Genomic DNA, 56230 nt, shown 5'->3' with positions numbered 1-56230 from the left:
GGCGAACACTTCTGGGGGTTCGAGGCAGACGGCGTTGTCCCCGACATCATTGTCATGGCCAAGGGTCTTGGAAACGGCTTTCCGATCGGAGCGGTTGTGGCCAAAAAACAAGTAGCCGCGCCGATGGCCGAAAGGTTCATGTTCCACACCTACGGCGCCAACCCGACCTCGGCCGCCGCAGCCCGTGCCGTTCTGGCCGTTATGCGAGACGAAGGGCTTCAGGAAAACGCCCGTATTGTGGGCGCGGCGCTGCTGGAACGGCTCCATGACCTGAAAGACAAGTACAAGGCCATCGGTGATGTTCGCGGCAAGGGTCTTATGCTGGCGCTGGAATTCGTGAAAGATCTGGACAGCAAAACGCCTGACAAGGAGATGACAACAGAGGTCTTCGAAGCCTGCCGCGCGCAAGGGATCATCCTGTCGAAATCCGGCCCTTTCCAGCAATGCCTACGGATGGTGCCGCCACTTTGCTTGTCCTTGGATGATGTGGGCCAGGTGGCAAACAGCCTCGACCAGGCGCTCGAAATGGCTGAGGGTACTGCCCATGGATAAAGGATCGCCCCGTGGAACCGCTGAAAGCGGTGGCTTGACGAAGGCCCCTTTTTGAGGGGCCCGACATTGTCGATTGGCTAGGTGGAGTTCGAGCCTAGGATGTTGATTGGTTCAGACAAGCTCTGAACGACAAGGATACACATCTGTATCCGGGGTCGGAACCAACGCAAGGCAACCGTCAGACTTTGCGAACACCGCTATCAACACGGCAAACGAGTTGAGACGATCTCATGGACCGCTTGGCACGTCGGCAATTTCCTTGATCAATCGCGTCTCCAACAATTGACCATAGCGGTACAGGACCGGGTAGGCGACCGAGGCGATGTGACTGTTGAACTCTCGAAACGCACGCAAAGTCTCCAGATGCATATCGCTGGTTTCGAAACTTTCCGTTGTCCCATGTTGCAATCGGCGCAGGTGTCGCTTGCGGCTGTCACGTTCCACGCGTTTTATTTCGGTTTTTTCAAGGCTCAGCAGGCGCGCGCTTTCCAGATCGTCCGAAATAAGCACGTTCGAAGCCAGTTTCATATTCGACAGAATGCTCTCGTGCATGTGGACGAGTTCCGACCAGCCCTCTTGCGAGAAACTTGAACCCTTGGCGCGCATTTCGCCCGCCAAAACAGTCAGGCGTTTGGCAACAACATCCCCGGCCGTTTCAAGCCGAATAGCGAACTCCATCAGATCGCGCGCGGTTTTGGCATCCTGTTTTTCGTATAATTCAGCCGGTATCGCTGCAACAAAGGTTCGAATACCCGAGAGGCACCGGTTCACGTCCTCGTCAATCGCCTGAACAGACCGGATCTGTTCCTTATCACCGTGTCGGTACAGTTCCAGCACCGGGCGGAACATGGTCTCGAGAAGATCGCTCATCCGCAGAAGTTCCCGCTTCAGGCTCGGCAGCGCTTGGTTTGGGTTCGAAACGCATCTGATGTCCAACGCACTGACCGGCCTTGTGGGTTGCGGCTTCTGTTCTTTTTGGGGGTCTGGCAAAAGCGTTTCGAACAGTGCCTGCAAGCGCCCACAAAACGGAAGCGCCAGAACCAGCAGTGACAGGTTGAATGCAAGATGCACATTGACGAGCATCTGTCCCCCCTGCGGTTCTCCCAAGAGCCCGGTCCGCAGGGCCCGGTTCGCCACAAACAGGGTCACCAAAGCCCAACTGCCCCGCAGCGCCAGGTTTGCGTAGGGGATGCGTCGTGCCGTCACAGGCATTCCCCGGGTCAGCCAGACCGGAATGAAGGCAGAGCCAAAATTCGCGCCAAGAACCAATGACATACCGGCGGCAAAAGGGATTGCGCCGATCTGTACAAGCGTCACGCACATAAGGATGGCCGCGACCGACGAGTGCATGACAAAAGCCAGGGCACCCCCGACAAGGAAGGCCGTGATGAAATCGCGCGCCAGATAATCGGCGACGGCGGGCAGAAATGCACTGTCCCGGATGGGGTCCATCGCCTCGCGCAGGAACCTCAGCGAGATCAGGATAAATGCCACGTCCATCAGAATGCGCCCAAGCTGCCGTGCTTTCTTGGCTTCGGTCTTGACGAACAGATAGCCGCCAATTGCCAGTAACAGCGGCACAAGCCAGTCCAACCGAAAGGACAGGATCTGAATGATCAACGCCGAGCCCAGATCGCCACCCAGTACAATCGCCAGACCGGCTGGAAAGCTCAGCATCCCACTGGCGGCAAACCCGGACGTCAGCAAAGCCACGGCGGCCGAGCTTTGCAACACGACCGCCATCATCAGCCCAACCACCGAGGCATGCAGGTAGCTGCGCTGTTGCGTCATCACCCGTTGGAACGACGCGCCGTAACTGCGTTCGATTCCAGTGCGCACCATGCGTACTGCGTAAAGCAGAAGCATGGTTGCCCCGGCCAAACTGATCAGGAAGGTGACAATTGCCATGCTTCACTCCGGCTTCAAAACAGGTATTTGCACCGCAGTTTGTGTGCGATCCGCTGCAGATGGCTTTTGAGTCGTAGGCGACGGCAAACAAGGACGGGAAATCCGGTCTATTTTGCAGCATCTTATTGGGTTGCGCCAAGTGTGCCCGTTACCGAGCCAATTGGGCGATCTTGCCCGCCGCCATGGCCCGTCGGCTCAGTTTGCCTCTGTGATTGCGGCAACAACGATGTCGATGGCACGATCCAGTTCAGTTTGCGAAATCGTCAGCGGCGGCGACAGGGTCAGAACGCAACCCTGGCTGATCTTATAGCTCAACCCCGCTTCTAGACAGGCATAGTAGATCTGTTCCGCGCGCGCATTTCCGGGCGTCTTGCTGGAACGGTCCTCGACAATCTCGATACCGAACATAAGGCCGCGGCCCCGGATGTCACCGACGATGGGAACATTCTGAAGGGCGTCGACCAGGCGCCCCATCGCGTATTCGCCCAACTCAGCCGCGCGCTGGACCAAGCCCTCGTCTTCTATGATTTGAAGTGTCGTCAAAGCGGCCCGAGAGGTTACGGGGTTCTTTTCGTGCGTGTAATGCCCAATGGCAAAGTCCCCGCAAACATCCAGTTTTTTCCGGGCGATGCAGGCGGCGATTGGCAGGATACCCCCGCCCAGCGATTTGCCGATGGTGACAATGTCGGGGATGATTTCATCATGCTGGAACGAGAACATCTGCCCGGTCTTGCCCAGCCCGGTCGGAATTTCATCCAGGATCAGCAATGCGCCGTGCCGGTCGCAAATTTCGCGCACCCGCTTCCAGAAACCTGGCGGCGGCACGATGGGTACGGCACGCATCGCCTCGGCCACGACGGCGCAGATGTCGCCTTCGCGTTCCAGCACGTAGTCGATCATGTTGGCGCAGGCTTCGGCGCTGGCTTCAAGCGTTGCGTGTCCATAGGGGCATCGGGTGGGGTGGAAGGGTGCTACATGCTCGGTTCCCGGCAAAAGCGGCCCGGCGATGTGGCTGCGGAAAGTGGCCTCGCCACCAACGCTTGCCGCGCCAAAGCCCGCTCCATGGAAGGCGTCCCAGAAGCTCAGAGTCTTGAAACGGCCCGTCGCGGCGCGGGCGATCTTGAGCGCGACTTCATTGGCGTCCGAACCGCCGGTGGTGAACAGTACCTTGCCCAGATCGCCCGGGGTGATGGCCACCAGCTTTTCGGCCAGTTCCACCGCCGGGTCATTGGTGAAACGGCGTGGGGCAAAGGGCAGGTCGTCCAGCTGATCCTTGATCGCCTGCACCAGAAGGGGATGGCCATAGCCAATGTGATGTACCGAATTGCCATGGAAATCCATGTAGCGGCGGCCGTCGAGATCCTCGATCCAGATACCTTCGGCTTTGGCAATCGTGCTGACGCAGGGGCTGGACAGGGACTGATGCAGGAACACATCCGAGTCGCGTTTCAGCAGCGGCGACGACTTGGGCCCGATGGACTTCTTCAGCCAGGCTTTGCGGGCTTCCGAGGTATTCGATTCCCCTTCTGTATGGACAATCTGTGGCATATCCGTTTCTCACTGTCGTTTTGGAAAAGGGGCGGGCCCCGAAGGGTCCGCCAGTTCCGGGGAGATATCCTGGACCCCTCCTGTTTGCAGAAGGGGCAGGGACGTCAGCCAGGCCAGGGCAGCGAATAAGTCTTCACGTTGGTAAAGAACTTCATCGCTTCGATAACGCCTTCCTTCACGCCGTTTCCGCTGTCCTTGATACCGCCGAAGGGCGACATTTCGATCCGGTAACCCGGCTGTTCCCAGATGTTGCATGTGCCCACGTTCAGCCCGTTTATATAGGCTATGGCGCGGTTCAGATCGTTGGTGCATACGCCTGAGGACAGGCCGAACTCGGTCGAGTTCGAGATTGCCATCACCTCTTCGTCGTTGTCGGGCACACGCACAATGGGGACGATCGGGCCAAAGGTTTCCTCCATCACCAGTTCGCTGTCATGGGGCACCTTGTCGACCACGATCGGCGGCAGAAGCGCGCCCTGACGGCCCGGATGATAGAGGATTTCCGCGCCTTCTTTCTCGGCCTGATAAACGCGGTTTTCAAAGACTTCCGCCGCCTTGTCGTGGATCACGCAGCCCAGTTCGGTTTCAGGATCCTGCGGATCGCCGAATTTGATCTTTTTGGCCTTTTCCAGAACCAGCGGCACAAACTTATCCGCGACGCTCTCTTGTACAAGAATGCGCTTGACCGCCGTACAGCGCTGGCCGGAATTGCCGGTGGCACCTGTAACAGCAATCGTGGCAGCCTTGTCCAGATCAGCATCGCTGAGGTCGTTGAGGACGATTAGAGGATCATTGCCGCCAAGTTCCAGAGCCTGACGTTTGTAGACGCCCTTTTCGGCAATCATCTTGCCCACAGGCACGCCGCCGGTGAAGGTGATGATGTCGATATGCTCGTTGGTGATCATCTCGTCACCGATGTCAGCGGGCCAGCCGGTGACAACCTGGAACATCTCGGGCGGCAAGCCCGCCTCGTACAGAATATCCGCCAGGGTCAATGCGGTCAGCGGGGTCAATTCCGTCGGTTTGCAGACCATGCAGTTGTTGGTGGCAATCGACGGCGCGATCTTGTGGCTGACCATGTTAAGCGGGTGGTTGAACGGTGTGATCGCGCTGATCGCCTTTACCGGCTCGCGCATGGTGAAGATTTTGCGGGCCTTGCCGTTATGGGTCAGATCGCACGAGAAAATCTCGCCATCATCCTTCAATGCCTCGGCGGCAGCGAACTGATAGACATCCTGCGCGCGCTTGGTTTCGTAGATCGCGTGCTGGTGGCAGATGCCCAGTTCAAGCGTCAGCCACTTGGCCAGATATTCGCGCTTTTCTCCGATCAGCTCACCCGCGCGCTGCAGGATCTGGCTGCGTTCATATCGGGTGAGCTTTGGTTTGTAGTTTGCCGCAATCTCGAAAGCCTTGCGCGCATGTTCGGCGGTTCCGGCCGGAACGTACCCTACAACTTCGTTGGTATAGGGGTAGTGCACCGGAACGGTTTCTTCAGCGAAGACAATTTCACCGCCGATCCGCATTCCTTCGTTTCGTATTTCGATGTTCGACATGGTCTGATCTTTCATGACTTACTGTGCCGCTGCTGTGGTTGCGTAAAAGAAGGCGTCGAAATTACGCAAAACCGGTTGGTTGGGCAGGTCGATGACGCGGTTCACGATGAACGGAACTTCTTGCTCGGTCAAACCGCCATGGCTGCGCAGGGGTTCCTTCAGGGCCGCCAGATCGTGACGGTGCTCGGACGTGCCAATGCAGATGTTCTCGCCCGAGACCATCACGATGTCGCCAATCCGGTCGCCCGGCAACTCGAACTGCTCGATGGCTTCGGCCTTGGTCAGCACGTGGGTTATACCCTCGGTCGCTTTGAGTTTTGCTATGATTTCATCCTGATCCGCGCCTTCCGGCAGATAGGCGGTCGCGAAAGACCCCAATGCGCCGTGATGCACGACATAAGGATCGGTAATCGGCAGGATGACCCGCGCGGCGTCCTTGCCCAGCCAATCGTCCATCAGATCCTGCGCATAGACAACGGCGGGCGAGCCATCAGGCAAGTGCTTTGGCTTCATGCCGTGGTCGGCGGTCACCACGATGGCGGCACCCAACGCGTCCAATTCGCCCAGATAGCGATCGAACATCGCGTAGAAATCCAGCGCGCCTTGCTGTTCGGGCGCAAACTTGTGCTGAATATAGTCTGTGGTCGATAGATACATCACGTCGGGCTTGAACTCTTTCAACAGCTTGACGCCGGCAGCAAAGACAAACTCGGACAGTTCGGCCGAGTAAACCTCGGGGACGTCCATGCCCAGCCATTTGCTGGCATTGTCGATGCCGTGCTCAGTCATAGTCGTCTCGCCTGAACGTTCCGAGGAAAACGCGACCGCACGGCCTTCGTCGAACTTCAGCCCTGCACCAAGAAGCGCGCGCAGCTTGTCCTTGGCGGTGACCATGGCGACGCGGAACCCGGCGTCGTAGAATTGCGAGAAGATGGTCGGCGCGCGCAGGAAACGCACGTCATTCATCATGACTTCTTCGCCGCTGTCCGGGTCAATCAGGTAGTTGCCACAGATGCCATGCACGATGGGCGGGCGTCCGGTGGCGATCGACAGGTTATTGGGGTTGGTGAAGGACGGGATCACGGAATGGGCCAGCCGGTCGGTGCCTTCTTCGCGCATCCGCTTGAGGTTGGGCATCAGGCCCTTGGCAATCGCAACCTCCAGATATTCAGGCTCGCACCCATCCAGGCAGATGGCGATTGCGGGGACCTTGGGCGTCGGATAGACGCGCTCGTTTGCTACAACGGGGGTTTGGATGGTCATCTTGTCATGTTCCTTGATAGTTAGGCAGCCAGTTTGGCGCGTTCTTGCAGTGCCCGGAGGGGAGGTGCCGCGTTGGTCACGCCCATCTCCTCCAATGATTCCTTTGCGGCGGTCACGACCATTCGCATGACGTGTTCGTCCATTTGGCCGATGCATCCGACGCGGAAGCTGTCGACCACCGTCAGTTTGCCCGGGTAGATGATGAAGCCCTTGGATTTCATGAGGTTATAGAACTGATCAAACACGAAGCTTTCGTCCGCGGGACAGAAAAAGGTGACGATAATTGGGCTGAGCCAACGATTGTCCAGCAACGTTTCAAAGCCCAGCTCTCGCATTCCGGCGACCATGACATCGCGATTACGGGTGTAACGCCCGCCACGGCCGGATACGCCCCCTTCGGCGGCGTGTGCCCTGAGTGCCTCGATAAAGGCGGCAACCACATGTGTTGGCGGTGTGAACCGCCACTGGCCGGTCTTGTTCATGTGCGCCCACTGTGCGTGCACATCCAGAGACAACGAGTGGCTGTTGCCCTTCGCGGCTTCAAGCTCGGATTTACGGGCGACTATGAAGCCGAAACCGGGCACGCCTTCGATACATTTGTTGGCCGAAGACACCATCGCCTCGTAGCGGATTTCGGTGGGTTTGAGTTCCACCGCGCCAAACGCCGACATCGAATCGATCAGAAGTTTGCGCCCGGCGGCATAGGTGACTTCGGATATCTCCTCGACCGGATTCAGAATTCCCGAGCTGGTTTCGCAGTGAATGGCGACCACATGGGTGATGTCTGGATCCTCGGCAAGAATGCGGGCAACTTCCTCGCCTCTGGGCGGCAGGTAATCCCCTTTGTCCAGAACGACATGATCGCGGCCCAGATATTCCAGGGTCTGCGCAGATCGTTGCCCGTAGGCGCCATTTGCAAGAACAAGTGCCTTGCCATTGGCGGGAATAAACGACGCAAGCATCGCCTCGACCGAGAACGAACCACTGCCCTGCATGGGGACGCAATCGTAGTCGTCAGCCCCTTCGCCAAGCAACGCCAGAAGGCTGGACCGCACTTCGCGCGTCATGGCACGAAAGTCGTCATCCCAACTGCCCCAGTCCTTCAACATGGCTTCTTTTACAGCATAGGACGTTGTCAAAGGACCGGGTGTCAGAAGATATGGTTCACCGAGGCGAGGAGGTTCGATTTTTGCGTTGGAAGGCGTCATATCCATGCTCCAGAAAAGCGTTTTCAAGAACACAATTGCAGCAACGGTTGCTATATGTGAAATTGCAATTATCGATCTAATTATAAGCTCAGCCTATGTATTGGGAAACGGGGATACGCGATGCGGCACAGTCAGCTCAAAGCCTTTCATTTTGTGGCTAAACACGGTGGTTTTTCGCGTGCAGCAGAAGCCTTGTATCTGACGCAGCCAGCCATTTCCGAGCAGGTGCGAAAGCTGGAACAGGATCACGATTTGTTGTTGTTCCAGCGCGAACGGAAACGTGTGACCCTGACCCATGAAGGAGAGCAGCTTTACAGATACACCAAACAATACTTCGAGATCGAAGATCAGATCGAGGACTACCTTTCCGAGACCAAGGCCGTGGTTGATGGAGAGTTGCGCATCATCGCCGACTCAGCTCACCACCTGACAGCCTTTTTGGGGGCCTTTCAGAAGAAGAATCCGAACGTCACAATCACCGTGCGCTCGGGCAATACCGAGGAAATTCTGGAGGAACTCCGGTCCTATAATGCGGAGATCGGCGTTGTCGGCAGCCTGTCTCCGGGCAAGGACATGGAAATTCTGAGCCTTGGATCCACAGAGATCGTCGCTTTTGCGGCCCAGGGTTTGCTTTTGGCGTCCAAACCGACCTTGTCCCTGGAAGAGTTGTCAAAGCTGCCGCTTATCTTTCGCGAGACCGGGTCAAAAACGCGCCAGAAACTGGAAGATGAGGCCAAAAAGCACGGGATCATGCTTAAACCGGCGATCGTTGCCGAAGGGCGTGAAGCAATTCGGGAACTTGTGGCCTCCGGCGCCGGCATCGGTTTTGTTTCGCAGGCGGAATACGGGCATGATGACCGGCTGCGGCAGATCAAGTTGCAGGGGATCAACCTGCAAATGGGCGAGAGCATCATTTCGCTTTCGCAACGCCGCGAGGTGAAGATTATCCGCGCTTTCATGGAGTTCGTGCAGCGGACTTTGAAAGAAAACCCCGCCAATAGTTGATTGGCGGGGCAGGGTGTCAAAATGGCCGCTAGCGACTTCGCCAGGCTTGAGTGCGTTTCAGAATGCCCTTGGACGCTATCTGATGAATGATCCGGGCCGCGGCATTTGTATAGAAGATCATCATCCCCATTGCCGCCGCCGGTGCGATGTCTCCGGCATCATCCATATTCAGGACAGCGATTGAGGCGAGCGTGGTCTTTGGTGAGTACAGAAACACCACAGCCGACACGGTCGTCATCGCGTTGACGAACAGATAGATGGATATGTCCAGAACCGCTGGCAGGCAGACCGGAACCGTCACCCGTGCAAACAGCTTCATCGTCGGTTGCTTGAGCGACGCTGACACGGACTCGAACTCGCGGTCCATTTGTTTCAGGGCCGTCACCGCCGTCAGGTGCGATACGGTGTAGAAGTGCGTCACCGTACAGATCACCAAAATCGCCATTGTGCCGTAGATGCCATTCAGCGGGTTTGACGGGTTATTGAAGAAAAAGATGTAGGACAGCCCCAGTACCATGCCCGGAATGGCCATCGGCAACATCGCGAACATCTGAAAGATCGATCTGCCGGTGCGGAACCCTTGTGATTTCTCAACCAGATAGGCCCCGAAGAACACAACCGCCGTGCCAATGATTGCAGTCAGCAGGGCCAGCCGGATCGAATTGAAATAAGACCCCCAGCCGCCGCCATCCATCTTGTCGAACTGATAGTTCCTCAGGCTCAGGCTCAGATCATAGGGCCAGAACTTGATCAGGGCAGCGAACTGGCACACTGCCAGAAGGCCAACGATGAACAGGCCGACCGCGCTGCAATAGGCCAGAAACAGGCGATCAGCTTTCGGGTTCGGGGTTGGCTGATACGGCACCGACCGGGCCGACAGCAACGCCACCTGTTTGGACTGAACCATGCGGTCGATCGCAAAAGCCAGGATCGCCGGTATCACCAGAACCACGGACACAACCGCGCCCATCTCAAAGTTCTGCTGGCCGATCACCTGCTTGTAGATGTCCACCGCAAGCACGTTGAACTGCCCGCCAATGACTTTGGGCAGGCCGAAATCGGTGATTACCAGATTGAACACAACAAAGGCTGCAGAGATCAGGCCGTAGCGGGCACCCGGAACGGTCACCGTCCAGAACGTGCGCCATGGGGTCGATCGCAGGCTTGCCGCAGCCTCGTAGAGCCGCGCATCCGAAATCGCCAGCGCCGTTGAGATGATCAGGAAGGCATGCGGAAAGGTGAAGAAGACTGAGCCTATCACAATGCCGATCGGACCATAGATGCTTGCGCCGAACAGAAGTTCTTTGATCATGCCCTGATTACCAAACAGATAAACCAAAGCGATACCCGGCAGCAGCGAGGGAACGAGAATTGGCGCCATTGCGATCAGGCGAAAGACACCTTTGAACCGCATGCAGCTGCGGTTGAGCGCGTAGGCAAACCAGAAGGCCAGCGTCACGGTGACGATCGTGCTGACAACCGAAATCCAAAGTGAATTCTGGATCGAATTGAACAGCGCGGGCGTCGAGAAGTAATTTACAAAGTTATCCAATCCCCTGGACTGGACGGGCCGAAGTTGAACCCGCCGAAAGGTATTGGAATCCAGCTCGACCCAATCGGTTCCTTCCTGCAAAGTCGATCCCACCAGGAACCGACCGGTATCCGTCGTGTTCCGGATCTGATACATCACCGGACTGCGGAAACTGAAATCTGGGAAGAAACCCGTAACAGGCAAGCGCCCGTCCGAACCCGTCACAAGATCGGTGTCGGCAAATGCTCCGGTTTCGCGGTTCAGCGCATCGCCCGACAGGATCGTTCCATCAAAACTCCCTGCGTCATCGCTGACCTGAAACTCGTATTGGGACAGTTCCACCCGATAGGTGGAAAACGACTTTGAGAGCATCGTGTAAAGCGGCAGCGCCAGCGTCACGATCAGATACAGCACGATAACCATCATGCTTCCGCGCATCAGGATGTCGTCGCGGCTGAGCTTGGGTTTGATGATTGGGCCGGGGGGCAAAGTGTTACTATTGGTAGAAGCGGTACTCATGCCCCGGTCTCCGGTACGTCAAAGGCCATCAGGCGGTCTTCGGGAAGCTCGATCATCATCGTCCGCCCTTCTTCCAGCTCAAGGCGGCGCACGGCATTGATCGAGAAATCCGCGATCAGCTCCGAAGTGCCGAACCGCTCATTGCTCAGGCGGCACCGCCAGAACGAACCAAGGAACTCCATCTCGGTGATCTGTACTTCGAAGGCGTTTTCCGGGGTGGTAATTGTATCCGGCGCACCGGGAGACCGCGCGCCCTCGCCATGCGGAATGACATCATCGGGTCGGACAGCAGCTATGACGCGGCTTCCTTTCTGATGCGAATGCCGCGTGCATTTCAGCACGGACCCGCCCAGTTCTATCGTCTGAGGGTCACCGGCAACTGCCGACAGCTGGTTCATCTCGCCAATGAAATCGGCGACAAACAAGTTCCTTGGATGGCGGTATATCTCGGTGGGCGATCCCACCTGTTCAATCACCCCATGGTTCATGACCACGATCCGGTCCGCCATGGCCAGCGCCTCTTCCTGGTCATGCGTCACCATCACGGTGGTCACGCCCAGCTTGCGTTGCAACTCTTTGATTTCATGACGCAAATGGACGCGTACTTTTGCATCAAGCGCCGAAAGGGGTTCGTCCAGAAGCAGCAGGCCGGGCTTGGTTGCGATGGCGCGGGCCAGGGCAATCCTTTGCTGCTGCCCACCCGACAACTGTGCCGGATATTTTTTGCCCTGATCCGGCAGGCCGACGAGATTAAGCAACTCATTCACACGTACAGCGATTTCAGATTTGCTGTGGCCTGAGTTTTCCAGGCCGAACGCAATGTTCTTTTCAATGGTGAGGTTCGGAAACAGCGCATAGGACTGAAACACGATCCCGAAATCACGCTCGGACGGGGGCAGGTTGGACACGTCCTTGCCGTCCTGCATGACTGTCCCCTTGGTCTGCAAATCCAGACCGGCGATAGCGCGGAGCAGGGTCGTTTTCCCGCAACCCGACGGGCCCAGAAAACAAACGAATTCGCCATCGTTGATTTCCAGCGAAATATCCTTGAGAGCGAGAAAGCTGCCGAACGCCTTCCACAAGTTCTGGATGCTGAGATACAGTTCACCGGGAGGTGTTTTCTGAAGCACGGGAGAGGTCCTCACATCTGCACCTCGGGCATGGCTGATCCGGGCTGGGCATTGCCAGGTGCGCAGGTCACGTTTTTGGGAAAAAGAGAAGGGCGCGCAGGAGAGGCAAAAGCACCTCTCCTGCTATCGTTTTTATTTCGCTTCCGACTTTCCGTCATAGCGAGACTGCCATTCCTTCAGGATTGCCGCACGATTATTCGCGGCAAACTCAAAATCATTGTCAATCATGGCATCCAGAAGACCCTCTGGGAAGTGCTCAACCGGTTTTGCGATGCCGGGGTAGGCCACAACCGCATAGCCGGTGTTGTACATTTCGTTGGCTTCCTTGGTGACTGTGAAATCAACCAGTTTCTGAGCGGCTTCCAGATTTGCCGTTCCGGCGACAATTGCGGTGGCTTCCATGTCCCAGCCTACGCCTTCGGACGGGACGATAATCTCAAGCGGTGCGCCATCCGCCTTGGACTTGGCACCGCGGAAGGCAAACGAGATACCGATCGGGATTTCGCCCGCTGCCGCCAGCTTGCAGGGTTTGGACCCTGAATGCGTATAGCGCGCAATATTTTCGTGCAGCGCGTCCATGTACTCCCAGCCGCCTTCTTCACCGAACATTTGCAGCCAGCTTGAAACGTCAAGGAACCCGGTGCCTGACGAGTTCGGGTTCGGCATGATAACCTGATCCTTGTACATCGGGTCAGTGAGGTCTTTCCACGAGGTGGGTGGCTTCAGCCCGGCCTTTTCGGCCTCGACCGTGTTGTAGCAGACGGATGCAACCCAGGCATCCATGCCAACCCATGCGGGTGGATTGTCGCCATCGACAAACTTGGGATCCAGGTTCTCGACGCCGGCGGGCGCGTAGGGTTCCAGCATGCCTTCCGATTTGAGAAGTAGCAGCGACGTAGCCGCCAGCCCCCATACGACGTCTGCCTGGGGGTTGTCCCGCTCTGCCAGCAGTTTGGCGGTGATGATCCCGGTCGAGTCGCGAACCCAGTTGATCTTGATGTCAGGATTGCTTTGGTTGAACGTCTCGGCATAGCGGGCCAGATCTTCCGCCTCGACGGCGGTGTACACTGTCAATTCTGTTTCCGATGCCGCAACCGTCGCGGTCATTGCGCTGACGGCCAGAGCGGCAAGAAATGATGTCGTGTGTTTCATTGTTATCCTCTGTTGGTGATTTCTTGACGGGTTCGCCATTCTTGCGCGGCGTTCTATTCAGATTTGTATCAACAGTTTGACAGATAAAAACTTCAAGAAAAATCGATTATATCTTCAACATCATAAGTGCACCCTATGGAAAAGCAGCTGTGGATTGCCGACGGTTGCGATCAATTCCGGCAACGGAGCGGCAGGGCCTAACCGTTTGAAGCCGCTTATTTTGCATACTTTTGGTGCCGTCCAGTATTGTCGCCCCCGGCGCGGGCCAGAGCCTGAACACAGGCGGGATCGGTATTGTTCCTGCGGCGGTCCGACATCCAGCCGGATCTATGATGAAGATCAGTACTTCTTTCATGCGTGTTTCCAGGTTCTGCGTCCGAAATCTGCCCTTAGATTTCGTTATCTCGCCATTGCCAAAACCAAGATGCCAAGCGCCACGATTGTCGCCGCAAGAAGCCTGTTGGATTTGGGCCCTTCGCCAAACCACATGACGCCAATAATCGACGCAAAGATCACGGAACTTTCTCTGAGTGCTGACACCACACCCAAAGGCGCAATCGTCTTGGCATACAGCACCAGCCCGTAGGCCAGGCCGGAAATGACGCCGCCCGCCAGGCCTGCCCAGACAAAGCGACTGGGCAGTGCCACAAGGCGCTGCCATCGGGTCGTGAAGATAAAACCGGCAACAAATATTTCAGCGACGAACAAGGCCGCGATGTAACCCAATGCGTTCTCGGACAGCCGAATGCCGATACCATCCACAATCGAATAGGACGCAATCATCAGGCCCGTACCAAGCGCTGCCGCTATGGCGATCCAGTTCGTTTGTCTGCCTAACCCGGCAAGGGACAGGCACCCGATACCTGCCGAGATGCAGAGTATGCCGACCCATGCGACCATCGAAAGAAGCTCTCCGGCAAACAAAATTGCGCCCATCGCGACCAGAACAGGTGTGATCCCGCGAGAGATGGGGTAAACCATCGACAGGTCGCCATGTTTATATGCGGTGTTCAGAAACCAGTAATACCCCCAGTGGATCAGGGTCGAGCCAACGATAAAGGGAAAAGCCGCCCAAACCGGTAACCCGAAAAACGGCAACGCAAACAGCGCGGGGATTGCGTGGCCAAGTGATACCAGCCCCAAAACGATTGCTTTGTCGGGCGCCCCTTTGACAACCGCATTCCAGAGCGCATGCAAAAAGGCAGCGGTCAAAACGATAAGAAGCGCCGAGGTCGTCATTGCGAGCCGATGAAATGGTTTGGTTTGTTGGCGTGCATCAGAACTCCGACCTCAATGCGCTGATACGCGCGCGCGTTTGGTTTGCCAGCGCAAGCGCGTGGCACGCGACCGACAGAACCGAACCGGAAGTCTGTTCGTCAAGGACAAGCTGGTCCAATGGCAAACTATCGCGACGCAGAAAACCGAATTTGGAGGTTTGGTTCGCTTCGGGCCCGATAACCGAACGGTGTTTCATCCAGGTCCATTTCAGCAGGTTGTCATCCAAGATTAGCCGTCCACCTTCGGCCGCTCGCTTTTGGTATCGTACGGGGCTTGCATATAGGCTGTTGCCGACAACCGGGTTCCGGCAAGGTCGATTTCAAAGGTCCCGTCGCGAATAAAATCGGCCGTTACCGGGCGGGGCGCGTCCAGCTGGCAAAGTGCAACGGACGCGCACAGCGTATGGCCATAAGCGGCCGAGCGGACCTCGCCGATTTCGACCCCGTCATACAACACGGCCTCACCACCCCACAGTTGTGCCGAGGCATCATCCAGCAACAGTTGCACGATGCGTGTTTTCAGGTGATCGGGGTCCTCTTTTGCCGCCAGCAGCGCGTCTTTTCCGATAAAGCCGCCGGGCTTTTCGAAATCGACCGCAAAACTCAACCCTGCCTGCAACGGTGTGATATCGGGCGTCAACTCTCGGCTCCAGGCGCGGAAACCCTTTTCCAAGCGCAACCCTTCCAGCGCGTAGTATCCCGCATCGCGGATGCCAAACTCGGCCCCGGCGAGCGTCAGGTCCTCGTATACGCCAACGGTGAATTCGACCGGCACCAGCAGTTCCCAGCCCAGTTCACCCACATAGGTCATGCGGTTGGCCAGAACCGTGGCATAGCCCAAATCGATTTCCTGATGGGTGGCAAACGGGAAGGCCGCGTTGGACAGGTCGGCTTTGGTCAGTTTCTTCAGAACCGCGCGGGCTTTCGGCCCCATGACCGCCATAACCGACCAGGCGGCCGTGACATCGGTCAGGAACACGTGGGCATCCGCGTCGAAATTCTTGCGAATCCAGTCCGCATCATGCACCGCCTGGGCCGAGCCGGTGATCAGAAGGAACTCCTGCTCTTTCAGGCGCAGCACTGTCAGGTCGGATTCGTACCCGCCGCGTTCGTTCAGCAGACCGGTGTAGACCGTGCCTCCGATTGGGACGTCGACATTTGCCGCGCAAATGCGGTTCAACTGTGCACAGGCATCCCGGCCCTGAACCAACAGCTTCGCGAACGAGCTTTGATCGAAGATCGACACGCCCTCGCGGGTGTTCTTGTGCTCGGCCGCAACTGCGTCATGCCAGTTCTGGCGGCCAAAACTGTATTGAATCTGGGGTGCTTCGCCTTCCGACGCAAAGAAATTCACCCGCTCCCAGCCCATCTTTGATCCGAATACAGCATTTTTTGCCGCCAAGCGGTCGTAAAGGGCCGAGCGGCGGAACGGGCGCGCGGTGTCCAGTTCGCGATTGGGCCAGGGCATGGCATAGTGAAGCCCCAGCGTTTCCTTGACCCGATCGTGCAGCCACGTCGGGTTGTTGTTGAAGTTTGCGAACCGCCGGATATCGACAGCAAACAAGTCCGAAGTCGGAGCCCCCTCGACAATCCATTCAGCCAAAGCACGCCCCGCCCCACCGGCGCTGGCAATTCCCATCGAGTTGAACCCGGCCCCCACAAAGAAGTTCTTCAGTTCGGGTGCCTCGCCCAGAAGGTAGTTGTTGTCGGGGGTGAAGCTTTCAGGCCCGTTGTAGAATTTGCGCACACCGGCGTCGGCCATCTGCGGAACCCGGATCAGCGCATTTTCTAGCAGAATCTCAAACTGGTCCCAGTCATCGGGCAGAAGCTGGAAGTAGAACTTGTCGGGGATGCCGTCCATTGCCCATGGCTTGGCTTCGGGTTCGAACCCGCCCATCACCAGACCGCCGGTTTCCTCTTTGAAATAGATATAGCCGTCAGGGTCGCGCAGCACCGGCAGGCCAGGCTTCACGCCTTCGATCTGTTCGGTCACGATGTACATATGCTCGGCCGAATGCAGTGGTACGTTGACGCCGCACATTTTGCCCAGTTGGCGCGCCCACTGACCGCCGCAGTTCACCACAATCTCGGCTTCGATGGTACCATGGTCGGTCACGACACCACTGACTGCTCCGTCTTTGGTCAGAATATCGGTCACCTTGATGCCTTCTATGACTTTGGCGCCGCCCACGCGCGCGCCCTTGGCCAGCGACTGTGTCAGATCGGTCGGGTTGGCCTTGCCGTCGCCGGGCATCCACAGCCCACCCTTGACGTCGTCCACCTGCATCACAGGCCATTTATCCTGCGCCTCCTGCGGGGTGATGACCTGTACCTCGACCCCCTGCGCGCGGGCTGCGGCCGCCGTACGCAGCAGCATTGTCATGCGGTCCTCCGTGCGTGCCACGGTAACGGAACCGCACTCCATCCAGCCTGTGGCCAGCCCGGTCTCGGCCTCAAGCTGAGAATACAGTTCGGTCGAATAGCGGATCAAATTGGTCATGGCAGGCTGGCTGCGCAACTGACCGACCAGACCCGCCGCGTGCCAGGTGGTGCCGCAGCTCAGCTGTCCCTGTTCCAACAGCACCACATCACGATGCCCCATCTTCGTCAGGTGATACGCGGCCGAGCAGCCAACAATACCACCTCCCACAATGACAGTTTGCGCGCTGTGCGGAAGTTGGGTGCTGGCCATTGCCTTGCTCCGTGCAGAAGGAATCGGGTCAGCACTCACCTTATCGATATTTTGCAAAACTTGGCAAATATTATCTTTTATTTGCGTTATACCCGCACAATATCCATTGGGTGGGTTTCCAGCGCTTCGGAAATGTCCTTGGGCAGTTCACCGTCAACAACAAGGGTCACGTCAAAGGGCAAAGCTTTCATGGCGATCTGCCCAACCACCCCGAACTTGCTGCTGTCCGCCAAAAGGAAAGGGTGCTGTGCCCGTTCCATCATCATGTGGCGCAAGTTGGCGCCTTCCAGCGAGAAATAGGTGAGCAAGGCCCGCGCGCTGATCCCGCCAACCCCGACCAGCGCGTATTCCGCGTTATATCTGGAAAGGTGTTCCAGCGTATCCAGACTCATTGTTGCATTCTCGGAAAAATCCAGCCGTCCGCCCAGCAATGTGATCTCCGCCGCTGCAGGTGTCAGAACCGAGGCAATTGTTAAGTCATTTGTGTATATCGTTAATTCACGGCGGGTGGCCGCTAAAGCCTGAGCTGCGGCAAGCGTCGTCGACCCATTGTCAATGATCACGCTGGCCCCGTCCGGGATCGCGCTGGCGACATAGGCACCAATACGCTCCTTGCCCGCACGGTTGGTTTGGGTGCGGTCAGTCATAGGAGGTTCATGCCTGTGCACTCTGGTTGCCCCGCCACGCACCTGGTTGAGCTTGTTTTCCTGGGCCAACTGCTCGATATCCTTGCGCACGGTTTCCCGTGATACGCAAAGCCGTTCAGTCAGAGAACGAATAGAAACCGCAGGCTGGCGCGAAACTTCTTCGAGAATGATTGCATGACGTTCGGATGGCAGCACGAGAGACCCTCAATGATCGCATGGGGCTACAGAATGCCAAATTTCGCAAAAAAATCCAGCCGGGAGTTGCAAAAGCGACTGCGCGATTTGTTAAAGGGCTTCGGGGCGCGGCGTTCGTGGATCCCGGATAGCTCTCTGCTGTTCATCGAAACGTGTCGCGATAAGCCAAACGTTCTTTCACTGTCACAGCAGTGCCCAGCCAGCCGCGCGGCCGCAAGAGCGGACGGTCCCCGCCAATACGTTTCGTGCGCAATTGGGCGGTCTGACTTTCCTCAATTCAGGGAAAGCGTGCTGTTCAGGTGTTTCAAATACCCGAAATCAATGCGCTCGCTGCTCCAACAAATCCAGCGCCGGCCACGACGCTTGCGAGTACAATACAAAAAACTTCTAATGCGCTGAGTTTCATTTTTCTGCCCTGCCCAAATGCCCCGCTCGACTTAAAGCATCTCATGAGTTTCAAAAAGAGAGCCGTGGTTGACGTGGCGGAATGCTGCTACAAGCGCGGCGTGTTTTCGCTCAGCAGTGAGTTTTGGTCGTTCAGATCGGATACCGCGCGGGTGTCAGAAGCTTGATTTCTAGGTGGCGCGCGCGGCACGGCCGTGCGCCCGAGTTGACCGATTCCGGCGTAGTTTTGTGACGCAATTTGCCCCCTGGAATCATGGTCCGGAGCGACGGGCTGGCTCAACCTTGATGCAAGTGATTGATTTTAATGGTAGCGGAGGGCCGTTGTTGCCACTGCCCCCCATTCGAATTGCGAAGTAAACAAAGGCTTTGAGACCAATAGACGCGGGTTTGCAGTATGAATGGCCGTCTTTCCAAAATCCTCATCCGTGCGACGGAAGCTAACCTGGAATCCAAGCAACCGACCATGTAGCCGGACGGCACTCAGAACATTTGGAACACGTTCCTCACCTTTAGCCGCACAAGGTCGCACTCTTATGGCGCACTGAACGCGATCACGTATCAGGAGATAGAGGCCTATTGCCGCCTCATGCGCTTTCCGCTGGAGCCGTACTACATCCTTGCATTTGTGGCCATGGATGCCGCCTGGCTGGAGTTGCGAACAAGGCCGCTGCCCCTTCCGAACATGTCTGCAGGGGCCTTTAATGCGCGGATCGGTTCACACCCAAATTCAAAGTGAGTAGTGGTCTTTGACCAAGCCTTCCAGCCGCTCCTGCAAACTTTTGGATAGTTGAGGTTTGCATGTATTTGATGAAAAATCGAACTTCAGGTCTTTTTGTTCTTCTGGTGACAGGTTCTTATGAAGAGGGCCGAGGATTTGCCCGTCTTTCTTAACAAAGATGGTAACAGTCGTGACTATCGGGTTGATCGCATCCCAATTCGGAGGAGAATTATCATCAATGGGATTCATCATCGATTTGATTCGCCATGAGAAGCGATCCATACCGTCCTGACTTGATAGAAAGAGAACGCCAAGCCACTGACGGCCCTCCTCCCTATTATAAAACACGTGCTTCTGGTTTAGCCCTAGTCTTGGGTTTTTGGCATCTGCATCAAAAAAGAAGCTAACGTGCGACCACGATGGAGTGTATTGGACCGTGTTTGTTAGCGGATTGTAATAAGAGCATTGCAAATATCCTCCCCAAGTATCTGCCAACCCTTCCGGCTCTTCACAAAAGAGTTTATTTGCATTCAGGATGCCTAAGAAGTCGATAAGATGTGCGAACGGGTCGTCCGGCCATTCTCTGGAGCTTAAATCGTTGTCAAACCTTTTTAGAAACTCTAGGGCTTTTTCGCCACCACTTCCTTGCGCATAGCAGGTATTAAAGTGTTTTGTCTCCAGTAAATTAGACCAATCTGGTGGAGTAAAGTTAATACAGATGTATTCATCGTTTTTGATTGGATGAAAACCCATCATTCTGAACGCATCAGGGCAGTTATTGTCACTCAAATATTTATCTGCGAGATCTCCTGCGAATCTCATAGGACGAGTGTTTTCAGGACGAAGTTTCATTCGCATATTGAGAGTTGGAAGAAAATCTTTCACCTTTTCAGCGTCTTTTGCCGCAAACGTGACCGAGGTATTGTCGTCCAATATTGCCAACTTGTCCCAAAACTCTGCAAACTGCTTGCCGGGTGTCAGTTGATCCAGCCAAAAGTTTGAAGGCGTTAGTACAGAGCCGATAGGTGGCGGAGACCCATCGGTTGATTTGGTAACAATTAGATCGGATATCAATGCGGCAAAACCTTTTGGGTTTACATAAAGATTCAGTGTCAAACCGTGCCCTCCAACCAATCCGGATTCTAAAGCCTCAGATCAAACTGAAGCGTTTCCTGAGTCAAGAAACAGCCAGCCGCAAAGGGCCAGGTGCTCATTCTGACAATTCAACGCTGGCGGTTATCAGCAGCCAAGGTGATTCCTGTCGAATTAGTCATTGCTATTTTTGCGGTCATTTTCTCTATGGTATTGAATCAAAATATGTCACTACAATCCCATCAGCCTTGCAAAATGTCGATAAGGCGCATCGGCAACACTACAAAATATAGTGCGATGCATCAGGGGTGAAATCCAATATGTAAGTCCGTTCTTGTCAGCACTAACCGCCTGGCGGTGTGCTCTCATTCAACTTAGTTTTTTAGGTCGGCCTCGTTTTCGAAGCTCTGATGACCTCCTTGCCGCATCTTTGGCCATCGCACGGACCTGCTTCAAACGGACTTCATGTGGATCATAAGTTTGACTGCCCGTCCCAGAGCTTTCAGATTTTGGTGTTCGGTAAACGATTTTGATCTGCATCGCCTAAAGGTCGAGAAATAAGCTGTGAATGTAAAAACTTAATTGAATAGGCTTCCCCATCCACTCTTGGGGGGGTGTGAAGCGGAGGCCGTCGTTAACGTCCTTGAGGTCAAAATCATTTGATTTCAACGCCTTAAGCGCGTTCTGGATTTTAGAAAAAACCCCAATATTATTGTTTTTATTTAATAAAATCAATAAGTTAGGTGGATTTTGGTAGCGGAGGAGGGACTTGAACCCCCGACACGCGGATTATGATTCCGCTGCTCTAACCAACTGAGCTACTCCGCCACGAGTGACAGGCGATTTAAGGGAGGGGTCCGGCAGGGTCAAGAGGGAAATGGCGGTCCGTGGCGGAATCTTTCACTCTTTGGTCTGACCTGCCGAATCCAATCGGGATGAGCGGCAATTATCGGCAATCTTTCGGATGAACGATGCGCAAATTTCCGGGATGGTGATGAGGATCATATGGCCGTGCTTGCCAGTTTCCTCGTAGGTCAGGCCGAATTCTGTCATCGGAGGGCCGTGCTGCGCGGCTGAGAGGATAGCGTCCTGAGCGCCGTAAAGAATACCGCCCGGCACTTGCAGTTCCGGGTAGCGGCGGCATTGGTCCCCGATGCTGGCATCCACTCCGACCACGTCCTGCGAGGCTGTGATGAAGGCCGATGGGCGCAGCCCCAGGGCGCCGCCAGCCCGGTCCAGGAAATCCGCCGGGGCGGGCTCGGGCTCAAAAACGGCGCTCAGAACATGGGGCGCTGTCTTTGCCGCCAGCGGCACGGCGATCGTATTTCCGATCAGGTTGCGCAACCAGGCAGTCCGGATTTCCAGCGGTTTGAAAACCTGTGGCGGCGCGGGCATTTGCTGTGTCAGCGGGGCCAGCAACGCGAGCCCCGCAATCCGGTCGGGATATTCAAGGGCCATTGCCAGCGATACCGCCCCGCCCAGAGAATGCCCGACCAGAATGACGTCGGTGACCGATTTTTGGTCCAGAAACTCCTGTATCATCCGGGCCTGCTCCGGAAGGGTGCCCAACGACGGGTCGTCCCGGGTGGAATACCCGCAGCCGGGGCGATCAATGGCAATGACGTGGAAATCGTCCGTCAATTCGTCCATCAGCGCATAGGTGTAATGCTGTAGCTGCCCCGACAGACCGTGGATCATCACGATGGTCTGGTTGGCGGGATCTCCACGCTCGACATAGTGGATGCTGCCGCCATCAACCGCGACCACCTGACCCGGTTGAGGCACCCTTTCGAAACCCTTTTTGGTCAGCCGCCGCGTCCAAAGGTTCATGGCCAGCAGAAAGAGGCCCAGTGCGCCCAGCAAGATCAGGATAGTCGTCATCTACAATTCTCCATTCGGCGTGGGCACTGGCCGGTATTGTTCCAAACCCGCCTGCGCCATCCTCTTTTCGTACTCCGCCACGGTGCCGGGCCACAGCGTGGTGTTGCGCCCTTGCGCATCCTGATACCACGATGTGCAGCCGCCGGTCTGCCAGACACTGTCGGTGTGCCGTTCGCGCATCTCGCGTGTGAACTCATCCTGTTTCGCGGCATCCGGCATGATGGCCTTCAACCCTTTTTTCTTCATCTGCGCCAGAACGCGGCCAATGTGTTTCACCTGGGCTTCAATCATCAGAACAACCGAGTTGTGCCCCAGCCCGGTATGCGGCCCCAGCAATATGAAGAAGTTCGGGAAACCGGCGATCGCGGTGCCCAGATTGGCCTGCATTCCGTCGCCCCATGCTTTGTGCAGTGTAATTTCGTTGACGCCCGAGATGTCCAGTCGTTGCACCACATCCGTGACGTGAAAGCCGGTTCCCCAGATTAGAACGTCAGCCTGAACCGTGCTGCCATCTGTTGCGATGATCTGGTCGGACTCAATGGACGCCATCCCTTGCGCAACAAGATGGACGTTGTTGCGGGCCAGTGCCGGATACCAGTCGTTCGAGCTCAGGATGCGTTTGCACCCGATCCGATAACCGGGCGTCAGCATCTTCTGCTTGGCGGGATCCGGGATCGCGCCAGTCAGTGATTTACGCCACATCTTCATGGCAAATTTCACCATGCGCGCCTCGCCGCGAAATACTTTGTGGCGGTATTCAAAAATCATGTAGATCAGCTTGCGCCGCAGGCGTGGCAGCAGGGGGACGTGACGGTAGAGGCGACGTACCCATGGTGCAATCGGGCCGTCAGGGCGCGGCAGGACATAAGGCGGGCTGCGCTGGAAAACGGTGACATCAGCCGCGGATTTGGCGATTTCGGGCACGAACTGAACCGCGGATGCGCCAGTGCCCACGACCGCGACGCGTTTGCCGGCCAAGTCGACGTCGTGATCCCATTCGGCGGAATGAAAGCACGGGCCTGGAAAGCTCTCGGCGCCGGGGATATCCGGAATGTTCGGCACATGCAGCGCACCAATTGCCGAGATCAGAAAGCTTGCGGTCCAGTGCTGGCCTTCATGTGTTTCGATTTGCCAGTTTGTGCCGTCCCATCTGGCAGATTTCAGGCTTTGGTGAAAATGGCACAGATCGTACAGGCCCTCGGCGCGGGCGATCTTCTGCAGATAGGACTGAATTTCGGCACCGCCCGCATAAGCCCGGCTCCAGTCCGGGTTCGGGTGGGTGGCCATTGAATAGAGATGCGAGGGGATATCACAGGCAACGCCGGGATAAGTATTCTCGCGCCAGGTCCCGCCGATATCGCCTGCTTTTTCAAGGATGGCGATGTTGGCAACGCCGCGTTTTCGCGCCTCCAGCGCCATGGTGAGCCCGGAAAACCCGGCGCCGACGATCAGCATGTCAGTCACGTTTTCCAACGTTTGCCCCTCCGGTGACGGTCCGATTGAAGCCCCGGGCAGGATAGAAGTTTTATCGCGCGTGTGAACAGGGCGACGTTAGGGCAGTGTAACGGCGGGGCACGTTACCGTCGACGGTTGGCTTAAAACTCCAGCCGTTCCGTGCGCCCGTGTTCAAACAGCCGGTAGTTCAGAACATCAGCTTCCGGGGCGCCGGATTCCAGCGCAAAGACAAAGGCATGGGTCAGATAGAAACAGGCCGCGTCCAGGTCGCGAACGGCTTCACGCTCGTCCGCGGCCTGTGTGTAATAGCGGACAAGGTCTACGTGGTCGCCTCGGGAATGTGCATCCAGCAGCAGCCGATCCAGCGTAGCCCGTTGATCTTGATCTGTCCGATCCGTCACCCGGCCGTTCCTCAGACTGTCCGGCCGTTTTCGATCTGCGTGGCCACCCAGTGGTGAAAGCAATGGGTCGGTCCGTCCATCGCCGGCGAAAACCGCCCGCCGTCAAACAGAACGCCGTGCCGACCTTTCTGCATGCCTTCCACGACGAAAACATCCTCTTCAAAAACGGTTTTCCATAGCTGCGCGTTCGAGGCGCGCAACCCGTCATGCTCGGGCGTTTCGGCTTCGCTCTTGGCGTAATACAGCTCGATATGTTCCACCGTGTTCTCCTGATCGACAGGCTCGAGAACGATGGCAAAGCTGTGGTCGCGCTGGACGCCCAACAGCACGTTGGGATACAGCGCGACATATTCCGCGCCCTCATCCCACTTGTCGCTCAGGCCGGCAAAATCCTGCAGCGTGGCACCGTCCTGATCTGTCAGTTGACGGTAAACCAGCGTTCCCTGGCCCGAGTAGTGGTTGCGCGCTTCGATATTATAGTGATCTTCCAGGCGGGAATAGCTGTTGAGACCGGGATGCACCCACGGCAAATGATAGCTTTCGCAATAGTTCTCGACTGCGAGCTTCCAGTTGGACTTGACCTCAAGCTTGAAAGACGATGTCTCTCCGCCGTGAAAGATCGGCTGTTCGAATTCGCCCCAGCGTTCCATCAGCGGGCCGTGGACCTCTTCGAAATCGGGTGCGTTGCCGCTGACATTGACGAAAATCACGTCACGCCAGACGTAAGACCGAATCCGAACCAGCCCCAGATCGTCCTTGTCGATATCTTCATGCTTGTTCTGTCCCGGCCCCCCCACATGAGGCGTCGCATGCAGCTTGCCTTTCAGGCTGTAGCACCAGCTGTGATAGGGACAGCGGATGGCACCGCCGATTTTTCTGGGCGTATCCACCAGGATCATTCCACGATGCCGGCAGGTGTTCTGAAACACGCCGATCTCGCCGTCGCGGTCGCGAACGATCAACAGGGGCATACCCAGAAAGTCCACTGGTTTGGCGTCTCCTTCCTCGGGGACGTCCTTGCCAAACCCGATACCAGACCAATTCGAAAACAGGACCGACTGTTTCTCTTCGGCAAAAACCACCGGGTCGATATAATGTTCGTTCGGCAGGCCGTTTGCGATATTCACATCGTTCAGAACGGATGACAGAACACTATGCTTGTTCATCGGGCTCTCCTGACTCTTGGCTGGATGCATTTCGATCGTTTTGACGGAACCGCCGCCCCCGCTTCAATATCAGAAATCCTCATCACAGCTTGACCTGATCTAATCCGAATTCTGACGCACTTCCTGAATGATCCAGTTCTTGAGCGCGCGAGCATTCTCGGTCAGTTCCTCTTCCGGTCGGCCGACCAGGTAGAACTGGTTGGGGGCCGTCAGGCGATGCGGGCCGATCGGAACCAGTTTCCCGGATTGCAACATAGGCCTGATCAGGCGTTGCCATCCAAGCGCCAGTCCTGCGCCCTTGCGCGCAAGCTGCAAGGCCACCGAGTAGCTGTTGACGCGTGTTTCCACCGGGATGTTTCCTGAATAACCCAGAATTTGAAACCAGTCCGGCCATGTCGTCCAGGTCTGATCCTCTGAATCCAGATGAATAAGCCGCTGGGCGGCCAATTGTTCCAAATCCGCACCCGCAAGTCTTTCGGCCATGTCCGGACTGCCGACCGCGATCAGCTGATCTCGGTACAGCGGGGTATGCGACAGCGTAGGGTCATTGTCCTTGCCGTATCGGATAAAGAAGTCAATCTCGGGCCGGTTCCTGAAAGGACGATCCTGCGAGATCTGATCGACATTGACTTCAGGCGTTTCCCGCCAGAACCGGATGATGGAGGGTGACAGCCACAATGCGGCGACGGCCGTTGTCGATCCGACGGTCACCTTGCCGCCCGACGTGCGGTCGCGGATCGTCGCCAGCGTCTTTGAGATGCGCCCGAAGGACGTGGACAATGCCTCGTACAATGCCCTTCCGTCCTCGGTCAGGTCCACACCGCGATGCTTGCGTTGAAAAAGCGCTGTATCCAGATCGCCTTCCAGCGCCTTGATCTGATGGCTGACTGCGCCGGGTGTGACCGACAATTCCTCGGCGGCGTTCTTGAAGCTCAGATGCCGTGCTGCTGCCTCGAAGGCGGAAAGGGTGGTCAAAGGCGGCAGTTTATAATGGCGTCTGGACATGCGTAATCAGTGCTCGGTTTAGGATCATTCAAGTGAATAATAGAATTTTCTCGGTTGTAGAACTGATTTTGCTAAATAATAGATGCATCTGTCAGTCACAAATGGCGGCTGGGGTCGGCAATGGGTCGGATAGTGTCGGTAAACGCCGAATACGACCGAAATCGACCTTGTATGCAGACGAACCAATGAGGGTCGAGTACAATGGGCTGCAAAAAAACGCCGTTGAACAGGTCCACAGACAGTTTCGGGTTCCGTGCCAATTCTGGGCGTCACCCGTATGAAAAAAACTGGAAGGCCAGGGCGCAGCACGTGTTTTCGGACCAGGTTGCGCTGAAATCTGTGCGTATGGGAGCGCGCGTTGGCACTTCCCGGGGTTGAAAGGGTTTCATGTGTACCCCGGCCGCATGCGCGGTCGTCAGCTACAGCAGGACGTCGGCGCGAAGGCGCAAACGCAACCACGCAGACCCCCAAAATAATGACATCGCCATGGAGGAGAGAATATGTCAGTACCCGAACCGTTCACGGATCTCGAGATAGAAACGGCGGATGCCGGTTTCTACGAGAACTACAGCGTCCCGATCGCCCTGATCAGCAAAGGGATCATGGTCGCGCTCGTACTTTGGGCGCTGGTGTTCCCGGCCAATGCGAACAGCACGCTCGGCAGCTGGAACGGCAGGCTGCTTGAAGTATTCAACAGCTTCTACGTTATCATCGTCGGGCTGTTCTTCTTCTTCCTTGCCATCGTTGCGATCCTGCCATCCACCGGCCGGCGGATCATGGGCACACCGGGTGAGAAGCCCGAATTCTCGAATTTCTCGTGGTTCTCGATGATGTTCGGCGCGGGTCTGGGTGTTGGCCTGATGGTGTTTGCCACCGCCGAACCTCTGGGTCTATGGGGCTCGAACCCCGTGGTGGTCTCGGGCGCGGTCGAGGGCAACTCGCCTGAGGCGCTGCAATCCGCATATCGCTTCACATACCTGCACTACGGCTTCCACGCCTGGGCGATCTACGTGGTAACCGGGCTGTCGCTGGCGTATTACGCCTATACGCGCAACATGCCCCTGACGATCCGCTCGGCGCTGACGCCTCTGTTTGGCCGCCTGATGAACGGGTTTCTGGGCCACACCGTGGACGTTCTGGGTGTTGTGGCGACTATTCTGGGTGTCTCGGTCACCATCGGCTACGGCGTCAGCCAGTTCATCGACGGTCTTTATGCCATTACCGGCATGCAGTGGATCATGGATATGGGCGGCGAGGTTCCGACCCCCAGCAAGGTCGGTCTGATTTCGGGGCTGGTCGTCATCATGGGCCTGTCGATCATTTCGGCGGTTTCCGGTGTTGGCCGGGGCGTCAAGTACCTGTCGAACCTGAACCTTGTGCTGTCGATCATCCTTCTGGGCACGTTCATCGTCTTCGGCTCGTTTGTCTTCGCCATGACCACCTACGGCTCGGCGATGGTGGACTACATTCTGCACTTCCTGTCGCTCAGCTTTAATGCCTATGGCCCGCTGTCGGCCGAAGCTTTTGCAGCAGCTCTGCCCGCCGAGGCGCAGGCGCATGCGGCTGACCTGATGGGCGGCGCAACCAATGCCTGGGGCAGCTTTGACGGCTTCAAGGGCGGTCTGGAAGGTGCAGCCGCCGAATTGGACGAAGCCACCCTGACCGCGGCTTATGCAGCAGGCGAGCAGGGCCGTCAGTTCGGCTGGCAGGCAGGCTGGACCACATTCTACTGGGCCTGGTGGATCGCGTTCTCGCCCTTCGTGGGCCTGTTCCTGGCGCGCATCTCAAAGGGTCGCAGCGTGCGCGAGTTCATCCTGGGTTGCGTCTTCGCACCGGCACTGGTCTGCTTTGCATGGATGACCGTTCTGGGCGGCACCGCGATCGATCTGGAACTGGCAGGCGCGGCGGAAGGCGCGATCATCGGGGCGTCGAATACGAACAAACTGTTCGTGACACTGTCCTACATGATCGACGGCGGGCTGCTGTCCATGCTGAACGTCATGTGCGTGATCCTGATCATGACCTTCCTGGTGACCTCTGCGGACTCGGGCATTCTGGTAATGAACACCATCATGTCCGGCGGCAGCCAGGAAACCGGTATCAAGCACCGCATCATCTGGGGTGTGATCCTGACGGCCGTGATCGGCGCACTGGTCCTCGCTGCGGGTGAAAACAACCCAATGGATGCGCTGCGCAATGCGATGATTATCGGTGCACTGCCCTTTACCATGGTGATGGGCCTGATGTGCATCGCGCTGGGCAAGGCGTTGTTCCGCGACGGACAGCGTGAAAAGCACGGTGTCTCTACCCAAGCCGCCGAATAATCGGATAGCGACAGACAAGATCAGGCGCCGCCCCGACAGGGGCGGCGCTTTTGGTTTTGAAACGGTGTCGGTTCCTGCAAACAGATTTCGGAATCAGTGAGGTGCGCGACCTGCGAATCCCCCATTCTGTCTAACAAGATTGGAGGATTGCCCCATGAACATTCGTACCGCAACGCGCTCGGGCGGACGCTCGGCCCGCCGCGCCAAGCGAACCGCGCCAAACTTTGAGATGTTGCCCGGACTGACCCGGGGCATCCCGCTATGCGAGGTGATGGACGGCGCCCAGGTTGAGCGCATTGACAACGCCTCGATGGACATTCTGGAAAATGTCGGAGTGCAGTTCCGCGACCCCATTGCGCTGGAAGACTGGAAAAAGGCCGGTGCCAGGGTCGAGGGAGAGCTGGTCTATCTGGATCGCGGATTGGTTCGTGAACTGATTGCCACAATCCCTTCGGATTTCACCTACCATGCCCGCAACCCGCAAAAGAACGTGCGGCTGGGTGGCCGGCATTCGATCTTCGTGCCGATGACCGGCGCGCCGTTCCTGCGTGATCTCGACGACGTGCGCCGCAATCCGACGCTGGACGATCTGGCCATGTTCCACAAGCTGAGCCACATGATGCCTGCGCTGCATTCGTCGGCCCATCATATCGTGGAACCCTACGATCACCCGATCAGTCAGCGCCACCTGCGCATCACCTATTCTTCGATGAAACATTCGGACAAGACGTTCATGGGCATGACCACCAGCCCCAAAAACGCCGAGGACGTGATGGACATGTGCGCAATCCTGTTCGGGGAAGAGTTCCTTGAGGATCACCCCGTCACCACCGGCAACTGCAACGGCAACTCGCCACTGGTCTGGGACGAAACTATGCTGGGCGCGATGCGTGCCTTCTGCCGCCGCAAGCAGCCGGTACTGTGCTCGCCCTTCGTGTTGGGCGGTGCCAACACGCCCGCCAGCGTACCCGCGACCGTCGCGCAGCTGAACGCCGAGGCGCTGAGCGCGCTGGCCTACACACAGGTGATCCGCAGGGGCGCGCCCGCGATTTACGGCCACTACCTGTCAACCGTGTCGATGAAATCCGGCGCACCGATGGCGGGCACGCCCGAAATCAGTCTGATGAATTTCATGATCGGTCAGATGGCGCGGTACTACGACGTGCCGTGGCGTACCTCAAACACGCTTGGCGGGGCCAAGACCTTCGATGCGCAGGCCGGTTACGAATCTGCCACGACCCTGCAGGCTGTGATCCATGCCGGGGCCAATTACATCTGGCACTCGGCAGGCTGGAACGAGGCCGGGATGCACTGTTCGGTCGCCAAGTTCATCGTGGATGCTGAACAATGCGCCATGGCCTATCGCATGGCCGAAGGTCCGAAATGGCACGATTTCGATCAGGCTCTGGCTGCGGTGCCGGATGTGGGGCCGGGCGGTCACTATCTGGGTCATCCGCACACACAGGACAATTTCCAGACCGCGTTCTTCATGCCCGAAATGTTTGACAACAATTCGATCGAGCAATGGACGGCTGAGGGCGAGGTTGAGATCACCGAACGCGCTCTGAACCACGCCCGCAAGCTGCTGGCCGAATATCAGGAGCCCACGCTGGATCTGGCCAAGAACGAGGAACTGCTGGACTACATCGCGCGCCGCGAACGGGAAATACCGGCAGCGGACGAACTGAACCAGACGTATTGATGATCTCTCCCCCCACTGGCCCGCCTGAAATTGGCGGGTCTTTTTTTGATCGGGAAATTGAAATGGAAATGAATGGAAGAAAGGCGCTGGTTACTGGAGCTGCCGGAGGGATCGGCGCAGCAATTGTCCGCCAATTGCGGCAGGCCGGCGCGCAAGTTGCCGTGGCGGACAGAGCAATTGACGGGATCGAGGCCGAAGCCCACCTGCCCGGTGATCTCAGGGACGCTTCGTACAGCGACGCGCTTCCCCAAGCGGCCGCGGACCTTCTGGGCGGGCTGGACATCGTGATCAACAATGCGGGCGTGATAACGCGGGGCACCGTCACCGAAACCACGGATGATGACTGGTCACTGTCCCTGGGTGTCAATGTCGAAGCACCGTTCAGAATCTGTCGGGCCGCGATTCCGATCCTGGCCCAATCGGGGGGCGGGGCAATCGTCAATACGGCATCGTGCTGGGGCTTGCGGCCGGGGCCAAACCATGCGGTTTATTGTATGACCAAGGCGGCCATCGCCTCGCTGACGCAGTGCATGGGAATGGACCACGCGCATCAGGGCATTCGCATCAACGCGGTGTGCCCGAATGAAGTGAACACGCCCATGCTGCGGTCCGGTTTTGCAAAACGCGGGTTCGATCCGGATACTGCCGTGGCCGAATTGGGGGCGACGGTCCCCCTGGGACGGATTGCCGAGCCTGATGACATCGCAGATGTCGTTCTGTTTCTTGTCTCGGACGCGGCGCGTTATGTCTGCGGCACATTGGTTGAGGTCAACGGAGGTAAGCCAGTCACATGAACCGATTCCAAGGCAAGGTGGCCCTCGTCACCGGTGGCCGCAGCGGTATCGGCCGTGCCATCGCGGTCAGGCTGCAGCAAGAAGGTGCGCGCGTCCTCACGGCCCAGCGTGGGGCGGACACCGAATTTGAAAGCATCGCTGCGGATTTCACCAGACCTGACAGCCCGGCGCAGGTGATCGATGAACTGATTGCGAAGGCCGGGCGCCTTGATGTTTTGGTCAACAATGCAGGAATGATGCAGGAAGCCTCGGTCGAGGACATGAGCCTGGGTGACTGGCAGCGGACCCTGACGGTCAACCTGACGGCACCGTTTCTCATGATCAAGGCCGCCTTGCCGCACCTGCGTGAAACGCACGGCAACATCGTCAACACCGGCTCGATCGAAGGTCTGGGTAGCAACCCAGGGCACGCGGCCTATGGGGCGTCCAAGGCCGGACTGCACGGGCTGACCCGCGCGGTCGCGGCCGATCACGGGCCCGAGGGCATCCGGTGCAACGCAGTCGCGCCGGGTTGGATCGACACGGACCTGAACGAGGATTTCATCGCCTCGATGCCGGATCCCGAAGCATTTCGCCGGAATATCGGGCGCATCCACCCCGTGTCCAGAACCGGAGCACCGAAAGAGGTTGCGGCCCTTGTCGCATTTCTGGCATCAGATGACGCGGCTTTTGTCACCGGACAGGTCTATACCGTCGACGGCGGACGCATGGCAATGCTCAGCCTGCCGGGATAGGGCAGATCATTCCTTGCCTGACCGCCATTCCTTCCACATCAGGTAGGTGTTGGCGCCCAGCGAGGCGAAGGGCTCGGGTGGCAGGCGCGGCAGCTCCGGTTGGGCCAGAAAATGACTGGCAATGTCCGACCCGCCCTGCAGGATCAGCTCGGCAATGCCCATTCCCTGCAATGTCGCGCGGGCAATGCCCAGCCCGTTTTGGCAACAGGCGGAATAAACCCCGTCGTCCCGTTCGCCAAAAGCGGCCGCGCCATTGCGGCTGAGGCACAGCATTCCGGCCCAGCGGTGTTCCATTTTTACGTCCGGCAAATGCGGAAATCTCTCGCGGAACTTGCGGTCATGCACCCAGCCCGCATTGCGCAGGCGCATGTTTGTCGTCTCGATCGAAGGATGAAAGCTGGAACAGGTCCGGATCAGGATCCGGTCGCCATAACTGCCCGAGATGCGCCGCACGGATGTTCCCATCGGATCCGCCGGTGTCACCGACCAGCGCGATTGCCCACCCAGTGTTTTGATCTGAGCGTCGGTCAGAGGCGCTGACAGTGACGCGTAAAGGCAAATATGCATCAACCGACGTTGGTAGAACCCAAAGCTTTCGACATGCCCGTTGTTGGCCAACACAATCCGTCCGGTCGTCACCCGGGCTTTTGGGGTCGTGACAACCCAGCCGTTTCCCTGTTTTTCAAAGCCTGTAGCCGGCGAGTTTTCGAACACATCAACCTGCCCGGCCAGATGTGCTGACAAGGCCCGGACATAGGCTGCGGGGTGGATCATGACAGTCCCCGGCGCAAACAGGCCCGAGGTGTAATGTGGACTGCCTGTCAGTTCCTGCATCTGTTGCTGATCGAAAAGGGAGCAGGGTTCGCCCAGCCGTTCCAGATGCGCGGCATATTCGCGGTTGTGCAGATCGCCTGACGGGGTGGCAGCGGCGTTGAATTTGCCGCAGGGATCGAACACCTCGTCGGACAGGACACAGTCCTCGGCCACCTGCTGCGCAAAAGCGATTGCCTTTCGGTTCAGCGCGATGGTGGCCCTGTCGGCCTCAAGCCCGTCGCCCGCGTAATTGTCCGAGGCCAGATCATGCGGCAAATCGATCATGAAGCCCGAATTCCGCCCGGCTGACCCTTCCGCGAACCGCCCGGCCTCAAGCACGGCAATCTTCAGGGAAGGATCAAGCTGGTGCAGGCGTCGCGCCGTGCTGAGGCCCGCAAACCCGCCGCCAACGATGGTGATGTCAGCGCTCAGGTCCTGTTGCAGCTCAGGAAGCGGTGTCTGAGCGGGCAGAATGGCATTCCACCCCGCCGCGCCGGTTTGGCGCGGCAGCCGTTTTGCTTCGTACCGGCTCAATCCACTGCCTCGTCCGCATCGTCGGCCAGATCGATCCAGATTGTTTTTAACTGGGTGTACTGGTCGTGTGCGTGGACCGAGTTGTCGCGGCCACCAAAGCCCGACTGCTTGTATCCCCCGAATGGTGTGGTGATGTCGCCTTCGCCAAAGCTGTTCACCGTGACTGTTCCCGCCCGGATTGCCCGCGCGCCACGAATGGCGCGTTTGGCATTGGCCGTGAAGATCGAGGCGCACAGACCATAATCGGTGTCGTTGGCGATCTTGATGGCCTCATCAAAGCCCGACACTTCGATTACTGACAGAACCGGGCCAAAGATTTCTTCCCGTGCCAGGGTGGCGTCGTTGCCGGGGACTTCGACGACCGTGGCTTCGACAAAACCCTTGTCCGCCTTGCCCCCAATCACGACGCTATCTGCCTGATCCAGATAGCTGCAAACCTTGTTGTAATGGCCTTCGCTGACCAGCGCACCCATGCGGGTTTCCGGGTCCAGCGGGTCGCCGATGTTCCATTGTTTGGCGTGATGGGCGATGCGCTCCAGCAGCTCGGCCTTTACATCCTTGTGCACGATCAGACGTGACGAGGCAGAGCAGTTCTCACCCATATTCCAAAACGCGCCATTGACCACGTGCGCCGCCACGCGGTCGAGGTTTTCGGCATCCTCCATCACGATAGCGGGGTTTTTGCCGCCCATCTCCAGCACCACTTCCTTGGCGTTGCTTTCGGCCGAATAAGTCAGGAACCGCTTGCCGGTGGCGGTGGAGCCGGTGAAGGACACCATGTCGATATCCATATGCCGCCCGATGGGCTCGCCCACGTCGGCGCCGCCACCCGGAACGATGTTCAGAACACCGCGTGGCAGTCCGGCCTCCATCGCCAGTTCGGCCAGGCGCAGCGCGGTCAGCGTGGTTTCTACCGCCGGTTTCACCACGACCGAACAGCCCGCCGCCAAAGCAGGCCCGATCTTCCACGCCAACATCAGCAGCGGGAAGTTCCACGGCAGCACCAAGCCCACAACACCGATCGGCTCACGCACGACCATGGCAATGTGATCGTCGCTGGCAGGGCTGACCTGATCGTAAATCTTGTCGATCGCCTCGGCATGCCATTTCAGGCAGTGGATGGTTTCAGGCACGTCCACGGTTTCGCAGTCATAGATGGTCTTGCCGCTGTCGATGCTCTCCATCACCGCCAGTTCGTGGGCGTTGCGCGTCATCAGCTTGCAAAGCCGGATCAGCACGTCCTTGCGCTGGGACGGGTGCAGTTTCGACCAGCGCCCATCGTCAAACGCCTCGCGCGCCTTTTCGACGGCAAAATCCACGTCCGCGGTTCCGCAGGCCGCGATATCGGTCAGCTTTTCGCCGGTGGCCGGGTTTGCGGTCTCAAACGTCTTGCCGGACATCGCCGGGCGGAATGCGCCATCTATGAACGCGCCGGTCGGCAGCTCCAGATTGGCAGCAATGGATTTGTATTCGTCCCTAGTGAGCAATCCCATGCCTTAACCCTCCGCCACAATGTCTGCGATTTTTTGTCTGAGAACACGCGTCACCTGTTCCAGCGCGCGCTTGTCGTCCTTGTTGAGCCCCTTCAGCGGAGGCCGCATCGCGCCCGCGTCGATCCCGTTCATGGTCACGCCATGCTTGATGGTCTGGATAAACTTGCCGCCCTGTTCCAGCACCCGCATCAGCGGCATCATCGCGGACATGATCCGGCGGCCCTTGGCAAAGTTGCCTTCGATCACACAGGCGTTGTAGAGCGCAACATGCTCGGCAGGCAGGAAATTCGACCCACCACAGACCCAGAACGGTGCACCCCAGGCAAAGAACTCGAGCGCCTGATCGTCCATGCCGCATCCCAGCTGGATATGCGGATAGTCCCGCGCCAGCAGGTGGACCCGGTTGATATCGCCCGAGCTTTCCTTGATGCCGCAGATATTTCGGCTGCGGCCGACGCGGTCGAGGAACTCTTCGCCCATCATCGTGCCGGTGCGATGCGGATAGTTGTACAGCATCACCGGCAGGTCTGCTGCCTTGTCGATGGCCAGTGCGTTCAGCGCGTTTTCGCGGTCGGTCGGTACCGAATAGGGCGGGCTGGCCAGCAGGATGGCATCTGCGCCAATCTCGCGCGCGCCCGCGGCCAACGCAATGGAATCCGGTGTCAGCATCGCACCGGTGCCGACCACAAGCGGCAACCGGCTTTTTAACTGCTCATGCGTGAATTTTGCCAGCTCAAGACGCTCGTCAACGGTCTGCGCATAGTTCTCGCCGGTCGAGCCGCCCGAGATCAACCCGTGCACACCATGTCCGATCAGGTATTCGATCACGTCGGACAGGGCGTCCCAGTTGACCTGGCCATCTGCGTGGTAGGGGGTTACGACAGGGGTGTAGATCCCCTCAAATCTGAAAATCGGGTTCATTCCGTCCTCATGCAGGTTTCGACAGGGGCGGGGCACCCATCGGGACATTCAGCGCCTCAGGCATCACAAAAAGTTCGATCTGATCGCGCGACAGGTTCCAGTGATCGGTCGCCAGCTGCGAAGCAGCCACTTCATCGCGCGCTTCGATGGCGGCGATGATAGCGTCATGCTGGCGGCTCGCCTCGGACAGGTTTTCGGTCATTTCAACGCTTTGGGGGCGATAAAAGGTCATACCGATGCGGGCGTGATCGATCAGCAGCCGGTTGAACGACGGCAGCAGATAGACATTCGCCGACATCTCGCCGGTCACTTCGTGAAAGCGGTTGTTGGCCAAGGCACGATCCTCGGGCGACCCGGTCCGCAATGCCTCTTTGAACTTTTGCTGCGCCACCTTTAGGTCATCGATCTGCCGGGGCGTTGCGTTCAGGGCCGCCAGACGCAGAATTGCCCCATAGACCATCGGCGCGGCCAGAAAGAAGTCGCGCAGGGTGGTATAGGACATCTCGGACACGCGCGCGCTGCGGTTGGTGCGCAGATCCAAATACCCTTCGCCCGCCAATTGCCTGAACACCTCGCGCAGCGGGGTCCGGGACAGGCCAAAGGCATCCGACAGATGCGCCTCGTCAAGATCGGCACCTGGACGCAGGCGCAGGGTCAGAATGGACACCTTCAGGTGCTCCCTCAGGTCTGCCTTGCGTGATTTGCCGTCTTCTTTCATCCCAAATCCTTTGCCAAGCCCCGATGCATACCCTTGCGAATCGCGTGGGCGCCGAGTAGCTGGCCGATTTGTATTCGATAAAAATACAACTTGTATACAGTAAAAAATAGTGCAGCATCACCTAAACTTCGCCACGGGGTCGCAGGCCGACGCCCAGCAAACGGAAACCGACATGCAGCAGACGCAGCACATCACCTTCATATTGGTTGAGGAATTTTCGCATCTGGCGTTTTCATGTGCCGTCGAGCCGCTGAGAATCGCCAATCTGGAAAGCGGTAAAGACCTGTACGAGTGGTCCTTTGCCTCGGAACATGGCGAACAGGCGGTATGTTCAAACGGGTCGGTGACGCTGGTCCATTCCAGGCTGGATAAACTGCCCAAGGCTGATCAGTTGTTCGTCTTGTCCGGTATTCACATGCGCAAACACGTCACGCGCCCGTTGTTGGCTGCATTGCGTCGCGAGCGTGCCCGGGGAACGCGGATCGGCGCGCTGTGTTCAGGCGCCTGGGTGCTGGCCGAGGCCGGTTTCCTGGACGGAATGCAGGCCGCCATTCACTGGGAATACCACGACGCGTTCATGGAAGCCTTTCCCGAGGTAAATCTGGTGCGCAGCGTGTTTACGGCTGACGAAAAGCACATCACGGCATCGGGTGGCACCGCCACTGCGGACCTGATGCTGCACCTGATCGAAAAGGAACATGGCCGGGAACTGTCAGTCGCCGTTGCCGATCAGATGGTCTACAACGCGGTGCGTAATGCCACCGCAAGACAGCGCGTTTCGCTCCAGTCCCGCAACGGGATGCGAAACGCCCATCTGGCCAGGGCAATACGGATCATGCGCGACAGTATCGATGCACCGGTTTCGCCCTCGCAAATCGCCGGAGAAATCGGGATTTCCGCACGCCAGTTGGAGCGGTTGTTCGGGAAATACCTGAACACGTCCCCCAAGAAGTACTACATGGAGCTGCGCCTGGAACGGGCCCAGAATCTGCTGCTTCAGACCGAGGCCTCGGTCACCGAGGTTGCGCTGGCCTGCGGGTTCGAAAGCCCCGGGCATTTTTCGCGCGTGTACAGATCCAGTTTTGGCGTAACCCCGCATATGCAAAAGACAAAAATCAACTGATTACAAACAACGGCCGCTGCGCCTCGGACGGAATGGAGAGGATAATTGGGCGGGGGGAGCCTCATGACCAGATGACAATCAGACCGGTCAGGCGCTCACCCCCTGACCCTGCCCAGTTACCCCCTCGTTAAAACTGTACTGGTCAAATGGCAGGCAGGATTGATTGTTTTTGTCTCAGGAAAGGGGCGCAACTATTGCCAGATCGTGTCAGTTCTATGTAATTTTTTGTCGTATTTCTTCGAACTGTGGCATCCTCTTAAGAAATGCAGTCAGAAATTGAATAAATGGCCTTCGTTTCGCGCACGCAGTTGGGCGAGACGGGTCACTCCGCTTCAGAATCGCCGCTCTTGGATTTGCTGTAGCTCTCCCAGATATCCGGACGCCTGTCCCGAGTCAGCTTCTCGGCCATGCTGTGACGCCATTCAGCGATTCGGCCATGGTGTCCGGACATCAGAACGTCGGGGATCGGCCGCCCCTTCCATTCGGCGGGGCGGGTATATTGCGGATGTTCCAGCAGCCCCGACGAAAAACTCTCATCCTCGGTCGAAGCCTGATTGCCCAGCACGCCGGGGATCAGCCGGACAGTCGCGTCAATCAGGGCCTGTGCTGCAATCTCGCCCCCGGTCATGACGAAATCACCAAGCGAAACCTCCTGAACGCCGTAATGCTCCAGCACCCGTTCATCGACACCTTCGAAGCGGCCACACAGCAAGGTCATGCCCTCACATCGCGCCAGCGATTGCATCATGGCCTGGTTCATCGGCCGGCCGCGCGGGCTGAGGTAGATCAGGGGCCAGTTGCCCTGAACGCCCGCCATCGCGTGTTCAATCGCCTCGCCCAGAACATCCGGGCGCAGGACCATTCCGGCCCCGCCGCCGGCCGGCGTGTCATCGACATTGCGGTGCTTGCCGACCCCAAACCGGCGCAGATCGATCGTTTCCAACTGCCACAACCCCTCTTGCAGGGCTTTGCCGGTCAGGCTTTCGCCCAACACGCCGGGGAAGGCCGATGGGAACAGCGTGATGATCCTGGCTTTCCACACGCCATGCAGATCGGGTGTCGGCGTTATCAATTCGCGAGGTTTCAGCGTGGGCCGGATCGCCTTGCGGCCATGGGATTTGTTGGGCTTGTCAGTCATGGGGTCCCGTAGATCTCGTCCTGCACAGATTCGATGATCGCTGCTTTCTGACGGGTCAGCGCGGCCTCGTCCAGTCGTGACCGGTTCAACGCCAGAAGCTCGGTCAATGTGTCTTCCGGCAGGCTGGGATTGACCTTGTTCGGCGGTACAATCCGGGCGGTTTTGTCTCGTGACAACCTGAGGAACTCTGCAAATGGCGCACCAGGGCCAAAACGGCGCTGTAGCATGTCTTCCAGCCATTCCGACTGCACGGTGACCGATGGCAGCTTGTCCCGAATGCTGTTCACTGTGTCTTCAAGCGAGGGCAGTTGATCAAGGTTGGAACGGAAGGTTTCGAAATCCTGCACCATCCGAGTGCGTTGCAAATCATGCGCCCACAGGCTGCGCAGCCATGCGCCGCGCTGGCGCAGCGACAGATAGAGCGTTATGTCCAGATCCTCTCCGACCAGCCGCTGTCGGATCGAATCGACGATACACGCGGCCAGATCCGGGGCCGCAGCGTAGCCCTGACTCAGGTTGCGGCTGGGACGCAGGCCGCTGAAATTCTCTTCGCTCAGGATCAGCCCGCGTTTGGTTCCGAATTCCAGTGTATCCAGAAACTCGCGCATCTGGCCGCCAAACTCGGCCAACGTTCCCACTGTCCCATAGACCGAGTGACGGGTGGCCGCACCGGACAGCCCTGTCTTGCGGGTCTTGTAAGGCAGCACCAGCGCGAAATGGGGCCAGATCAACTCGCGGTTTTCATACAGGAAGGACTGTGCCGCAGTGGTGCCTGTTTTGTGCAGACCCAGATGCAGCATTATTCGCCGCATTACAGCAGACCCTCCGGCGGGTCGGCGATGATACGCCCCTGATCCAGATCGACCGTCGGCACGACCTCAAGCGTGAAGGGCAGCAGAACCGTGGTGTTCATCCCCGGCCCCTGCAGTTCCAACAGGTCTGCCGCGCCATGGTTCTGCACCGATTTCACCCGGCCCAGAAGCGTGCCGCCGGTGTCATAGACCTCAAGCCCGATCAGGTCCGTATGATAAAACTCGTCATCCGGCAGCGAGGGCAACTGGTCGCGCCGCGCAAACAGGCGCAGACCCTTGATCGCATCGGCCTGTTCCTTTGTTTCAATTCCACCCAGCCGCGCGGCAAAGCCGTTCTTGATCGTCCGGGTCAGCACAAGCGGGTACCGCTCCGCGCCGCTTTCGTCGGTCAGCGGAGAATATGATTCGATGTCTTCGGGGATCGCGCAGTAGCTTTTCAACCGCACTTCGCCCCGCACGCCGTAAGACCCGGCGATACTGCCTACACAGATCAGATCAGTCATTGGACCCTTCCACCGTCACACAAACTCCGTCCTGCCAGTCTCCGCGCGTGGCACAGGCGTCGCGCTGATTGCTGCGTTCGAAAAACACGCCGACAATAAAAGCGATCATCAGCAGGATGGGAAGCCGCATCAGCCCAAACATAAGTCTATCGCACCTCGACGGTCAGACTGTCCTGACGGTTTTCCCAACCGGCACGCTCCAGTTCCGGCGTGTCTGACAACGTCTCGGGCCAGCCGATGCAGAAATACCCGATCAGGCGCCAGCTGTCCGGCACTTTCAGGTCCTGCGTCAACCGGTCGGGGTCCAGAATGGACACCCATCCCAGCCCCAGCCCCTCGGCCCGAAGGGACAGCCAGAACAGTGTGATCGCGGTGACCACGGAATACCGACGCATTTCGGGCATCGTGCCTGCGCCCAGCCTCAGACCCTTGTCCGTGGCATCGTCGCAGAAGACAGCCAGTTGCACAGGGGCCTCGCGCATGCCCGACAACTTGAGGCTGCTGTAAAGCTGCGCCTTCTCGCCGGAATATCCGGCAAGGGCCTCGGCATTCGCGGTCTGGAAATTCTCAAGCGCCGCAGTGCGGGCTTTATCGCTTTCGACGCGGATCACGCGCCAGGGTTCGCTCAGCCCCACCGATGGGGCCAGCCGAAACGTGTCGAGGCAGCGCGTCAGCACTGCCTCGTCCACGGCATCGGTGCGGAACCGGCGCACATCGCGCCGGAGCCGCATCAGCAGATCGAACTGCGTGCGGAAATCATCACTGAAGGTCTGATCCTGCACGCGCCCGCCTTGCTTATTCTTCAGCAGCAGCTTCTTCAGTCGGTGCGGCAGCGGCTTCGGCAGCTTCAGCAGCCTTTGCAGCTTTCTCTTCCGCGCGCTCCTGGGCTTTCTTGCCCGGGGTACCCTTATTGGGGTTGTTGCGCTCGGCCTTGTCACGTGCGCCGGCTGCTTCCAGCATGCGTGCGATACGGTCGGTGGGCTGAGCACCCTGGTCCAGCCAGTACTGAATGCGCTCCATGTCCATTTTCACGCGCTCTTCGCTGTCTTTCGGCAGCAGCGGGTTGTAGGTGCCCAGTTTCTCGATGAAACGGCCGTCGCGGGGCATGCGGCTGTCAGCAGCCACGATGCGGTAGAAAGGACGCTTTTTCGAGCCGCCGCGGGCGAGACGAATTTTCATTGCCATGGTGGTATCTCCTTTGAATGGCATCACGCCAACGGCGTGTCTTGTGAAAGCCGGGACAATCCCGGTTTAGTTCTGGTGTTTCTTATGGTGTCGGATGACTTCCTGAATGATGAAGTTCAGGAAAGCCTTGGCGAAATCGGGGTCCAGATCGGCCTCTTTTGCCAGGTCTTCTAACCGTGCGATCTGCGCAGCTTCGCGCGAGGGATCGGACGGGGGAAGGTCGTGTGCGGCCTTGAGCTTTCCAACGGCCTGCGTGTGCTTGAACCGCTCGCCCAGCGTATAGACAAGGATCGCGTCCAGCCGGTCGATGCTCTCGCGGTGATCCTTCAGCAACGCAGCAGCCTGTGTCACGGGGTTGGTCATTGGCCGGTCCTTTCGGAGGTCATTGGGTCAATCTGCGGGTGGCGCCAGATCTGGGCCTTTTTGCCCAGCAATTCACCGTCGCGCTCGTAGGTGGCCCCAAGCCGCTCGGCCAGGGTGCGCGAGCGGTCGTTCGCGTGGGCAATGTAGGAAATGACGCCGTTCAGGCCCTGGTGCCGCGCCGCATAGGCACGGGCCGCGTTCGCAGCCTCATAACCCAGACCTTTGCCTTCGGCCTCGGCCATCAGGGTCCAGCCCAGTTCGGGTTCGGCCCAGCCGGGGACATCGATCATACCGGCCCATCCCACGAAGGCGCCACTGGCCTTTTCGGTCAGATGCCACAGGCCATAGCCTCTCAGTGCCCAGTGCCCCAGCCGGCTTGCCAGTGAACTCCAGCAGGCGAATTCATCCTTGGGTCCGCCAACCATATGACTGCGTTCGGTCGCAAAGAATGCGGTCATTGCGGGCAAATCACCCAATTTGGGCGCCCGCAGGATCAGGCGCTCGGTTTCAATCGAAGGGATGGTGAATGTCGTCATGCGAGCCCCTCCGAAATCTGGTCGGGGCCGGGATGGCGGTACACCAGTTCGGTGCCGTGCGAGACGTTTTCGAAACTGCGCTCGTACTGCGCGCCCAGCCGTTCGGCCAGTGCGATCGAGCGCTCGTTACCCGGAAAGATATTCGAGCTCAGCGTTTCGAACCCCAGAACCTCATAGGCATAGAGGCGCGCCTCTTGAGCGGCCTCATGGGCATAGCCTTTGCCTTCGCTTCCGGCGAACATGACCCAGCCCAGTTCCGGTTCGGGCCAGCCTTCCGGCGACCACAGTCCGACAAAGCCCACGGGCTGGCCGTCATGTGTTTCAACGGTCCAGAAGCCATAGCCGTGCAGAACCCAATGGCCGATCATGCTGGCAAACCAGCGCCACGCCTGATTTCGGTCCAGCGGTCCGCCAAAACCCCAGCTGCGGTCCTTGTCGGCAAAGAAATCCGCGACATTGTCGAAATCCCGCGCCTCGGGTCCGCGCAGGATCAGGCGTTCGGTTTTCAGGGTAGGAATGCAGAGGTCTATCATGCGTAGGCCTCCATCCCGCCATTCAACAGATCAGCCGGGGCAGGGTGCCGCCAGATTTCGGTTTTGCCGAATTTGGGGTGGTCATAGTGATATTCGAACTGCGCCCCCAGACGTTGGGCCACCGCCTTGCTGGCGTGATTATCCAGATCGATCAGCGAAATCGCCGTTTCCCACCCCAGCACGTCATAGGCATATGCCCGAGCGGTCAGCGCGGCTTCGGTCGCATAGCCCTTGCCGGTGGCGTGGTTCATCAGCGTCCAGCCGACCTCGGGCTCGGGCCAGCCTTCCGGACACCAAAGACCGATCCGCCCGACATAGGTGCCGGTGTCCTTTTCATCGACACTCCAGTACCCGTAGCCGCGCAACGCCCAATGGCCCACAAGCGAGGCGACCAGACGCCATGTCTCATCCCGGCGCAGCGGACCGCCGACATATCGCGCGGCATCGCTGGCGAAAAACGCTGTATCGGCGTCAAGATCCGCTTCCGACGGCGCACGCATAATCAGGCGCTCAGTCTCAAGGGTGGGTATGGCCAACGCAAGTGTCATGCCTGCACCTCGCCATAACGCCAGACATGCTGATCCGCGCCAATCGCGTGCTCTGCATTCACGTCCCGCACAGCGCCCAGCCGTTTGGCAAGTGCATTTGATCGGGTGTTGGATGCCGACACATAGCTAACGAAGCAACCCGATCCGAGAAGATCAAAGCCGAAATCGCGAACCGCGGCACAAGCTTCGGTCGCATAGCCCTGCATGCGATGATCGGCTGAAAACAGATAGCCAAGCTCGGGTTCCTGATCGTCCCATTCGAGACCCAGAACGACAAAGCCAATGGCCACTTCCTGATCTCTCAATGCGGCCGTGAACAGGCCATGGCCATGCAGGAGCCAGCCGGATGAATAGTACGAGAACTCGGTCCAGGCTTCCTGATCGGTATCGCCAAAGCTTTCCTTGCAGATCGCTGTCCATACCGGCAGATCATTCAGGGTAGGAGCACGCAGAACCAGCCGCCGGGTCTCAAGGACCGGCAGAGCCGCGCGATACTGCGCTGCTGCCATCGCCGCCTTTCCGGACGGGGGCTGGGTGCAGCGTGCTGGCGTCACTTTTTCTTTCCGAACCCGCTCAGCCCCGGGGGCAGAGCCATGCCGCTGCCCATGCCTGGCATTCCGGGCATCTTGCCGCCCATTGCCTTGGCGGCCTGTTCCAGCGCCTTGGGGTCCATGCCAGCGGCCATTTCTTCGGGCGAGGGGCCACCTTTGCCGAACATGCCCTTCATGGCTTGTTTCAGCATCTTGCCTTTGCCCATCTTGCCCATCTTTTTCATCATGTCCGACATCTGCCGGTGCATCTTGAGCAGCTTGTTGAGGTCGCTGACCTCCATCCCCGAACCGGCTGCAATCCGTTTCTTGCGGCTGGCCTGCAGCAATTGCGGGTTGGCGCGTTCGCGTTTGGTCATGGATTGGATCAAGGCGATCTGCTGGCGCAGGATCTTGTCGTCCAGACCGGCCTGATCCATCTGCTTGGCCATTTTGCCCATGCCCGGCATCATGCCCATCATGCCCTGCATGCCGCCCATCTGGATCATCTGCTCCAGCTGCATCTTCAGGTCGTTCATATTGAACTGACCTTTGACCATGCGCTTCATCATGCGCTCGGTCTGTTCCATCTCCATCGTTTCCTGGGCCTTTTCGACCAGAGCAACGATGTCGCCCATGCCCAGAATACGACCGGCGATCCGGTCCGGCTCGAAGGTTTCGAGCGCGTCCATCTTCTCGCCCAGACCGACGAAACGGATCGGCTTGCCGGTGACCGCGCGCATCGACAGCGCCGCACCGCCGCGCCCGTCACCGTCCATCCGGGTCAGGACCACGCCCGAGATGCCAACCTTGGCGTCAAATTCTTCCGCCACTTCAACAGCGACCTGACCGGTCAGACCGTCGACAACCAGCAGCGTCTCACGCGGGTCGACCACGTTGCGGACTTGCTCGACCTCGTCCATCAGCACTTCGTCGATATGCAGACGGCCCGCGGTGTCGAGCATGTAGACGTCATAGCCGCCCAGCGTTGCCTGCTGTTTGGCGCGCTTGGCGATGTCGACCGGCTTCTGACCGGGAACGATCGGCAGGGTATCGACGCCGACCTGAGTGCCCAGAACCGCAAGCTGATCCATCGCCGCCGGGCGATAGACGTCCAGCGAGGCCATCAGGACCTTCTTGCCCTCTTTCTCCTTCAGGCGTTTGGCGAGCTTACCGGTGGTGGTCGTTTTACCCGAGCCCTGCAGACCGACCATCAGGATCGGGGCAGGTGGGTTGTCGATCTTCAGCTTGCCGGGGTCTTCTTCGCCACGCAGGGTATCGACCAGTGCGTCATGCACGATCTTGACGACCTGCTGACCGGGGGTGATCGACTTGGTCACTGCCTGCCCGGTCGCCTGTTCCTGCACCTTCTTGACGAATTCGCGGGCCACCGGCAGCGAGACGTCGGCCTCAAGCAGGGCAACACGGACCTCACGCAGGGCGGTCTTGACGTCTTCTTCGGACAGAGCACCCTGTTTGGTCAGCCGGTCAAAGACGCCGGAAAGGCGTTCGGATAGATTTTCAAACATGCCTTCGGCCTCCTATGCCGTTTATCTGGTGGCACCTCCAAGGTAGGAAGCACCGGTTAAATGCACAATTGCCCCCACGGGCGAAACTCGCTGGTGGGGGGCGATCCCTGATCGACTCAAGGGACCGGAAGATCGAGAGGCTTCCGGATGTTTGAGGGGGCTTTAGGCCGATTGGCTGCCGGAGTCAACCTTGCGGGTCGGCAACCAGTCGTTAACGGCGTCAACCATTCGGTGTGATCCGCGCCCGCTGGCATAGGCTTCGACAATCGGGTGGCGTCCAGCGCTCATTCCTTGGTTCAAAATCAGCACCGGTCGGTGAAGGTTGGAAGACCCGTTTTTGCCGGATGATCGCGTGGTTTCGATCTCTGCGTGGGACAGGTCCGACAGCTTGTGCTCGACAGTGTCATAGCCAAAGACGGACTGACGGCGGATCAGGATACTGTTGGTGCGGCGGTCCAGTATGACCTGTACGCGGCGGACAAACGCGCAAAAGGCACCGAACCCCATCCCGCCACCGAACAGGGCGAAGAAGATACCGAATATAATCCCCTCGCCGCCTCCGCTGACCATGAACAGGCCGGCGCCGACAAAGGCGAGGATGAAGAAGACCAGAGAGATGCCAATAAACCAGGGCGTGTTGGACAGGATCAATTGGTCCGGGGTATTGCGCGTCACCTTCATGGCGGCACGCTAACACCGAATTCTGGCACTGTCGTGGCTTGAATTCATCGCCATGTTGCGCCAAGAGCGCGCCAAACAGGACGTTCCCATGGACGCATCATTCGCCTTTCAGGACACACTACCGCTCAGCTCTGACGCGTTGCTGGCGCAGTTGGATGATTGGGGGTTGTCCTATCGTCTGCATACCCACGTGCCACTGCGCACGGTCGAGGAGTCTCAGGCGGTCGAGGACCAGTTCATGATGCCGGGGGAAAATGCACTGCGGCTCAAAAACCTCTATCTGCGCGACAAGAAAAAGCGGAACTATCTGGTGACGCTGGAGCAAAACCGCGAGATTGATCTCAAGGCGCTGGGCGCCGAGCTTGGTATCGGGAACCTGTCCTTTGGCTCGGCGGATCGCCTGATGCAGAACCTTGGCATCCGCCCCGGCGCGGTCAGCCCGTTGGCGATGATCAATGGCGTTCAGAACAACGTTCGGTTTTTCATGGATGGCGCCGCGCGGCAGGCCGATGTGATCTACCTGCACCCGCTGGTGAACGACCGGACTGTGGCAATGGCGCGCGCCGACCTGATGGCGTTCTTCGACAGGATCGGCTGCCAGGTCACCTGGCTGCCCTGAGCGCAGGCCCGACGGCGCGGGCTTCCGGCAAAGGAACTAGGGAACAGAAAAAGCTAAGGGTTTCTTGCGGCGGGCTCGCGGTTTCTGCCCATCAAAAAATGTCCGGCCTACGCTTTTTGGACGAAGGCCGGACGTCTCGTTTGCGGCGGGCGACGGCCGGTCAGGCTGCCAGTTCCTGAACCGCCTTGTGGGCGTTGCTAAGCGATGTTTCGGCGTCCAGAGCCAGTTGGTCGGCAGCAACGACATCGACGTCATGGATGCCGACAAAGCCCAGCACATGCTTGGCATAGTCGGTGGCAAAGTCGATCTCGGAGCCGACGGCAGTACCGCCCGAAGCAATGGCCAGAATGGCGCGCTTACCGTCCAGCAGGCCTTTTGGACCGTTTTCGGAGTACGAGAAAGTAAGCCCGGCTCTGGCAACCAGATCGATCCAGGCTTTGAAAGCGGCCGGAACCGAAAAGTTGTAGATCGGCAGGCCAATCACGATGATGTCGGACTGCTGAAGTTCGTTCACCAGTTCGTCCGACAGGGCCAGTTGGTCACGCTGGACCGCGTCACGCTGATCGGCGGGGGTGAAGTTGGCATTGATCCAGTCTTCGGTCAGCAGCGGCAGCGGCGAGGCCAGGTCGCGGCGGATGATGCGGCCGGCCTTCAGGTGGTTGACGATCCGGTTTGACAGGTCGCGGGTGGCGGATCCTTCGCGGCGGGCCGAGGCGTCGATATGCAGGATGGTCTTGGTCATGTCAGGGTGTCCTATTGATGTGGAATTCGCGTCTGCCGCCAATATGAGCGTTGCGTGGGTGAACAAAACTCTGATAAGCCAACAGTCATTGTTGGAATTTGCACAGTGGATTTGATGCAGTGGACAATTGGGACGAAGTCAGAACCGCCTATCAGGTGGCGCGCATGGGCACCGTCAGTGGCGCGGCAGAAGTTTTGGGTGTGCATCACGCGACCGTCATCCGTCACATCGACGCGATCGAGGCACGGCTGGGGGTAAAACTGTTCCAGCGTCACGCGCGCGGCTATACGGCAACGGATGCGGGCGAGGATCTTCTGCGCGTCGCACAGGCGACCGAAGATCAGTTCAATCAGCTGGTCGGGCGGATGAAGGGGCGTGGCGACGACGTATCGGGAGAGCTGGTGGTAACGTCGCTGGCCTCGCTGGCGCCGCTGGTCGTTCCCGCCTTGACCGAGTTTCAGACTGCCCATCCGGGCCTGATCGTGCGTTACCTCACCGGCGACCGGCTGTTTCGGCTGGAATATGGCGAAGCGCATGTGGCCATTCGTGCCGGCGCCGCCCCGGATCAGCCGGACAATGTGGTGCAGCCCTTCATAAAACAGGAGGTGGGGCTTTATGCCAGCAACTCTTACGTAGAGCGGCATGGCAAACCGGCAGGTATCGAGGATTTCGCTGACCACTTTTTTGTCAGCACCGACGATGAAAACAGCCGTGCTCCGTTTTCGAAATGGTTGCGCGCGACAGCTCCGGCGCAAGCGATCACCTTTCGCTGCACCAACAACTTCTGCATGCGCGAGGCGGTTCTGTCCGGTGCCGGTATCGGCTTTATGGCCCGGTGGGAAGCATCGCGCGACCCGGAACTGGTCGAGGTTATGGAACCGCTGCCCGAATGGTCGGGCAAGCTGTGGCTGGTCACGCATGTCGACCTGCACCGCACAACGAAAGTTCAGGCGTTTTTGTCCTTCCTCAAGGAGCAGGCCAAAGGCTGGCAGCCGTGACGTTTCAGGCCCGCGGCCATCTGGCGATGCTTGTGTTTTCCATGCTGGTGGCCGGCAGTTTCTCGCTGGGCTCACTCATAGCAAACCAGATTGCGCCTTCGGCGATCACGGCGGCCAGGTTCGCCATTGCGGCACTGGTGATCGGTGCCGTGGCGATGGCGACAACCGGCCTGCCACGCAGCGCCGCGCGCGCACCCTGGCGGTATTTCGTGCTGGGCGGGCTGTTCGCCACCTATTTCGTGCTGATGTTTTACGGCCTGAAAACCGCACCCCCGGTCGGCGCTGCTGCGGTGTTCACCCTGACACCGGTATTGTCCGCCATCGCGGGTTGGTTTCTGTTGCGCCAGATCACCACGCCCCGCATGGCGCTGGCCCTGGCGGTTGGGGCCGTCGGGGCGCTTTGGGTGATATTTCGCGCCGACTGGCAAGCGTTCCGGGCCTTCGAGATCGGCGGCGGAGAGATCATCTATTTCTGGGGTTGCGTCGCACATGCGGTCTACACCCCGATGATACGCCGCCTCAACAGGGGTGAACCCGCCGTGGTCTTCACCTTTGGCACCCTGGTTGCGGGTTGCCTGATCCTGACGATCTACGGCTGGTCCGACATACGGGCGACGGATTGGGCAAACCTGCCTGCCATTGTGTGGATCGGGTTGCTCTATGTCTCGCTTTTTGCCACTGCCGCCAGTTTTGTGCTGGTGCAGTTTGCCTCGCTGCATCTGCCCTCGGCCAAGGTGATGGCCTATACTTATCTGACACCCAGCTGGGTCATCCTGTGGGAGATCGCGCTGGGCAACGGCACCCCAGTTGCACTGATCCTTGTGGGCGTGGTTATGACATGTGTCGCGCTTTTGATGTTGCTGAGGCCGGAAGAACCCGCAGGCGCAGCGCCTGCGACGGACACGGACGCAAATCCGGGCAAAACCGGCCCTTGAGGCAGATCAAGGTACATATATTCGAATTTCTCCATGCTTTTGGGCAAGGAGGAAATCATCATGTACAACCACATCATGTTCCCCGTCGATCTGCATTTGCCGCCCGAGGTCCGCAAGGCGGCAGACGTCGCCGCGCAGGTCGCCCAATGGCAAGGGGCCAGGATCACCATCGTCAGCGTGACAGGAACCCAACCGGGCGAACCCGGTCAGTCCGAGGCGGCCATCAATCAGGACCTGCAGGATTTCGCCAGTGAACTGGCCGAGAAAAGCGGTGCCGAAGTGGCGTTCCGCAATATTCATTCCGTTGATGTCGGCGCTGAACTGGACGGTGATCTGACCCGTGCAGCCGACGAGATCGGCGCAGACCTGATTGTGGTGGGCACCCATGCCCCCCGGATCATGGACTATATCTTTTCAAGCCACGCCGGCTATCTGGCAAAACATGCCAGCGTGTCGGTGTTTGTCGTCCGGTAAGCTGGTTTAGTCCTCGGGCGTGGGCAGTTCAATCTCCAGAAATCGTTCGAACGCATCCAGGTTGACCGGTTCGAACTGCCCGAAGCCCTGCATCCAGACGGATGCCGCCCGCAGCGCATCGGGTTCCAGCTTGCACCATTTCACGCGGCCCCGTTTTTCCTGCGAGATCAGCCCGGCCCTGGTCAGGATGACCAGATGCTTCGAGATCGCGGCCAGCGACATCTCGAACGGCTCAGCCACGTCTGTGACCGCCATATCATCCTCCAGCAGCATCGCCAGAATGGCGCGCCTGGTCGGGTCGGCGAGGGCAGCAAATACGGTGTCGAGTTGGTCGGACATTTGTCTTTCCTAATACGCCGCATCCGGTTTGACAATTTCCGCCAAACCGTCACTGTGCCCCGGCGACCGGACGGGGGAATGCAATGGCACTCAGATACTGGCTGGTTATCAGCATCCTTGGCATCGGCTGGGGCATGTCCTTCATGTTCAACGCCATATTGCTGCGGGAACTGGGGCCGCTTTCGGTGTCGATGGGCCGGGTCGCCTTCGGTGCGCTGGGGTGCTGGGTTTACGTCGCGGGCGCCCGCCTGCCGGTTCATCTGACCACAAGGAGGGCGCTTGGGCTGTTGGGCTTTGGTGCGCTCAGCTATGCCGGACCATTCGCGTTTTACGCACTGGCACAACAGCATATCGCCTCAGGCGTTGCCGGGATCGTCAACGCAACGACACCTGCCTTTGCTGTCATCGTCTCGCATTACTGGCCGGGTGGTGAGCGCGCGACATGGCTGAAATCTCTCGGGGTCGTCTGCGGCTTTTCTGGCATTGTGCTGCTGTCATTGCCTGTACTGCGCGCCGGGGCGACGTCCGAGTTCTGGGCCATCCTGCTGACCGTTTGCGCCCCGATCTGTTATGCGTTCTCCTTCAATCTCGCGCGGGCTTTCCGCGACATGCAACCCGTGGTGCTGGTTGCGCTGGCCCTGACAGGTGCGACGCTGGCCATCACACCGCTTGCGCTGTGGCAGGAAGGGCTGCCACATGTGACGCGGACCGAGACATGGCTGTCGCTGATGATGATCGGATTTGTTCTGACCTCGGCCGCCTTTATTGCCTTCTACTGGCTGTTGCCCAAGGTCGGACCCACCAACATGTCGACCGTGACGCTGGTTGCACCGGTCTCGGTGCTGGTGCTGGGAACTTGGGTGCTGGGAGAGGTGCTGCTGCCCGAACATCTGATGGGCATGGCGGCGATCCTGCTGGGCCTGTTGCTGATCGACGGGCGTATTGTTCGGCGCTGGCGGCTCAGGGTGCAGGACAAAGATCAACCAACAGGTTGAATATGCGGAATCCGGCATTTTGCCGGGGATTGGGCAATTCGCGACGATCATGCGGGATTCTAATTTGAAAATATTATTAATAATAACAGTAACTTGAGTGGCAAAATGCTGACCCTTCAAGATCGTTGACTCTGCGCCCCGTGCGCCTTAGCACCATGCCCAAGACTGTGCGAGGAAAACGCCCGTGACCGATGACGACCAAAAGCAGCGTATGGCGCAGCTGGAGGCCAAGATCGATGCGGCGAAAAAGGCCAAACAGCCAAAGGCCCGCGCAGATGCTGACATTTCCGGGGGCGAGCTTGCCTGGAGGATGGTCATCGAAATGGTATCCGGTCTGGGGATCGGATTTGGCATCGGATACGGGCTGGACAGCCTGCTCGGGACGATCCCGATCTTTCTGGTGCTGTTCACATTGCTGGGCCTTGTCGCGGGCGTGAAGGTTATGCTCCGCAGCGCGAAAGAGGCTCAAGAGAAACAAGCGGCGGCGACGGCTGCCGAGAAGGACGAGAGGGACTGAACGTGGCGACTGAGACCACCGCAGCAGAAGGCAGCAGCCTGGTATTCCACCCGATGGACCAGTTCATCGTCAAACCGTTGTTCGGCGACGGTGCGGTGGGCATGTTCACAGTCACCAACGTGACCTTGTGGCTGTTTTTCGCGGTGCTGGCTGTTGCGGCTCTGCTGGTTCTGCCTACATCGAAACGCGCGATTGTGCCCAGCCGGATGCAGTCGATCGCCGAGCTGACCTACGGCTTCATCTACAAGATGCTGGAAGACATCTGCGGCAAGGAAGGCGTCAAGTTCTTTCCCTATGTCATGACCCTGTTCATGTTCATCGTCTCCGCGAACTTCCTGGGCCTGATCCCAACCTCGTTTACAACCACGTCGCACTTCGCGGTCACCATCCCGCTGGCGCTGGCCGTGTTCCTGACCGTGACCATTCTGGGTTTCGTCAAGAACGGCGCAGCCTTCCTGGGCCTGTTCTGGGTCTCGAGCGCGCCGCTGGCACTGCGCCCCATTCTGGCGATCATCGAGCTGATCTCGTACTTCGTGCGCCCCGTCAGCCACTCCATTCGTCTTGCCGGTAACGTCATGGCAGGTCACGCGGTTATCAAGGTGTTCGCGGGCTTTGCCGCGGTTGCCGTGATTTCGCCCGTGTCCGTTCTGGCGATCACCGCAATGTACGGCCTCGAGGTCCTGGTGGCCTTCATCCAGGCCTACGTATTCACCATTCTGACCTGTGTTTATCTGAAAGATGCGCTGCATCCTTCGCACTAAGGTCCGATACCCCAACATCGAAACTTCCAATTCGTAAGGAGATACATCATGGAAGGCGATCTCGCACACATCGGCGCAGGCCTGGCAGCAATCGGTTCCGGCGCAGCCGCAATCGGGGTGGGCAACGTTGCAGGCAACTTCCTGGCCGGCGCCCTGCGCAACCCTTCGGCGGCTGCATCGCAGACCGCAACCCTGTTCATCGGTATCGCATTCGCAGAAGCCCTGGGGATCTTCGCATTCCTGGTCTCGCTGCTGCTGATGTTCGCCGTCTAATCTGCGGAACCTGATCCTTACGCGCAGGTGGGTCCAAGCCATAGCGGCCCACCTGTTGTAAAGACAACGTTCCGACGGAGGACATCATGGCGACTGAACCCATTAGCGAAGAAGTAGTTGGCTCGTGCGTCGACTCCTATGGCTCAGCCATCGGGATGCCGCAGCTCTGCTTCGATTGGTTCCCCAACCAGATTTTCTGGCTGGTCATTACGCTGGTCGTCATCTTTCTGGTCCTGTCCCGCGTGGCCTTGCCGCGCATCGCGGCAATCCTGGCTGAACGTCAGGGGACCATTACAAATGACCTGGCTGCGGCCGAAGATCTGAAGGCCAAAGCGGTCGAGGCTGAAGAGGCCTATAACAAGGCACTGGCCGATGCCCGTGCCGAAGCGCAGCGTATCGCTGCCGAAGCACGCGCGGAAATCCAGGCCGATCTGGATGACGCGATTGCCAAGGCGGACGCGGAAATCGCTGCAAAGGCGGCTGAATCGGAAAAGGCAATTGCCGACATCCGTGCAGGTGCGCTGGAAAGCATTCAAGTGGTTGCCAAGGATACGGCAGCTGAACTGGTTACCGCACTGGGCGGCGAGGCGGATGCCAAAGCCATCGACGGTGCAGTTGACGCACAGATGAAAGGATAAGTGACATGCGCAACACTCTTGCTCTTATCCTGACCCTCGGTGCCGCCAGCCCGGCTCTGGCCGCGAGCGGCCCGTTCTTCTCGCTTGGCAATACCGACTTTGTCGTCCTTCTGGGCTTCATCGTCTTCATTGCGGTCCTGTTCTACTTCAAGGTTCCCGGCCTGATTGGCGGCGCCCTGGATAAGCGGGCCGAAGGCATCAAGTCGGAACTCGACGAAGCCCGCGCCCTGCACGAAGAAGCCCGCAGCCTGCTGGCCTCGTACGAGCGCAAGCAGCGCGAGGTGCAGACTCAGTCAGACGCGATTGTAGCGGCTGCGAAAGACGATGCGGCACTGGCGGCGGAACAGGCCAAGGTCGATCTGGAGAAATCCATTGCCCGTCGTCTGGCGGCTGCACAGGATCAGATCGCATCGGCTGAAGCTTCGGCCGTTAAGGAAGTCCGTGATCAGGCCATTACGATTGCGGTTTCCGCCGCGAACGCCGTTCTGGCCAAGCAGATGACTGCGACGCAGGCCAACAAGCTGATCGACGCATCCATTGCCGACGTTGGTGAAAAGCTTCACTAACCGTATCACATTGTGATCAAGGAAAACCCGAAAGCCGCTGGCCTTCGGGTTTTTTGTTTCCGTACAGTCCCGAGTTTAGCCGTCAGGGCTTGCCGGTTTCATGCTCCAGTCGCTGTTGGGCGATTGCCTCGTTCCGCAGCGCTTTCTGCTGATCCGCCAGACATTGTTCAACAAAGCTCAGATGCTGCTCGACCGCCTGCCGCGCGCCCTGCGGATCGCGGTCCTGCAGCGCGGTATTGATGGCGCGGTGCTGTTCCAGAATGGCCTCTCGGTTGGTGCGTTGCTGGAACATCACCTGCCGGTTGTAGAAGACGCCCTGACGCAGCAGATCGTACATCGACCGCATCATGTGCAGCATGACCACGTTGTGGCTGGCTTCGATGATCGCCATGTGGAACTGCGCGTCCAGATTTGCCTCTTCCTCGGCGGCGTTGCGGGCATGGGCGGCTTCCATCTTGTCGATGATCGCCTGCACCACCTTCAGATCGCTTTCTGATCCCAGCCGGGCCGCGCGCTCGGCCGCCAGACCCTCCATATCCCGCCGAAACGACAGATAGTCGAACACGGCCTCGTCATGGCTGCCGAACAGACGGATCAGACCCGGCGAGAAGGCCGAGCCGAGAACATCGGCAACATAAATGCCAGATCCCGCTTTGGCCGTCAGCAACCCCTGATCCTGCAATTCCGATATCGCGTCACGCAAAGACGGGCGCGAGACACCCATCCGGTCTGCCAGTTCCCTCTCCGCCGGCAGGCGCTCTCCGGGGCGCAGGATTCCGCGCAATATCAGCAATTCGATCTGCCGGACCACGGCCAGAGACAGCTTTTCGCTTTGAACTTTGTGAAAGGGCATCGGTCATCACGTGAAATTGGTCAACTAACATGACCACGTATTCGGCCCATGTGCAAGAATGTGCCATCACGATGATTGAAATAATAGGTCAGTAATATTGACTTTAATGCAAACGTGAATAGCGTGCCGCCGTAACAGGGCTGAGGAGGTCGATTGCCATGGACAAGCTTTATGCCACCCGCGCATCCCGGATGAAGGCATCCGAGATCCGCGAATTGCTGAAACTGCTGGATCAGCCGGACATCATTTCCTTTGCCGGCGGCATACCGGACCCGGCGCTGTTCCCGGCGGACGCCTTTGCACAAGCCTTTCAGGCAGCGTTGTCCCCCGCACAAAGGGCGCAGGCCCTGCAGTATTCGGTCAGCGAAGGCTACGTGCCGCTGCGCCAGTGGCTGGCGGATCATATGCGTGCAATCGGGGTCGAATGCGGCATCGACAACATCCTGATCACCTCGGGGTCGCAGCAGGCGCTGGATTATCTGGGTAAGCTGTTCCTGTCGCCCGGGGATACGGCCCTCGTCGGGTGGCCCACCTATCTGGGCGCGCTGGCGGCGTTCAATGCCTACGAGCCGCGTTTTGACCAGCTCAGCATCAATGGCAACCGCGGGGCCGACGAATATGCAGCGGCAGCAGGTCAGGGCGCGGTCAAGTTTGCCTACCTGTCCCCGGATTTTGCCAACCCCACCGGCGAAACGGTCGACCTGCGTGGGCGCGAAACCCTGCTGGATCTGGCCGAGGATCTGGACTGCGCGATAATCGAGGACGGCGCCTATCAGGCCCTGCGCTATGACGGCGATCCGATCCCGCCCGTTCTGGCGCTGGAACTGGCCCGCAAAAGGTCGATCGAAGCGTGCCGCACCATCTATTGCGGAAGCTTCTCGAAAACCCTGTCGCCGGGCCTGCGCATGGGCTGGGTGGTGGCGGCAAAGCCGGTGATTTCCCGGCTGGTGCTGATGAAACAGGCCGCCGATCTGCATTCGGCCACGATCAACCAGATGGCGGTGCACCAGGTGGCACAAGCCTGTTTCGACACGCATATCCCAATGTTGCGCCGCGTCTATGGCGCGCGTCGCGATGCGATGCTGGCGGCGCTGAAGGAGCACATGCCTGAGGGTGTCGCATGGACCCGCCCCGAAGGCGGCATGTTCATCTGGCTAACCCTGCCGAAAGAGATCAACGGCGCCGACCTGCTGGCGCGGGCATTGGAGACGGTGAAGGTTGCCTTTGTGCCGGGGAACGCGTTTTTTCCCGACGGCTCTGGCACAAACACCATCCGCCTCAGCTTCTCGAACTCGGACGAAGAGACCATCCGTGAAGGCGTACGCCGGTTGGGCGAGGCCCTGCGCGCCTGATCCGGAAAGGAAACGTTAACCAGATTGCCGCAAGACTGCGGCATGATCCGTTTGCTTGCCCTGTTGCTGCTAGCGGCCTGTTCGGCTGGCACGCCCTATTTTCGCAACCTCCCGGCCACCCGTGTTGCCGTCAATGGCAGCGTGTTCGATGTGCGTGTGCGCAACAAACTGGCCGAGGCGGTGCGGGTGAACACGCAATACGCCCCGCGTCTGGGACCGATCCGCGATCGCGCGGCGCTGGCCATGGCGCAGGTATCGGGCTGCCCGATCCTGGACGTGCTGGGCGATGCCGCAGTGACGGTCGGCGTTCTGGGCTGCGACCGGGAAATGGGCGAGCGGCTATTACTGACGGCG

57 protein-coding genes, 1 tRNA gene and 2 pseudogenes (2 of these 60 running past the window's edge) are annotated in these 56230 nt (G+C 58.6%); 20 read left to right on the top strand and 40 right to left on the bottom strand.

Translation table 11 applies throughout. The features are described 5' to 3' along the window. Window positions 1–552, top strand: the 3' portion of a protein-coding gene (locus AC2FIR_RS19245) for an aspartate aminotransferase family protein (RefSeq protein WP_496762897.1). 774 nt of this gene lie to the left of the window's left edge; only the last 552 of its 1326 coding nucleotides appear in the window; the start codon falls outside the window, past its left edge; it ends in the stop codon at window positions 550–552. A 228-nt stretch (window positions 553–780) separates the two neighbouring features. Here the strand turns inward: AC2FIR_RS19245 and AC2FIR_RS19240 are convergent, their stop codons facing one another. The 5 genes from AC2FIR_RS19240 to AC2FIR_RS19220 form a co-directional block, all read right to left on the bottom strand. Further along, window positions 781–2460, bottom strand: a complete 1680-nt coding sequence (locus AC2FIR_RS19240) for a Na/Pi cotransporter family protein (protein ID WP_496747417.1) — start codon at window positions 2458–2460, stop codon at window positions 781–783. Window positions 2461–2655: 195 nt separating this feature from the next. Then, window positions 2656–4008, bottom strand: a complete 1353-nt coding sequence (pbfA, locus tag AC2FIR_RS19235; RefSeq protein WP_480903822.1) for a (R)-1-hydroxy-2-aminoethylphosphonate ammonia-lyase — start codon at window positions 4006–4008, stop codon at window positions 2656–2658. Between the two features lie 104 nt (window positions 4009–4112). Further along, the gene (gene phnY, locus AC2FIR_RS19230) at window positions 4113–5576 is read right to left on the bottom strand and encodes a phosphonoacetaldehyde dehydrogenase (protein ID WP_496747415.1); all 1464 of its coding nucleotides are present in this window, start codon (window positions 5574–5576) and stop codon (window positions 4113–4115) included. Window positions 5577–5579: 3 nt separating this feature from the next. Continuing rightward, window positions 5580–6824 (bottom strand): phosphonoacetate hydrolase, encoded by a 1245-nt coding sequence (gene phnA, locus AC2FIR_RS19225; RefSeq protein WP_496747413.1) that lies wholly within the window; start codon window positions 6822–6824, stop codon window positions 5580–5582. Window positions 6825–6844: 20 nt separating this feature from the next. Beyond that, the gene (locus AC2FIR_RS19220; protein ID WP_496747412.1) at window positions 6845–8032 is read right to left on the bottom strand and encodes a 2-aminoethylphosphonate--pyruvate transaminase; all 1188 of its coding nucleotides are present in this window, start codon (window positions 8030–8032) and stop codon (window positions 6845–6847) included. Window positions 8033–8152: 120 nt separating this feature from the next. Here AC2FIR_RS19220 and AC2FIR_RS19215 point away from each other — a divergent pair, with 120 nt between their 5' ends. Next, window positions 8153–9037 (top strand): LysR substrate-binding domain-containing protein, encoded by an 885-nt coding sequence (locus AC2FIR_RS19215; RefSeq protein ID WP_170612114.1) that lies wholly within the window; start codon window positions 8153–8155, stop codon window positions 9035–9037. Between the two features lie 28 nt (window positions 9038–9065). On the opposite strand, the gene AC2FIR_RS19210 is transcribed toward AC2FIR_RS19215, so the two are convergent. From AC2FIR_RS19210 to AC2FIR_RS19175, 8 genes and pseudogenes are all read right to left on the bottom strand, one after another. Beyond that, the gene (locus tag AC2FIR_RS19210; RefSeq protein ID WP_496747410.1) at window positions 9066–11087 is read right to left on the bottom strand and encodes a putative 2-aminoethylphosphonate ABC transporter permease subunit; all 2022 of its coding nucleotides are present in this window, start codon (window positions 11085–11087) and stop codon (window positions 9066–9068) included. Then, entirely contained in the window at window positions 11084–12217 is a 1134-nt protein-coding gene (locus AC2FIR_RS19205; RefSeq protein ID WP_496747408.1) for a putative 2-aminoethylphosphonate ABC transporter ATP-binding protein, read from the bottom strand. Before AC2FIR_RS19205 ends, AC2FIR_RS19210 begins: the two co-directional genes overlap by 4 nt. 132 nt (window positions 12218–12349) lie before the next feature. Continuing rightward, complete coding sequence (locus AC2FIR_RS19200; protein WP_170612111.1) at window positions 12350–13369, bottom strand: putative 2-aminoethylphosphonate ABC transporter substrate-binding protein; 1020 nt, start codon at window positions 13367–13369, stop codon at window positions 12350–12352. A gap of 399 nt (window positions 13370–13768) precedes the next feature. Next, window positions 13769–14608 (bottom strand): EamA family transporter, encoded by an 840-nt coding sequence (locus AC2FIR_RS19195; RefSeq protein ID WP_170612109.1) that lies wholly within the window; start codon window positions 14606–14608, stop codon window positions 13769–13771. 37 nt (window positions 14609–14645) lie between these two features. Further along, window positions 14646–14873, bottom strand: a complete 228-nt coding sequence (locus tag AC2FIR_RS19190) for a hypothetical protein (protein ID WP_496747405.1) — start codon at window positions 14871–14873, stop codon at window positions 14646–14648. A 2-nt stretch (window positions 14874–14875) separates the two neighbouring features. Then, entirely contained in the window at window positions 14876–17338 is a 2463-nt protein-coding gene (locus tag AC2FIR_RS19185; protein WP_496747404.1) for a GcvT family protein, read from the bottom strand. Window positions 17339–17424: 86 nt separating this feature from the next. Further along, window positions 17425–17985, bottom strand: coding sequence for a DeoR/GlpR family DNA-binding transcription regulator (locus AC2FIR_RS19180; RefSeq protein ID WP_480491771.1), 561 nt, complete (start codon window positions 17983–17985; stop codon window positions 17425–17427). 27 nt (window positions 17986–18012) lie between these two features. Then, window positions 18013–18180 (bottom strand): annotated as a pseudogene (locus tag AC2FIR_RS19175) (DeoR family transcriptional regulator); the annotation flags it as partial. Between the two features lie 886 nt (window positions 18181–19066). On the opposite strand from AC2FIR_RS19175, the pseudogene AC2FIR_RS19170 reads away from it, so the two are divergent. After that, a pseudogene (locus tag AC2FIR_RS19170) lies at window positions 19067–19321 on the top strand (phage tail assembly chaperone); the annotation flags it as partial. Here the strand turns inward: AC2FIR_RS19170 and AC2FIR_RS19165 are convergent. The 7 genes from AC2FIR_RS19165 to AC2FIR_RS19135 form a co-directional block, all read right to left on the bottom strand. Further along, window positions 19313–20419 (bottom strand): hypothetical protein, encoded by a 1107-nt coding sequence (locus AC2FIR_RS19165; protein WP_496762894.1) that lies wholly within the window; start codon window positions 20417–20419, stop codon window positions 19313–19315. The pseudogene AC2FIR_RS19170 and the gene AC2FIR_RS19165 sit on opposite strands and share 9 nt — an antisense overlap. A 727-nt stretch (window positions 20420–21146) precedes the next feature. Continuing rightward, window positions 21147–21223, bottom strand: a tRNA-Met gene (locus AC2FIR_RS19160). Window positions 21224–21295: 72 nt separating this feature from the next. Further along, complete coding sequence (locus AC2FIR_RS19155; RefSeq protein WP_480915529.1) at window positions 21296–22276, bottom strand: alpha/beta fold hydrolase; 981 nt, start codon at window positions 22274–22276, stop codon at window positions 21296–21298. Then, complete coding sequence (locus AC2FIR_RS19150; RefSeq protein WP_496747256.1) at window positions 22277–23740, bottom strand: flavin-containing monooxygenase; 1464 nt, start codon at window positions 23738–23740, stop codon at window positions 22277–22279. A gap of 131 nt (window positions 23741–23871) precedes the next feature. Next, window positions 23872–24132, bottom strand: coding sequence for a hypothetical protein (locus tag AC2FIR_RS19145; RefSeq protein WP_480903764.1), 261 nt, complete (start codon window positions 24130–24132; stop codon window positions 23872–23874). Between the two features lie 11 nt (window positions 24133–24143). Then, the gene (locus AC2FIR_RS19140) at window positions 24144–25298 is read right to left on the bottom strand and encodes an aromatic ring-hydroxylating oxygenase subunit alpha (RefSeq protein ID WP_170805921.1); all 1155 of its coding nucleotides are present in this window, start codon (window positions 25296–25298) and stop codon (window positions 24144–24146) included. A 99-nt stretch (window positions 25299–25397) separates the two neighbouring features. After that, window positions 25398–26303, bottom strand: a complete 906-nt coding sequence (locus AC2FIR_RS19135; RefSeq protein ID WP_170805922.1) for a LysR substrate-binding domain-containing protein — start codon at window positions 26301–26303, stop codon at window positions 25398–25400. Between the two features lie 500 nt (window positions 26304–26803). Between AC2FIR_RS19135 and AC2FIR_RS19130 the strand changes: the two genes are divergently transcribed. The 4 genes from AC2FIR_RS19130 to AC2FIR_RS19115 all read left to right on the top strand — a co-directional run bounded on the left by AC2FIR_RS19130 (window position 26804) and on the right by AC2FIR_RS19115 (window position 31857). Further along, the gene (locus AC2FIR_RS19130) at window positions 26804–28627 is read left to right on the top strand and encodes a BCCT family transporter (protein WP_170681632.1); all 1824 of its coding nucleotides are present in this window, start codon (window positions 26804–26806) and stop codon (window positions 28625–28627) included. A gap of 154 nt (window positions 28628–28781) precedes the next feature. Further along, entirely contained in the window at window positions 28782–30329 is a 1548-nt protein-coding gene (locus tag AC2FIR_RS19125; protein ID WP_480891048.1) for a trimethylamine methyltransferase family protein, read from the top strand. Between the two features lie 62 nt (window positions 30330–30391). Then, window positions 30392–31123, top strand: coding sequence for an SDR family NAD(P)-dependent oxidoreductase (locus AC2FIR_RS19120; protein WP_496747251.1), 732 nt, complete (start codon window positions 30392–30394; stop codon window positions 31121–31123). Then, window positions 31120–31857, top strand: coding sequence for an SDR family NAD(P)-dependent oxidoreductase (locus AC2FIR_RS19115; RefSeq protein ID WP_496747249.1), 738 nt, complete (start codon window positions 31120–31122; stop codon window positions 31855–31857). The genes AC2FIR_RS19120 and AC2FIR_RS19115 overlap by 4 nt, the downstream gene beginning before the upstream one ends. Before the next feature lie 6 nt (window positions 31858–31863). Here the strand turns inward: AC2FIR_RS19115 and AC2FIR_RS19110 are convergent, their stop codons facing one another. From AC2FIR_RS19110 to AC2FIR_RS19095, 4 genes are read right to left on the bottom strand one after another with little or no spacing between them, the layout of a single operon-like run. Beyond that, window positions 31864–33204, bottom strand: coding sequence for an NAD(P)/FAD-dependent oxidoreductase (locus tag AC2FIR_RS19110; RefSeq protein ID WP_496747247.1), 1341 nt, complete (start codon window positions 33202–33204; stop codon window positions 31864–31866). Continuing rightward, window positions 33201–34697 carry an aldehyde dehydrogenase gene (locus tag AC2FIR_RS19105; protein WP_170612037.1) on the bottom strand — a complete coding sequence of 499 codons (1497 nt, stop codon included), beginning with the start codon at window positions 34695–34697 and terminating at the stop codon, window positions 33201–33203. Before AC2FIR_RS19105 ends, AC2FIR_RS19110 begins: the two co-directional genes overlap by 4 nt. A gap of 3 nt (window positions 34698–34700) precedes the next feature. Then, window positions 34701–35618 carry a dihydrodipicolinate synthase family protein gene (locus AC2FIR_RS19100; protein WP_170612036.1) on the bottom strand — a complete coding sequence of 306 codons (918 nt, stop codon included), beginning with the start codon at window positions 35616–35618 and terminating at the stop codon, window positions 34701–34703. 7 nt (window positions 35619–35625) lie between these two features. Then, complete coding sequence (locus AC2FIR_RS19095) at window positions 35626–36336, bottom strand: GntR family transcriptional regulator (protein ID WP_170612034.1); 711 nt, start codon at window positions 36334–36336, stop codon at window positions 35626–35628. 172 nt (window positions 36337–36508) lie between these two features. On the opposite strand from AC2FIR_RS19095, the gene AC2FIR_RS19090 reads away from it, so the two are divergent. Continuing rightward, window positions 36509–37459, top strand: coding sequence for a GlxA family transcriptional regulator (locus tag AC2FIR_RS19090; protein WP_496747245.1), 951 nt, complete (start codon window positions 36509–36511; stop codon window positions 37457–37459). A 322-nt stretch (window positions 37460–37781) separates the two neighbouring features. On the opposite strand, the gene trmD is transcribed toward AC2FIR_RS19090, so the two are convergent. The 13 genes from trmD to AC2FIR_RS19025 form a co-directional block, all read right to left on the bottom strand. After that, on the bottom strand, window positions 37782–38597 hold the full coding sequence (gene trmD / locus AC2FIR_RS19085) for a tRNA (guanosine(37)-N1)-methyltransferase TrmD (RefSeq protein WP_170612030.1): 816 nt from the start codon (window positions 38595–38597) through the stop codon (window positions 37782–37784). Further along, complete coding sequence (locus AC2FIR_RS19080) at window positions 38594–39409, bottom strand: hypothetical protein (RefSeq protein WP_170681613.1); 816 nt, start codon at window positions 39407–39409, stop codon at window positions 38594–38596. The genes trmD and AC2FIR_RS19080 overlap by 4 nt, the downstream gene beginning before the upstream one ends. After that, window positions 39409–39912, bottom strand: coding sequence for a ribosome maturation factor RimM (gene rimM / locus AC2FIR_RS19075; RefSeq protein ID WP_170612026.1), 504 nt, complete (start codon window positions 39910–39912; stop codon window positions 39409–39411). Before rimM ends, AC2FIR_RS19080 begins: the two co-directional genes overlap by 1 nt. Next, on the bottom strand, window positions 39905–40054 hold the full coding sequence (locus AC2FIR_RS19070; RefSeq protein ID WP_170612024.1) for a hypothetical protein: 150 nt from the start codon (window positions 40052–40054) through the stop codon (window positions 39905–39907). Before AC2FIR_RS19070 ends, rimM begins: the two co-directional genes overlap by 8 nt. A gap of 4 nt (window positions 40055–40058) precedes the next feature. Next, window positions 40059–40694, bottom strand: a complete 636-nt coding sequence (bluB, locus tag AC2FIR_RS19065) for a 5,6-dimethylbenzimidazole synthase (protein ID WP_496747242.1) — start codon at window positions 40692–40694, stop codon at window positions 40059–40061. A 13-nt stretch (window positions 40695–40707) separates the two neighbouring features. Further along, window positions 40708–41097 carry a 30S ribosomal protein S16 gene (gene rpsP / locus AC2FIR_RS19060; RefSeq protein WP_170612020.1) on the bottom strand — a complete coding sequence of 130 codons (390 nt, stop codon included), beginning with the start codon at window positions 41095–41097 and terminating at the stop codon, window positions 40708–40710. A gap of 66 nt (window positions 41098–41163) precedes the next feature. Beyond that, the gene (locus AC2FIR_RS19055) at window positions 41164–41460 is read right to left on the bottom strand and encodes a chorismate mutase (protein ID WP_039541590.1); all 297 of its coding nucleotides are present in this window, start codon (window positions 41458–41460) and stop codon (window positions 41164–41166) included. Further along, a complete protein-coding gene (locus AC2FIR_RS19050) occupies window positions 41457–41996 on the bottom strand; it encodes a GNAT family N-acetyltransferase (protein WP_496747241.1) in 540 nt (179 codons plus the stop codon). The genes AC2FIR_RS19055 and AC2FIR_RS19050 overlap by 4 nt, the downstream gene beginning before the upstream one ends. Next, window positions 41993–42529: a GNAT family N-acetyltransferase gene (locus tag AC2FIR_RS19045; protein ID WP_170681594.1), complete on the bottom strand. Its 537-nt coding sequence runs from the start codon at window positions 42527–42529 to the stop codon at window positions 41993–41995. The genes AC2FIR_RS19050 and AC2FIR_RS19045 overlap by 4 nt, the downstream gene beginning before the upstream one ends. Continuing rightward, complete coding sequence (locus AC2FIR_RS19040) at window positions 42526–43077, bottom strand: GNAT family N-acetyltransferase (protein WP_496747238.1); 552 nt, start codon at window positions 43075–43077, stop codon at window positions 42526–42528. The genes AC2FIR_RS19045 and AC2FIR_RS19040 overlap by 4 nt, the downstream gene beginning before the upstream one ends. Then, window positions 43074–43631, bottom strand: coding sequence for a GNAT family N-acetyltransferase (locus AC2FIR_RS19035; protein WP_496762890.1), 558 nt, complete (start codon window positions 43629–43631; stop codon window positions 43074–43076). Before AC2FIR_RS19035 ends, AC2FIR_RS19040 begins: the two co-directional genes overlap by 4 nt. Continuing rightward, window positions 43628–45133, bottom strand: a complete 1506-nt coding sequence (ffh, locus tag AC2FIR_RS19030; RefSeq protein WP_496747235.1) for a signal recognition particle protein — start codon at window positions 45131–45133, stop codon at window positions 43628–43630. Before ffh ends, AC2FIR_RS19035 begins: the two co-directional genes overlap by 4 nt. Window positions 45134–45295: 162 nt before the next feature. After that, window positions 45296–45814 carry a hypothetical protein gene (locus AC2FIR_RS19025; RefSeq protein WP_496747233.1) on the bottom strand — a complete coding sequence of 173 codons (519 nt, stop codon included), beginning with the start codon at window positions 45812–45814 and terminating at the stop codon, window positions 45296–45298. An 88-nt stretch (window positions 45815–45902) separates the two neighbouring features. Between AC2FIR_RS19025 and AC2FIR_RS19020 the strand changes: the two genes are divergently transcribed. Beyond that, window positions 45903–46433 carry a prolyl-tRNA synthetase associated domain-containing protein gene (locus tag AC2FIR_RS19020; protein WP_496747231.1) on the top strand — a complete coding sequence of 177 codons (531 nt, stop codon included), beginning with the start codon at window positions 45903–45905 and terminating at the stop codon, window positions 46431–46433. A gap of 160 nt (window positions 46434–46593) precedes the next feature. Here AC2FIR_RS19020 and AC2FIR_RS19015 read toward each other — a convergent pair whose 3' ends face one another. Beyond that, window positions 46594–47175, bottom strand: a complete 582-nt coding sequence (locus tag AC2FIR_RS19015; RefSeq protein WP_170825217.1) for an FMN-dependent NADH-azoreductase — start codon at window positions 47173–47175, stop codon at window positions 46594–46596. A 119-nt stretch (window positions 47176–47294) separates the two neighbouring features. Between AC2FIR_RS19015 and AC2FIR_RS19010 the strand changes: the two genes are divergently transcribed. The 3 genes from AC2FIR_RS19010 to AC2FIR_RS19000 are packed head-to-tail and all read left to right on the top strand — an operon-like array spanning window position 47295 to window position 49582. Next, window positions 47295–48173: a LysR family transcriptional regulator gene (locus AC2FIR_RS19010; RefSeq protein ID WP_496747229.1), complete on the top strand. Its 879-nt coding sequence runs from the start codon at window positions 47295–47297 to the stop codon at window positions 48171–48173. Further along, entirely contained in the window at window positions 48170–49108 is a 939-nt protein-coding gene (locus tag AC2FIR_RS19005; RefSeq protein WP_496747227.1) for a DMT family transporter, read from the top strand. The genes AC2FIR_RS19010 and AC2FIR_RS19005 overlap by 4 nt, the downstream gene beginning before the upstream one ends. A gap of 60 nt (window positions 49109–49168) precedes the next feature. Further along, window positions 49169–49582, top strand: coding sequence for a universal stress protein (locus AC2FIR_RS19000; protein ID WP_170612001.1), 414 nt, complete (start codon window positions 49169–49171; stop codon window positions 49580–49582). Between the two features lie 6 nt (window positions 49583–49588). Here the strand turns inward: AC2FIR_RS19000 and AC2FIR_RS18995 are convergent, their stop codons facing one another. Beyond that, window positions 49589–49921, bottom strand: a complete 333-nt coding sequence (locus AC2FIR_RS18995; RefSeq protein WP_170619201.1) for an ArsR/SmtB family transcription factor — start codon at window positions 49919–49921, stop codon at window positions 49589–49591. 83 nt (window positions 49922–50004) lie between these two features. On the opposite strand from AC2FIR_RS18995, the gene AC2FIR_RS18990 reads away from it, so the two are divergent. The 6 genes from AC2FIR_RS18990 to AC2FIR_RS18965 all read left to right on the top strand — a co-directional run bounded on the left by AC2FIR_RS18990 (window position 50005) and on the right by AC2FIR_RS18965 (window position 53671). Continuing rightward, window positions 50005–50916 carry a DMT family transporter gene (locus AC2FIR_RS18990; protein WP_496747225.1) on the top strand — a complete coding sequence of 304 codons (912 nt, stop codon included), beginning with the start codon at window positions 50005–50007 and terminating at the stop codon, window positions 50914–50916. Between the two features lie 184 nt (window positions 50917–51100). After that, window positions 51101–51433, top strand: coding sequence for an AtpZ/AtpI family protein (locus AC2FIR_RS18985; protein ID WP_170611995.1), 333 nt, complete (start codon window positions 51101–51103; stop codon window positions 51431–51433). A 2-nt stretch (window positions 51434–51435) separates the two neighbouring features. Further along, entirely contained in the window at window positions 51436–52194 is a 759-nt protein-coding gene (locus AC2FIR_RS18980) for a F0F1 ATP synthase subunit A (RefSeq protein ID WP_170328351.1), read from the top strand. Window positions 52195–52242: 48 nt separating this feature from the next. After that, window positions 52243–52467 carry a F0F1 ATP synthase subunit C gene (locus tag AC2FIR_RS18975; protein ID WP_005981269.1) on the top strand — a complete coding sequence of 75 codons (225 nt, stop codon included), beginning with the start codon at window positions 52243–52245 and terminating at the stop codon, window positions 52465–52467. A gap of 86 nt (window positions 52468–52553) precedes the next feature. Further along, window positions 52554–53105, top strand: coding sequence for a F0F1 ATP synthase subunit B' (locus AC2FIR_RS18970; protein ID WP_170611991.1), 552 nt, complete (start codon window positions 52554–52556; stop codon window positions 53103–53105). A 5-nt stretch (window positions 53106–53110) separates the two neighbouring features. Continuing rightward, window positions 53111–53671 carry a F0F1 ATP synthase subunit B gene (locus tag AC2FIR_RS18965; protein ID WP_170805943.1) on the top strand — a complete coding sequence of 187 codons (561 nt, stop codon included), beginning with the start codon at window positions 53111–53113 and terminating at the stop codon, window positions 53669–53671. An 82-nt stretch (window positions 53672–53753) separates the two neighbouring features. Here AC2FIR_RS18965 and AC2FIR_RS18960 read toward each other — a convergent pair whose 3' ends face one another. Further along, entirely contained in the window at window positions 53754–54524 is a 771-nt protein-coding gene (locus AC2FIR_RS18960) for a FadR/GntR family transcriptional regulator (protein ID WP_170611988.1), read from the bottom strand. 158 nt (window positions 54525–54682) lie between these two features. On the opposite strand from AC2FIR_RS18960, the gene AC2FIR_RS18955 reads away from it, so the two are divergent. Together AC2FIR_RS18955 and AC2FIR_RS18950 are read left to right on the top strand one after the other, a co-directional pair. Continuing rightward, on the top strand, window positions 54683–55876 hold the full coding sequence (locus AC2FIR_RS18955; RefSeq protein WP_170805944.1) for an aminotransferase-like domain-containing protein: 1194 nt from the start codon (window positions 54683–54685) through the stop codon (window positions 55874–55876). Between the two features lie 42 nt (window positions 55877–55918). Continuing rightward, a protein-coding gene (locus AC2FIR_RS18950) for a hypothetical protein (RefSeq protein ID WP_496762885.1) crosses the window boundary here: on the top strand, window positions 55919–56230 show its 5' portion. It continues 75 nt past the right edge of the window; 312 of the gene's 387 nt are visible here — the first part of the coding sequence; it begins with the start codon at window positions 55919–55921; the stop codon falls past the right edge of the window.

This window comes from Ruegeria sp. CDSB136 (assembly GCF_059610965.1).
The sequence above is the reverse complement of the archived record's forward strand: the minus strand, read 5'-3'. Positions and strand labels throughout refer to the sequence as shown.

Excerpts from the sequence above, each read along its gene's own strand:
- AC2FIR_RS19020 (WP_496747231.1), top strand. The coding sequence starts at position 45,903 with ATGGACGCATCATTCGCCTTTCAGGACACACTACCGCTCAGCTCTGAC.
- AC2FIR_RS19070 (WP_170612024.1), bottom strand. The coding sequence starts at position 40,054 with ATGTTTGGGCTGATGCGGCTTCCCATCCTGCTGATGATCGCTTTTATT.
- rimM (WP_170612026.1), bottom strand. The coding sequence starts at position 39,912 with ATGACTGATCTGATCTGTGTAGGCAGTATCGCCGGGTCTTACGGCGTG.
- AC2FIR_RS19090 (WP_496747245.1), top strand. The coding sequence starts at position 36,509 with ATGCAGCAGACGCAGCACATCACCTTCATATTGGTTGAGGAATTTTCG.
- AC2FIR_RS19105 (WP_170612037.1), bottom strand. The coding sequence starts at position 34,697 with ATGGGATTGCTCACTAGGGACGAATACAAATCCATTGCTGCCAATCTG.
- AC2FIR_RS19210 (WP_496747410.1), bottom strand. The coding sequence starts at position 11,087 with ATGAGTACCGCTTCTACCAATAGTAACACTTTGCCCCCCGGCCCAATC.
- AC2FIR_RS19240 (WP_496747417.1), bottom strand. The coding sequence starts at position 2,460 with ATGGCAATTGTCACCTTCCTGATCAGTTTGGCCGGGGCAACCATGCTT.
- AC2FIR_RS19080 (WP_170681613.1), bottom strand. The coding sequence starts at position 39,409 with ATGCGGCGAATAATGCTGCATCTGGGTCTGCACAAAACAGGCACCACT.
- AC2FIR_RS19135 (WP_170805922.1), bottom strand. The coding sequence starts at position 26,303 with ATGTCCAGACGCCATTATAAACTGCCGCCTTTGACCACCCTTTCCGCC.
- AC2FIR_RS19215 (WP_170612114.1), top strand. The coding sequence starts at position 8,153 with ATGCGGCACAGTCAGCTCAAAGCCTTTCATTTTGTGGCTAAACACGGT.
- AC2FIR_RS19045 (WP_170681594.1), bottom strand. The coding sequence starts at position 42,529 with ATGATAGACCTCTGCATTCCTACCCTGAAAACCGAACGCCTGATCCTG.
- AC2FIR_RS19180 (WP_480491771.1), bottom strand. The coding sequence starts at position 17,985 with ATGACTGACCGCACCCAAACCAACCGTGCGGGCAAGGAGCGTATTGGT.
- AC2FIR_RS18965 (WP_170805943.1), top strand. The coding sequence starts at position 53,111 with ATGCGCAACACTCTTGCTCTTATCCTGACCCTCGGTGCCGCCAGCCCG.
- AC2FIR_RS19185 (WP_496747404.1), bottom strand. The coding sequence starts at position 17,338 with ATGGCCAGCACCCAACTTCCGCACAGCGCGCAAACTGTCATTGTGGGA.
- AC2FIR_RS19130 (WP_170681632.1), top strand. The coding sequence starts at position 26,804 with ATGTCAGTACCCGAACCGTTCACGGATCTCGAGATAGAAACGGCGGAT.
- rpsP (WP_170612020.1), bottom strand. The coding sequence starts at position 41,097 with ATGGCAATGAAAATTCGTCTCGCCCGCGGCGGCTCGAAAAAGCGTCCT.
- AC2FIR_RS19115 (WP_496747249.1), top strand. The coding sequence starts at position 31,120 with ATGAACCGATTCCAAGGCAAGGTGGCCCTCGTCACCGGTGGCCGCAGC.
- phnY (WP_496747415.1), bottom strand. The coding sequence starts at position 5,576 with ATGAAAGATCAGACCATGTCGAACATCGAAATACGAAACGAAGGAATG.
- AC2FIR_RS19140 (WP_170805921.1), bottom strand. The coding sequence starts at position 25,298 with ATGAACAAGCATAGTGTTCTGTCATCCGTTCTGAACGATGTGAATATC.
- AC2FIR_RS18955 (WP_170805944.1), top strand. The coding sequence starts at position 54,683 with ATGGACAAGCTTTATGCCACCCGCGCATCCCGGATGAAGGCATCCGAG.
- AC2FIR_RS19120 (WP_496747251.1), top strand. The coding sequence starts at position 30,392 with ATGGAAATGAATGGAAGAAAGGCGCTGGTTACTGGAGCTGCCGGAGGG.
- AC2FIR_RS19025 (WP_496747233.1), bottom strand. The coding sequence starts at position 45,814 with ATGAAGGTGACGCGCAATACCCCGGACCAATTGATCCTGTCCAACACG.
- AC2FIR_RS19155 (WP_480915529.1), bottom strand. The coding sequence starts at position 22,276 with ATGACGACTATCCTGATCTTGCTGGGCGCACTGGGCCTCTTTCTGCTG.
- AC2FIR_RS18975 (WP_005981269.1), top strand. The coding sequence starts at position 52,243 with ATGGAAGGCGATCTCGCACACATCGGCGCAGGCCTGGCAGCAATCGGT.
- trmD (WP_170612030.1), bottom strand. The coding sequence starts at position 38,597 with ATGACTGACAAGCCCAACAAATCCCATGGCCGCAAGGCGATCCGGCCC.
- pbfA (WP_480903822.1), bottom strand. The coding sequence starts at position 4,008 with ATGCCACAGATTGTCCATACAGAAGGGGAATCGAATACCTCGGAAGCC.
- AC2FIR_RS19000 (WP_170612001.1), top strand. The coding sequence starts at position 49,169 with ATGTACAACCACATCATGTTCCCCGTCGATCTGCATTTGCCGCCCGAG.
- ffh (WP_496747235.1), bottom strand. The coding sequence starts at position 45,133 with ATGTTTGAAAATCTATCCGAACGCCTTTCCGGCGTCTTTGACCGGCTG.
- AC2FIR_RS19195 (WP_170612109.1), bottom strand. The coding sequence starts at position 14,608 with ATGACGACCTCGGCGCTTCTTATCGTTTTGACCGCTGCCTTTTTGCAT.
- AC2FIR_RS18990 (WP_496747225.1), top strand. The coding sequence starts at position 50,005 with ATGGCACTCAGATACTGGCTGGTTATCAGCATCCTTGGCATCGGCTGG.
- AC2FIR_RS19220 (WP_496747412.1), bottom strand. The coding sequence starts at position 8,032 with ATGACGCCTTCCAACGCAAAAATCGAACCTCCTCGCCTCGGTGAACCA.
- AC2FIR_RS18970 (WP_170611991.1), top strand. The coding sequence starts at position 52,554 with ATGGCGACTGAACCCATTAGCGAAGAAGTAGTTGGCTCGTGCGTCGAC.
- AC2FIR_RS19100 (WP_170612036.1), bottom strand. The coding sequence starts at position 35,618 with ATGAACCCGATTTTCAGATTTGAGGGGATCTACACCCCTGTCGTAACC.
- AC2FIR_RS19125 (WP_480891048.1), top strand. The coding sequence starts at position 28,782 with ATGAACATTCGTACCGCAACGCGCTCGGGCGGACGCTCGGCCCGCCGC.
- AC2FIR_RS18960 (WP_170611988.1), bottom strand. The coding sequence starts at position 54,524 with ATGCCCTTTCACAAAGTTCAAAGCGAAAAGCTGTCTCTGGCCGTGGTC.
- AC2FIR_RS19040 (WP_496747238.1), bottom strand. The coding sequence starts at position 43,077 with ATGACACTTGCGTTGGCCATACCCACCCTTGAGACTGAGCGCCTGATT.
- AC2FIR_RS19050 (WP_496747241.1), bottom strand. The coding sequence starts at position 41,996 with ATGACGACATTCACCATCCCTTCGATTGAAACCGAGCGCCTGATCCTG.
- AC2FIR_RS19055 (WP_039541590.1), bottom strand. The coding sequence starts at position 41,460 with ATGACCAACCCCGTGACACAGGCTGCTGCGTTGCTGAAGGATCACCGC.
- AC2FIR_RS19200 (WP_170612111.1), bottom strand. The coding sequence starts at position 13,369 with ATGAAACACACGACATCATTTCTTGCCGCTCTGGCCGTCAGCGCAATG.
- AC2FIR_RS18995 (WP_170619201.1), bottom strand. The coding sequence starts at position 49,921 with ATGTCCGACCAACTCGACACCGTATTTGCTGCCCTCGCCGACCCGACC.
- AC2FIR_RS19015 (WP_170825217.1), bottom strand. The coding sequence starts at position 47,175 with ATGACCAAGACCATCCTGCATATCGACGCCTCGGCCCGCCGCGAAGGA.
- AC2FIR_RS19095 (WP_170612034.1), bottom strand. The coding sequence starts at position 36,336 with ATGAAAGAAGACGGCAAATCACGCAAGGCAGACCTGAGGGAGCACCTG.
- phnA (WP_496747413.1), bottom strand. The coding sequence starts at position 6,824 with ATGACCATCCAAACCCCCGTTGTAGCAAACGAGCGCGTCTATCCGACG.